This window comes from Streptomyces tamarix, assembly GCF_032423885.1.
In the GTDB taxonomy this organism is placed as follows: domain Bacteria; phylum Actinomycetota; class Actinomycetes; order Streptomycetales; family Streptomycetaceae; genus Streptomyces; species Streptomyces tamarix.
This window is the reverse complement of record NZ_JAWCTQ010000022.1, coordinates 57,672-113,192: the sequence shown is the minus strand read 5'-3', so window position 1 is coordinate 113,192 and position 55,521 is coordinate 57,672. Positions and strand designations below refer to the sequence as shown.

General features: G+C 75.4%; 45 protein-coding genes (1 of these 45 cut by a window edge). 18 read left to right on the top strand and 27 right to left on the bottom strand.

Going from position 1 to position 55,521, the window contains the following annotated elements:
* Window positions 1-66: 66 nt before the first annotated feature.
* Window positions 67-264, bottom strand: coding sequence for a hypothetical protein (locus RND61_RS18725; RefSeq protein WP_315879135.1), 198 nt, complete (start codon window positions 262-264; stop codon window positions 67-69).
* 163 nt (window positions 265-427) lie between these two features.
* Here RND61_RS18725 and RND61_RS18720 point away from each other — a divergent pair, with 163 nt between their 5' ends.
* Entirely contained in the window at window positions 428-1,138 is a 711-nt protein-coding gene (locus RND61_RS18720) for a MerR family transcriptional regulator (protein WP_315879134.1), read from the top strand.
* An 84-nt stretch (window positions 1,139-1,222) separates the two neighbouring features.
* Window positions 1,223-2,521, top strand: a complete 1,299-nt coding sequence (locus RND61_RS18715; RefSeq protein ID WP_315879133.1) for a DUF6986 family protein — start codon at window positions 1,223-1,225, stop codon at window positions 2,519-2,521.
* Window positions 2,522-3,005: 484 nt separating this feature from the next.
* On the opposite strand, the gene RND61_RS18710 is transcribed toward RND61_RS18715, so the two are convergent.
* Complete coding sequence (locus RND61_RS18710; protein WP_315879132.1) at window positions 3,006-4,034, bottom strand: LacI family DNA-binding transcriptional regulator; 1,029 nt, start codon at window positions 4,032-4,034, stop codon at window positions 3,006-3,008.
* Between the two features lie 160 nt (window positions 4,035-4,194).
* Between RND61_RS18710 and RND61_RS18705 the strand changes: the two genes are divergently transcribed.
* Window positions 4,195-5,172: an ROK family protein gene (locus tag RND61_RS18705; RefSeq protein ID WP_315879131.1), complete on the top strand. Its 978-nt coding sequence runs from the start codon at window positions 4,195-4,197 to the stop codon at window positions 5,170-5,172.
* A 44-nt stretch (window positions 5,173-5,216) separates the two neighbouring features.
* Here RND61_RS18705 and RND61_RS18700 read toward each other — a convergent pair whose 3' ends face one another.
* Entirely contained in the window at window positions 5,217-5,591 is a 375-nt protein-coding gene (locus tag RND61_RS18700; RefSeq protein ID WP_315879141.1) for a phosphatase domain-containing protein, read from the bottom strand.
* A gap of 351 nt (window positions 5,592-5,942) precedes the next feature.
* On the opposite strand from RND61_RS18700, the gene RND61_RS18695 reads away from it, so the two are divergent.
* A complete protein-coding gene (locus RND61_RS18695; RefSeq protein WP_315879130.1) occupies window positions 5,943-6,983 on the top strand; it encodes an NUDIX hydrolase in 1,041 nt (346 codons plus the stop codon).
* A 47-nt stretch (window positions 6,984-7,030) separates the two neighbouring features.
* Here the strand turns inward: RND61_RS18695 and RND61_RS18690 are convergent, their stop codons facing one another.
* Complete coding sequence (locus tag RND61_RS18690; RefSeq protein WP_315879129.1) at window positions 7,031-7,783, bottom strand: MBL fold metallo-hydrolase; 753 nt, start codon at window positions 7,781-7,783, stop codon at window positions 7,031-7,033.
* Between the two features lie 68 nt (window positions 7,784-7,851).
* Window positions 7,852-9,228, bottom strand: coding sequence for a dipeptidase (locus tag RND61_RS18685; protein WP_315879128.1), 1,377 nt, complete (start codon window positions 9,226-9,228; stop codon window positions 7,852-7,854).
* A gap of 111 nt (window positions 9,229-9,339) precedes the next feature.
* On the opposite strand from RND61_RS18685, the gene RND61_RS18680 reads away from it, so the two are divergent.
* On the top strand, window positions 9,340-10,629 hold the full coding sequence (locus RND61_RS18680) for a geranylgeranyl reductase family protein (RefSeq protein ID WP_315879127.1): 1,290 nt from the start codon (window positions 9,340-9,342) through the stop codon (window positions 10,627-10,629).
* A 941-nt stretch (window positions 10,630-11,570) separates the two neighbouring features.
* Here RND61_RS18680 and RND61_RS18675 read toward each other — a convergent pair.
* From RND61_RS18675 to RND61_RS18665, 3 genes are all read right to left on the bottom strand, one after another.
* Window positions 11,571-12,323 (bottom strand): maleylpyruvate isomerase family mycothiol-dependent enzyme, encoded by a 753-nt coding sequence (locus RND61_RS18675; protein WP_315879126.1) that lies wholly within the window; start codon window positions 12,321-12,323, stop codon window positions 11,571-11,573.
* A 29-nt stretch (window positions 12,324-12,352) separates the two neighbouring features.
* Window positions 12,353-12,718 (bottom strand): SCO4225 family membrane protein, encoded by a 366-nt coding sequence (locus RND61_RS18670; protein WP_315879125.1) that lies wholly within the window; start codon window positions 12,716-12,718, stop codon window positions 12,353-12,355.
* A 71-nt stretch (window positions 12,719-12,789) separates the two neighbouring features.
* The gene (locus RND61_RS18665) at window positions 12,790-14,016 is read right to left on the bottom strand and encodes an MFS transporter (protein ID WP_315879124.1); all 1,227 of its coding nucleotides are present in this window, start codon (window positions 14,014-14,016) and stop codon (window positions 12,790-12,792) included.
* A gap of 785 nt (window positions 14,017-14,801) precedes the next feature.
* Between RND61_RS18665 and RND61_RS18660 the strand changes: the two genes are divergently transcribed.
* Entirely contained in the window at window positions 14,802-16,031 is a 1,230-nt protein-coding gene (locus RND61_RS18660; RefSeq protein WP_315879123.1) for an ROK family protein, read from the top strand.
* A 106-nt stretch (window positions 16,032-16,137) separates the two neighbouring features.
* Complete coding sequence (locus tag RND61_RS18655; protein WP_315879122.1) at window positions 16,138-16,902, top strand: methyltransferase domain-containing protein; 765 nt, start codon at window positions 16,138-16,140, stop codon at window positions 16,900-16,902.
* Window positions 16,903-16,909: 7 nt separating this feature from the next.
* Here the strand turns inward: RND61_RS18655 and RND61_RS18650 are convergent, their stop codons facing one another.
* The 4 genes from RND61_RS18650 to RND61_RS18635 all read right to left on the bottom strand — a co-directional run bounded on the left by RND61_RS18650 (window position 16,910) and on the right by RND61_RS18635 (window position 19,247).
* Window positions 16,910-17,494, bottom strand: coding sequence for a DUF4865 family protein (locus RND61_RS18650; RefSeq protein ID WP_315879121.1), 585 nt, complete (start codon window positions 17,492-17,494; stop codon window positions 16,910-16,912).
* The gene (locus tag RND61_RS18645) at window positions 17,494-18,060 is read right to left on the bottom strand and encodes a TetR/AcrR family transcriptional regulator (RefSeq protein ID WP_315879120.1); all 567 of its coding nucleotides are present in this window, start codon (window positions 18,058-18,060) and stop codon (window positions 17,494-17,496) included. The genes RND61_RS18650 and RND61_RS18645 overlap by 1 nt, the downstream gene beginning before the upstream one ends.
* A gap of 135 nt (window positions 18,061-18,195) precedes the next feature.
* Window positions 18,196-18,753 carry an ATP-binding protein gene (locus RND61_RS18640; RefSeq protein ID WP_315879119.1) on the bottom strand — a complete coding sequence of 186 codons (558 nt, stop codon included), beginning with the start codon at window positions 18,751-18,753 and terminating at the stop codon, window positions 18,196-18,198.
* A 173-nt stretch (window positions 18,754-18,926) separates the two neighbouring features.
* The gene (locus tag RND61_RS18635; protein ID WP_315879118.1) at window positions 18,927-19,247 is read right to left on the bottom strand and encodes a hypothetical protein; all 321 of its coding nucleotides are present in this window, start codon (window positions 19,245-19,247) and stop codon (window positions 18,927-18,929) included.
* Window positions 19,248-19,453: 206 nt separating this feature from the next.
* On the opposite strand from RND61_RS18635, the gene RND61_RS18630 reads away from it, so the two are divergent.
* A complete protein-coding gene (locus tag RND61_RS18630) occupies window positions 19,454-20,620 on the top strand; it encodes a PLP-dependent cysteine synthase family protein (RefSeq protein WP_315879117.1) in 1,167 nt (388 codons plus the stop codon).
* Between the two features lie 35 nt (window positions 20,621-20,655).
* Here RND61_RS18630 and RND61_RS18625 read toward each other — a convergent pair whose 3' ends face one another.
* Both RND61_RS18625 and RND61_RS18620 read right to left on the bottom strand, forming a co-directional pair.
* Entirely contained in the window at window positions 20,656-21,141 is a 486-nt protein-coding gene (locus tag RND61_RS18625; protein ID WP_315879116.1) for an SRPBCC family protein, read from the bottom strand.
* On the bottom strand, window positions 21,138-22,010 hold the full coding sequence (locus RND61_RS18620) for a DeoR/GlpR family DNA-binding transcription regulator (protein ID WP_315879115.1): 873 nt from the start codon (window positions 22,008-22,010) through the stop codon (window positions 21,138-21,140). Before RND61_RS18620 ends, RND61_RS18625 begins: the two co-directional genes overlap by 4 nt.
* Window positions 22,011-22,217: 207 nt before the next feature.
* Here RND61_RS18620 and RND61_RS18615 point away from each other — a divergent pair, with 207 nt between their 5' ends.
* Window positions 22,218-24,602, top strand: coding sequence for a hypothetical protein (locus RND61_RS18615; protein ID WP_315879114.1), 2,385 nt, complete (start codon window positions 22,218-22,220; stop codon window positions 24,600-24,602).
* Here RND61_RS18615 and RND61_RS18610 read toward each other — a convergent pair.
* The 3 genes from RND61_RS18610 to RND61_RS18600 form a co-directional block, all read right to left on the bottom strand.
* Window positions 24,572-27,010 (bottom strand): right-handed parallel beta-helix repeat-containing protein, encoded by a 2,439-nt coding sequence (locus tag RND61_RS18610; RefSeq protein ID WP_315879113.1) that lies wholly within the window; start codon window positions 27,008-27,010, stop codon window positions 24,572-24,574. The genes RND61_RS18615 and RND61_RS18610 overlap by 31 nt on opposite strands.
* 152 nt (window positions 27,011-27,162) lie before the next feature.
* Complete coding sequence (locus tag RND61_RS18605; protein WP_315879112.1) at window positions 27,163-28,023, bottom strand: MOSC domain-containing protein; 861 nt, start codon at window positions 28,021-28,023, stop codon at window positions 27,163-27,165.
* A 78-nt stretch (window positions 28,024-28,101) separates the two neighbouring features.
* A complete protein-coding gene (locus RND61_RS18600; RefSeq protein ID WP_315879111.1) occupies window positions 28,102-28,632 on the bottom strand; it encodes a DUF6643 family protein in 531 nt (176 codons plus the stop codon).
* 253 nt (window positions 28,633-28,885) lie between these two features.
* On the opposite strand from RND61_RS18600, the gene RND61_RS18595 reads away from it, so the two are divergent.
* Window positions 28,886-30,370 carry a TerD family protein gene (locus RND61_RS18595; protein WP_315879140.1) on the top strand — a complete coding sequence of 495 codons (1,485 nt, stop codon included), beginning with the start codon at window positions 28,886-28,888 and terminating at the stop codon, window positions 30,368-30,370.
* A 16-nt stretch (window positions 30,371-30,386) separates the two neighbouring features.
* Here the strand turns inward: RND61_RS18595 and RND61_RS18590 are convergent, their stop codons facing one another.
* On the bottom strand, window positions 30,387-31,601 hold the full coding sequence (locus tag RND61_RS18590; RefSeq protein WP_315879110.1) for a glycosyltransferase: 1,215 nt from the start codon (window positions 31,599-31,601) through the stop codon (window positions 30,387-30,389).
* A gap of 58 nt (window positions 31,602-31,659) precedes the next feature.
* On the opposite strand from RND61_RS18590, the gene RND61_RS18585 reads away from it, so the two are divergent.
* From RND61_RS18585 to RND61_RS18565, 5 genes are all read left to right on the top strand, one after another.
* Window positions 31,660-32,451, top strand: coding sequence for a glutamate racemase (locus tag RND61_RS18585; protein WP_315879109.1), 792 nt, complete (start codon window positions 31,660-31,662; stop codon window positions 32,449-32,451).
* Between the two features lie 183 nt (window positions 32,452-32,634).
* On the top strand, window positions 32,635-33,216 hold the full coding sequence (locus RND61_RS18580) for a hypothetical protein (protein WP_315879108.1): 582 nt from the start codon (window positions 32,635-32,637) through the stop codon (window positions 33,214-33,216).
* Window positions 33,217-33,401: 185 nt separating this feature from the next.
* A complete protein-coding gene (lnt, locus tag RND61_RS18575) occupies window positions 33,402-35,048 on the top strand; it encodes an apolipoprotein N-acyltransferase (RefSeq protein WP_315879107.1) in 1,647 nt (548 codons plus the stop codon).
* A gap of 17 nt (window positions 35,049-35,065) precedes the next feature.
* Window positions 35,066-35,548, top strand: coding sequence for an NUDIX hydrolase (locus RND61_RS18570; RefSeq protein WP_315879106.1), 483 nt, complete (start codon window positions 35,066-35,068; stop codon window positions 35,546-35,548).
* Window positions 35,549-36,057: 509 nt separating this feature from the next.
* Complete coding sequence (locus RND61_RS18565; protein WP_315879105.1) at window positions 36,058-38,145, top strand: helix-turn-helix domain-containing protein; 2,088 nt, start codon at window positions 36,058-36,060, stop codon at window positions 38,143-38,145.
* Window positions 38,146-38,346: 201 nt separating this feature from the next.
* Here the strand turns inward: RND61_RS18565 and RND61_RS18560 are convergent, their stop codons facing one another.
* The 5 genes from RND61_RS18560 to RND61_RS18540 all read right to left on the bottom strand — a co-directional run bounded on the left by RND61_RS18560 (window position 38,347) and on the right by RND61_RS18540 (window position 44,518).
* Window positions 38,347-39,792 carry a GH1 family beta-glucosidase gene (locus RND61_RS18560; RefSeq protein ID WP_315879104.1) on the bottom strand — a complete coding sequence of 482 codons (1,446 nt, stop codon included), beginning with the start codon at window positions 39,790-39,792 and terminating at the stop codon, window positions 38,347-38,349.
* A gap of 57 nt (window positions 39,793-39,849) precedes the next feature.
* Window positions 39,850-40,755: a carbohydrate ABC transporter permease gene (locus RND61_RS18555; protein WP_315879103.1), complete on the bottom strand. Its 906-nt coding sequence runs from the start codon at window positions 40,753-40,755 to the stop codon at window positions 39,850-39,852.
* A gap of 13 nt (window positions 40,756-40,768) precedes the next feature.
* Entirely contained in the window at window positions 40,769-41,773 is a 1,005-nt protein-coding gene (locus RND61_RS18550; RefSeq protein WP_315879102.1) for a carbohydrate ABC transporter permease, read from the bottom strand.
* A gap of 127 nt (window positions 41,774-41,900) precedes the next feature.
* Entirely contained in the window at window positions 41,901-43,211 is a 1,311-nt protein-coding gene (locus tag RND61_RS18545) for an ABC transporter substrate-binding protein (protein ID WP_315879101.1), read from the bottom strand.
* A gap of 293 nt (window positions 43,212-43,504) precedes the next feature.
* Entirely contained in the window at window positions 43,505-44,518 is a 1,014-nt protein-coding gene (locus RND61_RS18540) for a LacI family DNA-binding transcriptional regulator (protein ID WP_315879100.1), read from the bottom strand.
* A gap of 358 nt (window positions 44,519-44,876) precedes the next feature.
* On the opposite strand from RND61_RS18540, the gene RND61_RS18535 reads away from it, so the two are divergent.
* The gene (locus RND61_RS18535) at window positions 44,877-45,842 is read left to right on the top strand and encodes a glycoside hydrolase family 6 protein (protein WP_315879099.1); all 966 of its coding nucleotides are present in this window, start codon (window positions 44,877-44,879) and stop codon (window positions 45,840-45,842) included.
* Between the two features lie 95 nt (window positions 45,843-45,937).
* On the top strand, window positions 45,938-47,218 hold the full coding sequence (locus RND61_RS18530; RefSeq protein WP_315879098.1) for a glycoside hydrolase family 6 protein: 1,281 nt from the start codon (window positions 45,938-45,940) through the stop codon (window positions 47,216-47,218).
* A 245-nt stretch (window positions 47,219-47,463) separates the two neighbouring features.
* On the opposite strand, the gene RND61_RS18525 is transcribed toward RND61_RS18530, so the two are convergent.
* From RND61_RS18525 to RND61_RS18515, 3 genes are all read right to left on the bottom strand, one after another.
* Entirely contained in the window at window positions 47,464-47,640 is a 177-nt protein-coding gene (locus RND61_RS18525; RefSeq protein WP_315879097.1) for a hypothetical protein, read from the bottom strand.
* 313 nt (window positions 47,641-47,953) lie between these two features.
* Window positions 47,954-50,515 carry a glycoside hydrolase family 9 protein gene (locus RND61_RS18520; RefSeq protein ID WP_315879096.1) on the bottom strand — a complete coding sequence of 854 codons (2,562 nt, stop codon included), beginning with the start codon at window positions 50,513-50,515 and terminating at the stop codon, window positions 47,954-47,956.
* 821 nt (window positions 50,516-51,336) lie between these two features.
* On the bottom strand, window positions 51,337-53,157 hold the full coding sequence (locus tag RND61_RS18515; RefSeq protein ID WP_315879139.1) for a rhamnogalacturonan lyase: 1,821 nt from the start codon (window positions 53,155-53,157) through the stop codon (window positions 51,337-51,339).
* A gap of 876 nt (window positions 53,158-54,033) precedes the next feature.
* On the opposite strand from RND61_RS18515, the gene RND61_RS18510 reads away from it, so the two are divergent.
* Window positions 54,034-55,149: an AI-2E family transporter gene (locus RND61_RS18510; protein ID WP_315879095.1), complete on the top strand. Its 1,116-nt coding sequence runs from the start codon at window positions 54,034-54,036 to the stop codon at window positions 55,147-55,149.
* 270 nt (window positions 55,150-55,419) lie between these two features.
* On the opposite strand, the gene RND61_RS18505 is transcribed toward RND61_RS18510, so the two are convergent.
* Window positions 55,420-55,521: the final stretch of an alanine/glycine:cation symporter family protein gene (locus RND61_RS18505; protein ID WP_315879094.1), read on the bottom strand. It continues 1,434 nt past the right edge of the window; the window shows 102 of its 1,536 coding nt (coding positions 1,435-1,536); its start codon lies off the right edge, out of view; it ends in the stop codon at window positions 55,420-55,422.

Below are 55,521 nucleotides of genomic sequence, written 5' to 3'. Positions count from 1 at the left end.
GCCGGGGGGGGCACCCCCCCCGCGCGGCCCCCGGCCGTTTTTCCGCGCCTCCCGGACCCGCCGGCCTCAGCCCTCGCCGTCGGCGGTGATCCGCCACCGGCCCACCTCGCGGTGGGCCGAGTCGTACACGGCCGACCCGTCGCCGGGCCGCAGGGCGTAGTGGTGGAGGTTGCCGCCCCAGTAGCGCAGGACGCGGCCCAGCTCGCGCGCCGCGGCCTCCGCCGGCTGCCCGTCGTCGACGGTCACCTCAAGCGTGAACTTCACTGCTTCTCCCTTCGGGAAAACGGCTCTGCTCGGCCCCGGCGCCGGACCTGGTATCAAGTCTTTCATTCAACTGCTACCAGGCTTTTTCACGGCCGCACCACAGGTGGGGGCGGTGGAATGCCGGAAAAGTCTCAACTCGGCGTGAAGCCGTGGAGGAGGGGTCGTGGGTGACCGGCTGAAGGCGGCCGACCTCGCGAGGTCGGCCGGGATCTCCGTACAGCAGCTCCGCACCTACGTCGACACGGGGCTGCTCCCGCCCGTCGACCGCACCCCCGGCGGCCACCGCCTCTTCACCGCCGCCCACGCCGACGCGCTCGCCGTGGCCCGCGAGCTCGCCGCCGGGCACGGCTGGGCCACCGCCCGTACCGTGATGGCCGCCGTCCACGCGGGCGACCTGGAGGCCGCGCTGGCCGCCCTGGACGCCGGACACGCCCGGCTGGACCGGGAGCGCGGCGAACTCGCCGCCGTCCGGGAGGCCATGGGCACCGTCCTGGCCGGCCGCGTCCCGCCGCCCGCCGCCCGGAGGGCCCTGCGCATCGGCGAGGCCGCCCGCGCCGTGGGCGTGAAGCCGCCCGTCCTCCGCCTCTGGGAGGCCCGCGGCCTGCTGCGGCCCGGTCGCGAGCCGTCCACCGGGTACCGGCTCTACGACCGCACCGAGCTGCGCGTCGCGCAGGTCGTGGCGCTCCTTCGGAAGGGGCACCACCCGCTCGCCGCCGTCGAGGCCGTCCTGCGCGAGCTGCGGGCGAACGGCAGCCCCGACCGCGTCCTCGCCGCGCTGGACGCCCGCGCCGGCGACCTCCACCGGCGCAGTCTGCTCCGGCTCGGCGCCTCCGCCGCCCTCCACGGCTACCTGCGCCGTCTCGGCCACCATTGACGAGCGCCAGCCACCCCGGATAACTTCGCCATACGGATTGTTGATTCCGTGAAGCGGAAAAGTCGAGCGGTGGAGGGTGCGGGAATGGGTCAGCAGGAGCAGGTGGCGACAAGCCTCGCCGGTGCGGTCAGCGAGGGCATCAGCGCCTCCCTCGCCACGGTGGACGCGGAGCTCGCCCGCCGCTACCCCGGTGACCCCGGCACCCGCCAGCCCGTCCACACCGTCTACGTGCCCGGCGACGCCCTCACCGCCGACACGATTCGCTCCTGGGGCGACCGCGCCCTCGCCGCGCTCGACGAGCACGCCCCGGACGCCGCCTCCCTCGCCGCCGTCCTCGGTCTCCCCGACGACCTCGCCGAGCCCGTCCACGCGCGCGTACGGGCCAAGTTGGAGCGGGAACCGATCGAGGACCTGCGCATCGACTTCGAGGACGGCTACGGCGGCCGCACCGACGCCGACGAGGACCGCGACGCCGCCCGCGCCGCCCGCCTGGTGGCCCGGGCCCACCGGGAGGGGACCGCAGCCCCGTACACGGGCATCCGCATGAAGTGCATGGAGGTCGCCGTGCGCGACCGGGGCATCCGCACCCTCGACATCTTCCTCACCGGCCTCATGGAGGCGGGCGGCCTGCCCGACGGCCTCGTCCTCACCCTCCCGAAGGTCACCTACCCGGAGCAGGTCACCGCGATGGCGCGGCTCCTGGAGGAGTTCGAGAAGGCCCGCGGCCTGGAGCCCGGCCGGATCGGCTTCGAGATCCAGATCGAGACCAGCCAGGCCATCCTCGGCCCCGACGGCACCGCCACCGTCGCCCGCATGATCGACGCCGCCGGGGGTCGCGCCACCGGTCTCCACTACGGCACCTTCGACTACAGCGCCTGCCTCGGCGTCTCCGCCGCGTACCAGGCCAGCGACCACCCGGCCGCCGACCACGCCAAGGCCGTCATGCAGGTCGCCGCCGCCGGCACCGGCGTCCGCGTCTCGGACGGCTCCACCAACGTGCTGCCCGTGGGCCCCACCGAGAAGGTCCACGACGCCTGGCGCCTGCACTACGGCCTCACCCGCCGCGCCCTGGCCCGCGCCTACTACCAGGGCTGGGACATGCACCCGGCCCACCTGCCCACCCGGTACGCCGCCGTGTTCGCGTTCTACCGCGAGGGCCTGGAGCCGGCCGCCGCCCGCCTCGCCGCGTACGCCAACCGCGCCGGCGGCGACGTGATGGACGAGCCGGCCACCGCCAAGGCGCTCAGCGGGTACCTGCTCCGTGGCATCGACTGCGGCGCCCTCGACACCGCCGAGGTGGCCCGCCTCACCGGCCTCACCCGCGCCGACCTCGACCGTTTCGCCGCCCCGCGGCGCGGCGACCTGACCGGCACCCACCAGTGACCGGCCGGTGGCGGTCCCCCGCCGGACCCGCCACCGCCACCGCCGCCCCGTAACCCGTACGCGTCCACGACGCGCGGGAAGCGGGGCGGCGGTGCCCGCAGGGGAACGCGAACCGACCGCCGGCCGGTCCGGCGGGGGCCCGCCCGCCACCGGCGGCGGTGGCCCCGGAGCCGGTCCGCCCCTCCGCCGGCGGCGGCACGTGCCACCGCGCGGTCCGGCGGACCACCGCCCCGTACCCGGGGGGACGGACCACCACCCCGTACCCGGGGGACGGAGGCCGGGCCGGCGTCCTCGACGCGGGCACCGGCCACTGCTCCCGCCGGTTTGGCCCCGGCCGCCGCGAGACGCACGGCGGGCGGGCCGACGTCCGGTGGGCGGCCCGACGTCCGGTGGACGAAGGCCGATGACGACAGCGGCGACGCCGGCGTGCGGGCCGGCGGCGTGCGCGCCCGGTGCCGGCCCCGCCCCGCACCGGGCCGCGCGGCTACGCGGGCGGGACCTCGCCCGAGCCGCGCGGGACCAGCACCGTCGGCAACTCGACGCGCCAGGGCGCCTCGTGGAGGCCGTCGAGGCGGCGGAACAGCCGTTCCGCCGCCGTGCGGCCCAGCGCGGCGGCGTCCTGCGCGATGACCGTGATGCCGAGCAGGTCGGCCAGTTCGATGTCGTCGAAGCCGACCAGGGCGACCGGGCGCGTGCGCCCGGCCAGCTCCCGCACGGCGGTCACCGTCACCCGGTTGTTGCCCGCGAACAGCGCGGTCACCGGTTCGGGGCCGGCCAGCATCGCGGCGACCGCGGCCCGCACCCGCGCCGGCTCGGTGGGGCCCAGCGACACCCACGCGTCGTCGACGGGCAGCCCCGCGTCCTCCATCGCGGCCCGGTAGCCGCGCAGCCGCTCCGCGGCGGTGTGGATGCGCGGCCGGTCACCGATGAAGCCGATCCGGCGGTGGCCGTGCGCGACGAGGTGCGCCACACCCGCGCGGGCGCCGCCGAAGCTGTCGGACAGGACCGTGTCGGCCTCGATCCGGCCGGCCGGGCGGTCCACGAAGACGGTCGCGACGCCCGCCCTCATCTCCGGTTCCAGGTAGCGGTGGTCGTCGCCCGAGGGGATCACGATCAGCCCGTCGACGCGGCGCGCGCACAGCGCCAGGGCGAGTTCCTGCTCCCGTTCCGGGTCCTCGGCGCTGGACCCGTTGATCAGCAGGGCCCCGTGGGCGCGGGCCACCTCCTCCACGGCGCGGCTCAGCGGCCCGTAGAACGGGTCGGCCAGGTCCTCCAGGACCAGCCCCACGGAGGCGGTGCGGCCCTTGCGCAGCACGCGCGCGCTGTCGTTGCGGCGGAAGCCGAGCGCCTGGATCGCCTCCTGGACGCGGCGCTCGGTGTCGGGCGTGACGCCCGGCTCGCCGTTCACCACCCGCGAGACGGTCTTGAGGCCGACGCCCGCGCGGGCGGCGACGTCCTTCATGGTGGGCCGGTTGCCGTAGCGGTGGTCGGGTCGGCGGGCGGTCTCGGCCACGGTGCGCGGTTCCTGTCCTGTCGTCGTCCGGAGGTACGTACGGGGGCGTGGCGTCGAGCATAGAGCCTGGACAACGTTGTCAACAGCCGGGAGACTGTCCGGGCACCAACCGAAACCGCAGGGTCCCACCGGTCCGCGGACGTCCATGGGGAGCGACGGGATGCACACGGAGCCGGAGCACGACCCGGCGGCGACCGGACTCGCCGCCGCCCTCGACATCGGCGGTACGAAGATCGCGGGCGCCCTCGTCGACGGCACCGGCCGGATCCTCGTCCGGGCCCGGCGGCCCACCCCCGCGCGGGAGGACGCCGAGACAGTGATGGGCGCCGTCGCCTCGGTCCTCGACGAACTGGCCGGATCGCCGCTGTGGGGGCGGGTCGAGGCGGTCGGCATCGGCAGCGCGGGCCCGGTGGACGCGGCGGCCGGCACGGTCAGCCCCGTCAACGTGCCCGCGTGGCGCGGCTTCCCGCTCGTCGACCGGGTCCGCGCGCGGGTCGCCGGCCGGCCGGTCTGCCTCGTCGGCGACGGCGTCGCCATGACCGCCGCCGAGCACTGGCGGGGCGCCGCCCGTGGGTACGACGACGCGCTCTGCCTGGTCGTGTCGACCGGGGTGGGCGGCGGGCTCGTGCTGGGCGGACGCCCGCACCCGGGGCCGACCGGCAACGCGGGCCACATCGGCCACATCAGCGTCGACCTGGACGGCGACCCCTGCCCCTGCGGCGGGCGCGGCTGCGTCGAGCGCATCGCCAGCGGGCCGAACATCGCGCGCCGCGCCCTGGCCGCCGGCTGGCGCCCGGGACCCGACGGCGACGCGACGGCGGCGGGCGTGGCGGCGGCGGCCCGCGCGGGCGACCCGGCGGCCCGGGGCGCGTACGACCGCGCCGCCCGGGCCCTGGCGGCGGGCATCGCGGCGACGGCGACGCTGCTGGAGGTGCGGATCGCGGTGGTCGGCGGGGGAGTGGCGGGCGCGGGGGAGGTCCTCTTCGCCCCGCTGCGCCGGGAGCTGCGGCGGTACGCGACCCTCCCCTTCACCCGCCCGCTGGAGGTCGTCCCGGCGACGACCGGCACGGACGCGGGCCTCCTGGGCGCGGCCGCGGCGGCGCTGGACCCGCGCGCGGACCGGGCGCCGCGCGCCTGACGGCCCGGCCCCGCGGCCGGCTCCGGCGGCTTCCGGCCGGGCGGCTACCCGGCGAAGCGCCGTACGTACCGCTTCTGCCAGGGCGTCTCCACCGCACGGGGGTGGTAGTGCCGGCGCACCCACTCCACCGCGCGGTCCGGCGGGACGCCGTCGAGGACCGCCAGGCAGGCCAGTGCCGTGCCCGTCCTGCCCCGGCCGCCCCCGCAGGCGACTTCGACGCGCTCCACCGCGGCGCGCTCCCACGCCCCGGCCAGGACGGCGCGGGCCTCCGCCTCGTCCGCGGGCAGCCGGAAGTCCGGCCAGCGCAGCAGGCGCGCCTCCCACGGGACGTCCGGCGGCCGCCCGCCCAGCAGATGGACCGCGTACGCCGGGGTCGGTCCGTCGGGCAGCGGGCGGCGCAGGCCGCGGCCCCGCACCATGCGCCCGGACGGGAACCGGACCACACCGGGGCCATCGGACGGCCACAGGGCGGCCGTCGTGCCGGAGGGGGAGGGAGTCACGGGCCCGACCCTAGCGGGTGCCGGGCGGGTCGCCGCCGCAGGGCGTTCGAGGGTGCGCCCGGGGTGGCCACGCCCGCTGAACCGCGCGGGGCCGCGCACCGTACCACCGGATCCGGCCAACCCGCCCCCGGTTCACCGGCCGTGCCGGCGTCCGCCTCCGGCGGGAAACCCCAGGGGCCCCGGACCGTTACGGCCACCCGTCCGGAACGCGGGTTTCCGTGGCAGGGTGTTGCGGGCAAGCCACTGGGGGCCAACGGAAGAGGGGGAACCGTGATCGTCTGGATCAACGGTGCGTTCGGCGCCGGCAAGACGAGCGCCGCGCGCGAACTGGTCGATCTGATCCCGAACAGCACCTTGTACGACCCGGAGTCGATCGGCGGCGCGCTGCCGCTCCTCCTGCCGCCCGACCGGCTCTCCGGCACCACCGACTTCCAGGACCTGCGGATCTGGCGGCGCCTGGTCGTCGACGCGGCGGCGGCGCTCCTCGCCGAGGTGGGCGGGGTGCTGGTGGTGCCGATGACCCTCCTGCGGCAGGAGTACCGCGACGAGATCTTCGGCGGGCTGGCGTCCCGCCGGATCACCGTGCGGCATGTCGTCCTGACCCCTGATGAAACGATCCTGCGCGCACGGATCGCGCGGCGCGGCGCGCACGACGGCGACCCGGCCGGAAACGAGCGGGCCAGGGCGTGGGCCCTGGACCACATCGCGTCGTACCGGGCCGCGCTCGACGGGTGGCTCGCCGCCGACGCGTACGCCGTCGACAACGGCCCCCTCACGCCGGAGGCGACGGCGAAGGTGATCGCGGACGCGGTGCGGACCGGCGCGGCGGGCGCCTGCGGGATCGTGCAGACCCCGGAGCCGACCGGCGAGACGCTCGCGGCGGGGGTGCTGCTCTTCGACGACCAGGACCGGGTGCTGCTGGTCGACCCGACGTACAAGCCGGGGTGGGAGTTCCCCGGTGGGGTCGTCGAGCGGGGCGAGGCGCCGGCGCGGGCCGCGATGCGGGAGGTCGCCGAGGAGACGGGGCTGGAGCTGGCGTCCGTACCGCGGCTGCTGGTCGTCGACTGGGAGCCGCCGAAGCCGCCCGGGTACGGCGGGCTGCGCCTCCTCTTCGACGGCGGGCGGCTCACGGGCGCGCAGGCGGACCGGGTCCTGCTGCCGGGCTCCGAGCTGCGCGGCTGGCGCTTCGCGACGGAGGCGGAGGCGGCGGACATGCTGCCCCCGGTCCGGTACGAACGCCTCCGCTGGGCCCTGCGCGCCCGCGAGCGCGGCACGGTCCTGAACCTGGAGGCCGGCGTCCCGGTGGGCTGACCGCGCGGCGGCGCGGGGGACGGGGCGGCTCCGGGCTCCCGCGCGGGCTACGGCCGGGCCGCCTCCGCCGCCGCCCGCAGGGTGGAGGGCACCTCCCGCGTCAGCGGGTCGCCGTGCCCGAAGCACACCGCCCGGAGCGGGTGGAGGGAGGCCAGGCGGCGCACCGACGCCACCGCGGCGGCGCGGTCCGTGTGGAAGACGCCCAGGCCCACCCCGCCCACCGACGCCAGGGTGTCGCCCGTCAGCAGCACGCCGGGGCGCGGCAGGTGGAGCGCGATCGACCCGGGCGTGTGGCCCGGGGTGTGCACCACGCGGGCGCCGCCGCCGAAGTCCAGCACGTCGCCGTCCTCCAACTCCCGGTCCACGCGCGTGGGCGGCGCCTCGGGCGTGGTGAGCCCGTGCTCGTACAGCGGGACCTCCCAGTCCAGCAGGTCCGGTTCGGGCACCGGCGCCTCCCCGCGGACGACCGGCGCGTCCAGCCGGTGCGCGAGGACCTCAGCGCCGTACCGGCGCGCCAGCGCCTCCGCCGCGCCCACGTGGTCGCGGTGGCCGTGGGTGAGGACGATCCGCCGCAGCCGCGCCCCCGGGCCGCCGACCTCGCGCAGTGCCCGGCCGACGGCGTCCTCGGCGCCCGCCCAGCCGGCGTCGACCAGCGTCAGCGCGCCGTCGTCGTCACGCCAGACGTAGCCCTGGCCGATCGGGAAGCGCAGCATGTGCAGCCCGGGCACGACCGGGACCAGGTCGACGGCGGGCTCGTCGGGGGCGTGCGGGTGCGGGTGCGGGTGGGGTTCCGGAGTCATGCCCCGACGCTACGGGAGCGGCCCGGCCGGGCCGCCCCCCTTGCGCTCTGCGCGATTCCGCCGAGAGCTCAACCTCGCTTCGACAGCGCGTAGTTCCGCAGGAACAGCGCCTCCGCGACCGACATCCGCTCCAACTCCTCGGGCGACACGCTCTCGTTCACCGCGTGGATCTGCGCCTCCGGCTCGCTCAGCCCGATCAGCAGGATCTCCGCCCGCGGGTACAGCGCGCCCAGCGTGTTGCACAGCGGGATCGACCCGCCCATGCCGGCGGCCTGCATCTCCTCGCCCGGATACGCCGCGGCCAGCGCCTGGGCCATCGACGTGTACGCCGGGCTGGCCACGTCCGCCCGGAACGGCTGGCCCTGCCCGATCTGCTCCACCGTCACGCGCGCGCCCCAGGGGGTGTGCGCCTGGAGGTGCGCGGTGAGGAGCTTGGTCGCCTCGGTGGCGTCCTGGCCGGGCGGCACGCGCAGGCTGATCTGGGCGCGGGCGGTGGCCTGCACGGACGGCGTGGCCCCGACGACCGGCGGGCAGTCGATGCCGATCACCGTGACGGCCGGACGCGCCCACAGCCGGTCGGCGACGGTGCCGGAGCCGATCAGGTCCACGCCGTCCAGCACCTTGGCGTCCCGCCGGAAGTCCTCCTCCGCGTACTGCAGCCCCTGCCACTCGGCGTCCGACGCCAGCCCGTCGACCGTCGTCGAACCGTCCTCGGCGCGCAGCGAGTCCAGTACGCGGATGAGTGCGGCCAGCGCGTCCGGCGCGGCACCGCCGAACTGCCCCGAGTGCAGGTTCCCGGCGAGCGTGTCGACCTGGACGCGCAGCATCGTCATCCCGCGCAGCGACGCGGTGACGGTCGGCAGCCCGACGCGGAAGTTCCCGGTGTCGCCGATGACGATCGCGTCGGCGGCCAGCAGGTCGGGGTGGGCCTCGGCGTACCGCTCCAGGCCGCCGGTGCCCTGCTCCTCGGAGCCCTCCACGATGACCTTGACGCCGACCGGGACGCCGCCGTTCGCCTTCAGGGCGCGCAGCGCCAGCAGGTGCATGATGAACCCGCCCTTGCAGTCGGCGGCGCCGCGCCCGTACCAGCGGCCGTCCCGCTCGGTCAGCTCGAACGGCGGGGTGTCCCAGCCGGCCGGGTCGAGCGGCGGCTGCACGTCGTAGTGGGCGTACAGCAGCACGGTCGGGGCGCCGGCGGGGCCAGGCAGGTGACCGTAGACGGACTGGCTCCCGTCGGGGGTGTCGAAGACCGACACGTCGGTGAAGCCCTCGGAGCGCAGGGCGTCCGCCACCCACGCGGCGGCGGCCTCGCACTCGCTCCTGGGGAACTGGGCCGGGTCCGCCACGGACCGGAACGCCACGAGCTCCGTGAGCTCCGCCTTGGCGCGGGGCATCAGCGAGGCGACGGTGGCGGCGATCGGCTCGGCGATCGGCTGGGCGGTCATGGTCACGCTCCTGGTGGGTGCGGCAAGCGGTACGTCGGGACGCCGCCGCGGGATATGCGGCGAACGCGCGTCCGATCCTCGCACAGGGCGCTCGGGGCGAAGCCCCGTAGGATGCGGACGAGAGCGTGGACCACGGGTCGGGACCGGGAGCGTAAGCACATCGTGAGCAGCGAGAACGTGTGGGATGTCGTCGTGGTCGGCGCGGGGCCGGCCGGAGCGTCCGCGGCCTACGCCGCGGCAGTCGCGGGCCGCCGCGTGCTGCTCCTGGAGAAGGCGGAGCTGCCCCGCTACAAGACGTGCGGCGGCGGCATCATCGGCCCGTCGCGGGACGCGCTGCCGCCCGGCTTCGACCTGCCGCTGCGCGACCGGGTGCACGCCGTGACGTTCTCGTTGAACGGCCGCTTCGCCCGTACGCGCCGCTCGAAGCGGATGCTGTTCGGGCTGGTCAACCGGCCCGAGTTCGACGCGGGGCTGGTGGAGCACGCCCGGAGGGCGGGCGCCGAGGTGCGGACGGGCGCGGCCGTCGCGCGGGTCGAGCAGCACGGCGCCGCGGTGCCGGACCGGCGCACCGTCGCGGTCGTCCTCGCCGACGGCGAGACGGTGCTGGCGCGGGCGGTGGTCGGCGCGGACGGCAGCGCCAGCCGGATAGGGGCGCACGTCGGGGTCAAGACCGACCAGGTGGACCTCGGCCTGGAGGTGGAGATCCCGGTGCCGCAGGCCGTGGCGGAGGACTGGGCGGGGCGGGTCCTCATCGACTGGGGGCCGATGCCGGGCAGTTACGGCTGGGTGTTCCCCAAGGGGGACACGCTGACGGTCGGTGTCATCTCCGCGCGCGGGGAGGGCGCCGCGACCAAGCGGTACCTGGACGACTTCGTGGCCCGGCTGGGCCTCGCCGGGTTCGAACCGGCCATCTCCTCCGGGCACCTGACGCGCTGCCGCAGCGAGGACTCGCCGCTCTCCCGCGGCCGGGTCGTCGTCTGCGGGGACGCGGCCGGGCTGCTGGAGCCGTGGACGCGTGAGGGGATCTCCTTCGCGCTGCGGTCCGGCCGGCTCGCGGGGGAGTGGGCGGTGCGGATCGCCGAGGCGCACGACGCGGTCGAGGCGCGCCGCCAGGCGCTGAACTACGCCTTCGCGATCAAGGCCGGGCTGGGCGTGGAGATGGCGGTGGGGCGGCGGCTGCTCGCCGTGTTCGCGCGCCGCCCGGCGCTGCTGCACGCCGCGATCACCGGACTGCGCCCGGCGTGGCGGGCGTTCGCGGACATCACGCGGGGCGCGACGACGCTGGCCGGCATCGTCAGGGGGAACACCGTCGCGCGCCGCGCCCTGGAGGCGCTGGACCGCCGCCGGCAGGACGACCCGCAGGAGTCGGAGCCGGAACCGGCCGCGCGGGAGCAGCGGTAGCGGAGACGGACGCCGTCACCGCCCGGCCCCGCCCGCGACACCGGCCTCCGCCCCGGTTCCATCCGCCGGGTCCGGCCTCTGTCCCGGGTCCGGCCTCTGCCCTGGGTCCGGCTCCTGTCCCGGGTCCGGCCTCTGCCCTGGGTCCGGCTCCTGTCCCGGGTCCGGCCTCTGCCCTGGGTCCGGCTCCTGTCCCGGGTCCGGCCTCTGCCCTGGGACCGGCTTCTGCCCCGGGACCGACCTCTGCCCCGGGACCGGCCGACCGGGCCGACCTCCGCCCCGGTCCGTCCCCGCCGGGTGCGGTCGACCGGGACCGGGCCGGCCTCCGCCCCGGTTCCGGCAGCCGGGACCGGACGCCGGGGCGGTCCGTCGGACACCGGCCGCCTCCGGCAGCCGCAGCAGCTCCGGGTCCTGGCACGGCATCCGCCGGTGCAGCTCGCGCAGTGCCGGACCCGGGTCGGCGCCCATCGTCTCCGCGATCCGCAGCCGGGCCTCCCCATCCGCCCCCCGCCCCGCGGCGCCCCGGGGCGGGGCGGCGGAATCGTCGGAGCGCCCCGGTCGGCAGGGCTCCGGCTGGTGGCCACGGCGCTCCTCGGACGGCGCCCCGCCGCGCGGGGCGCGGTCGTGCCGCCGGGCGCGCCACCGGTTCCCGGCGCGGGATCCGGTGGCCGCGAGGAGCCCGCCGCGGCCCGCGCGGCGGGGCGCCCGGTGGGGCGCCCGGTGGGGCCCGGCGGGTGACCCGGTGGCGCCCGCACACGACGCGTACGTCGTCGGGGCGGCCCGGTCCGGCGCCTCCGGCCCCTCGTGGAGGAAACCGGGCCGGGCGGCGGCGCGCCCGGGCGCCCGGGACCGCGTCCGGATCGTCGCCCCCGCCTACGGGCCGGGCCCGGTCCGCTCCCGGCCCTGCCGCCCCGGCGCGTTCCCGCACCCGGCGCGGCGCCGGGTCACCACGTCACGGCCGAGGTCTCCCGCCACAGGCGGGTCAGGCGGTCGTCGCCCGTGACCGCGACGGCGGGGGAGCCGGCGGGCAGCCGGTTCCACAGGGAGAGGTACAGGGCCTCGGCGGGGCCCGTCAGTTCGCAGTCGACCGGACCGTCGGCCGTGCGGGCGGTGCGGGGCGCGTCGGCGGAGAGCAGGACCGTCCACACGTCGCCGGTGTCCGCCGTGCGGACCCGCAGCGTGCCGGGCCGGTCCGTGCGGACGCGGCTCTTGTCCCGGGCGTGGAAGCCGCACAGCAGTTCGTCGATCCCGTCGGCGGCCAGGTCCGGCCCGACCGGCGACCGGCCGGCCACCAGGCCGAGCGCCGACTCGGCGTCCACGCGGTGCACGGTCGTCTCGTGCGCCTGGCGGCGGGCCCAGAACGCCAGCGGGGACGGCGCGGGCATGAACGCCCAGCACTCCAGGGTGTCCGGCGCCCCGGTCAGCGCCGTGACGAGCCGGTCGTGGCCCTCCCGGTACCAGTCCAGCAACGGGGTGCCGTCGAGGTCGGGCTCGCCGTCCGCGGGGCGGTACGACGTGTGTCCCTCGGCGACGAACGCGGTCGCCCAGCGGTGCACCATGCCGGTGTGCCGCAGCAGGTGCCGCACCTCCCAGCCGGGGCAGGTGCGGACCTCCGCGTCGAGACCGGCCCGTTCGGCGGCGTCGGCCAGCAACTGGCCCTCGCGGGCGAGGTGCTTGATGTGCTCGGCAGTCTCCATGGCGGAATTCTGCCATCGCCCTCCGCGCCTCAACCGCCGTGCGGACGCGGCTCACGGCGCCGCGCGCCGGTCACCAGCCGGGCGAGCGCGCCGATCCCGAGCGACTGTGCGAGCACCGACACGACGAACGCCGCCCAGAAGAACCACATCGACCCGAGCAGGGCGTCACCGCCGAGCGCCCCGCCGGCCATGACCACCAGGATGGTCGGCGCGGCGACCGCGATGAGCCCGAGGGCGGCGAACGACGCGTCCTCGTGGTCGGTGAACCACAGGTCGCGGACGACCAGGGCGGTCACCGCGGCGACGAACGCCAGGTACACGCCGGAGGCGACGTTGCCGAACGCCAGCCGGGCGAGGCCGCGCAGAGGGGCGTCGCCCAGGTCGATGATCTTCATGTGGTGCTCCCGTGGTCGCAGGGAGCCCCATCCTGTGCCGCGGGCGGCGGCGGGCGCCTGAGTACGGCTACTCAGAGGCCCCCGGCCGCCGTGGCGTTGCGGGCGCGGTAGCCGACGGCCGCCGCGGCGGCGGAGAGCAGCGCGACCGTCGTCAGCGCGGCGGGCAGCGAGAACCAGTCCGCGAGGAAGCCGATCACGGGCGGGCCCAGCAGCATGCCGCCGTAGCCCAGCGTCGACGCGGCCGCCACGCCGGCGGGTCCGGCCAGGGCGCCCGCCCTGTCCACCGCCACCGGGAAGATGTTCGCCAGGCCCAACCCGGTGACGGCGAACCCGAGGAGCGCCGCCCACACGCTGGGCGCCAACGCGCCCAGCAGCATGCCCGCGGCGGCCGTCGCGCCGCCCGCGACGAGCGTCCTGGTCTGGCCGAGGCGCTCCAGCATCGCCGTACCGGAGAGCCGCCCGGCGGTCATGGTCAGCGCGAACAGGGAGTACCCGGCGGCCGCGGCACCGGGGTGGGCGTGCAGGTCCTGCGTCAGGTGCAGGGCACCCCAGTCGGCCAGGGCGCCCTCGCCGTACGCGGTGCACAGGGCGATCACGCCGAACAGGGTGACCAGGCGGCGCGTCCGGCGGTCCATCCGCCGCCCGGAGGCGGGCGCGGCGGGCAGGGACTCGGGCGGCGCGGGGGAGGGGTGGCGCAGCAGTACGGGACCGGCGACGGCCGTCAGGAGCAGGCCGACGACGGTGAGCCCGAGCAGGTGCGCGGCGGGCGGGAGGCCGCTCGCGACGAGGCCGCCGAGCCCGGCGCCGACCATGCCGCCCAGGCTGAACGCGGCGTGGAAGCCGGGCATCACGGGCCGTCGCAGCGCGGCGACCAGGTTGACGGCGGCGCTGTTCATGGCGACGTTGATCGCGCCGTAGGCGGTGCCGAAGACCAGCAGGACGAGACCGAGCGCGAGCGCCGAGTGGGTGAGCGCCGGCAGCGCGATGCTCAGCGACAGCAGGACGGCGGCGCCGACGGTGACGGCGTGGCTGCCGAACCGGTGGCACAGCCGCCCGGTGAGGGTCATGGTGACGACGGCCCCGGCGGAGACGCCGAGCAGGGCGAGTCCGAGGTCGCTCGCCGAGGAGCCGGTCTGCTGCTTGATCGCGGGGATGCGGACGACCCAGCCGGCGAAGAGGAAGCCGTCGAGGGCGAAGAAGAGGGTGACGGCGGTGCGGAGGCGCGACAGGGAGCGGACGGCGGGGTCTCCGCCGGTGGCTTCCCGAAGGGCGGGCGCGAGTTTGTTTAGTAGCGGCACAAACTCAGGATAGGGCCCTGCGGCGGCTCATCACAAACCGTGTGCCGCGTGTTCCCCGAGGGCTCGGGCGACCGGCCGACGACCCCGCGCACCGCGCCCGTCGCGCGCTGCCTGCCGCCTGCTGCCCGTTGCTCGCTGCCTGCCGCCTGCCGCCTGCCGTTCGCTCCGGGGGAAGACGGTCGGGCCGCCTCCGGCCGGCCCCGCCCCATGCCCGTCCGCGCCCACCCGCGCCCGTGCGCCCTCGGCGGTCCTTCAGCGACCCCGGTCAGGCGCCCGCCGCGCCCGCCCGCGCCCGTGGGGCGCGAGCGGGTCGGACGGCTGGCGCGCGGTCGGCGCGTCCGCCGCCCGTACCGGGGCGGGCGGTCCGGCTCGCCGGTCGTCCGGACCCTCCCCGGGTGGCGTCCCGCGTGCGCCGCGCGCCGCGCCTCCCGGCGTCGGACGGCGCGCGGGCCGCCCCCGCGGTCGCCGCGCGGATGCGGGCGTTCGGCAGGCGGGTGGGCACCGGCGGCCCGTACGGTCGCTGCGGCGCGCTCCCCGGCCGGACGCCCGCATCCCCGGCGCACGTCCGACCGTCTCGGCGTACGTCCGACCGGCTCGGCGAGCGGGTCCCGCGGTCGTCCGCGCGGTGCCGGAGGGCACCGCCGGGCGCCTCCTCACCCCGTCCCGCCCGCCCCGCGCGCGCGGAGCGCGGGGGCCCGTCACCGCTGCCGGCGGTACCCGCCGGGGGATGGCCGAAACGGCCCACCGGCGCGGTCGGCGCAGCCGACCATGGGAGACTCGCCCCCATGAACGGCAAGGCGACGACGACCCGGACACGGCTCGACAGGGGCCGCAGCGCGCTCGGCCCGGCGCTGGAACTGGTGCACACGGGCCGGGCGCCGACCCGCGCCGTCCTCACCGCCGAACTGGGCGTCACCCGCGCCACCGCGGGCGCCGTCGCCGCCGAACTGGAGGCCCTCGGGCTGATCCGCGTCGACTCGCGCCCCGCCGCCGCCGGCTCCCAGGGCCGGCCGTCGCACCGGCTGACCATCGACGAGAACGGGCCCGTCGCCCTCGCCGCGCAGGTCCACGCCGACGGGTTCCGCGCCGCCCTCGTCGGCCTCGGCGGCCGGATCGTGGCGACCGCGCCCGGCTGCTTGGAGGTCACCGCCGACCCCGCGCAGGTCCTGGCGGCCGTCGTCGACGTGGGCGCCGGGCTGCTGCGCGAGAGCGGCCGCCGCTGCGTGGGTGCCGGTCTCGCCGTGCCCTCCGCGGTCGCCGAGCCGGAGGGCACCGCCCTCAACCCGCTGCACCTCGCCTGGCCCGCGGGGGCGCCCGTACGGGACGTCTTCGCCGACCTCGTCCGCGCCGCCGGCATCGACGGCCCCGCCTTCACCGGCAACGACGTCAACCTCGCCGCGCTCGCCGAGCACCGGCACGGCGCCGGCCGCGGCGCCCAGCACCTGCTGTGCGTCGCCACCGGCCACCGCGGGGTCGGCGGCGCCCTCGTCCTCGACGGGCGGCTGCACACCGGCAGCTCCGGCCTCGCCCTGGAGGTCGGCCACCTCACCGTCAACCCGGCGGGCCGCCCCTGCCACTGCGGGAGCCGAGGCTGCCTGGACGTCGAGACCGACCCGCTGGCCTTCCTCACCGCCGCCGGCCGCGTGCCGGGCCCCGAGGTGTCCCTGCTCCAGCAGTGCCGGGACCTGCTCCGCGACGAGCCCGGCGACCCCGGGGTACGGGTCGCCGTCGAGGAACTCGTCGACCGGCTCGGGCTGGGCCTCGCCGGCCTGGTCAACATCCTCAACCCGGACCGGATCATCCTGGGCGGCCTCCACCGCGAACTGCTCGCCGCCGATGCCGAACGGCTCCGGGCCGTCGTCGCCGACCGCAGCCTGTGGGGCCGCAGCGGGGGCGTCCCCCTCCTCGGCTGCGCCCTGGACCACAACAGCCTCGCGGGCGCCGCCGAACTGGCGTGGCAGCCCGTCCTCGACGACCCGCTCGCCGCGCTCGGCAGACCGGTCGCCCACGGTTGAGGCGGCGCCCGCCGGGCCAATGCCCCGCCGGGGCGCGGTGCGCCGGCCCGACGGCCGGAGAAAAATCCCGCCCGTCGGATCGCCTCCGAACGTAGGGTCCCGGATCATGACCGGAACCGATCTCCCGCCCCGCCTCACCCGCCTCGCCTTCCACGGGCCGCTGTCCGAGGACCGCGCCCGGCGGCTCGTCGCCTCCCTGGCCGCCGCCCGGCCCGCCACGGTCCTGGACATCGGCTGCGGCTGGGGCGAGTTCCTGCTGCGCGTCCTCGACGCCGTGCCCGGCGCGACCGGCGTCGGCCTCGACATCAACGCCGAGGACCTGGCCCGCGGACGGGACCTCGCCGCGCGGCGCGGCCTCGCCGGGCGCGTCGAGTTCGTGGAGGAGTCCGCCCTGGGGACGGCGCGCGGCCCCGCCGACCTCGTCCTGTGCCTGGGCGCCGGACAGGCGCTCTGCGACCCGGAGGGCCCGTACGAGGTGGCGGCCGTCCTGCGCGAACTGCGGCGCCTGGTGGCGCCGGGCGGCCGGGTCCTCCTCGGCGAGGGCTTCTGGGAACGCGTTCCCACCCCGGAGGAGCTGGCCCGGATGTGGCCGGGCGCCCACGAGGGCGACCACCCGCTGCTCGGCGCGCTCGTCGACGAGGCCGTCGAGGCGGGCTTCCGCCCCGCCTGGATCGAGACGGCGGACCGGGACGAGTGGGAGCGGTTCGAGTCGGGCTACCGCCACGACGTGGAGCTGTGGCTCGCGAGCCACCCCGACCACCCGGCCGCCGCCGAGACCCGCGCCCGCGTCGACCGGCAGCGCGCCTCCTGGCTCAACGGCTACCGCGACGTCCTCGGCATGGCGTACCTGACCCTCGTCCCGGTCGGCTGACGCGCGCTCAGTCCCAGTGCCGGCCGTGCCGCAGCGCCGCGCGGCCGGGCTGGGACAGGTGCAGCACCCGGAACACGTCCCCCGCCCCCTCCGGGGCCGGCCCGGCCCACAGGCTGAACGCCAGCAGCTCCCAGTGGCGCGGGTCGACCGCCACCGCGGCCGCCACGAGCCCCTCCTCCCGCACGAGCCGCCCGTGCGCCTCCACCGCCCGCGCCACCGCGTCGGTGGGCCGCCCGCCCTCGCCGATCCGCTCCCGCCGCCGCACCGCGTACCGGGGCGCCGCGTCGGCCGACGGCCCCTCGCCGTACGCCGCGCCCGCCCAGTGGCGCACCTCGGGGCGCCCGAAGTCGTCGACGATCCCCTGGAACCCCGGCCCCCACAGGAACGCGTTCATGCCCTCGGGCGCCGCCCACAGGTAGAAGGGCGCGTACTGGTTCACCGGTGCGCCCGCCGACCGCTCCCGCACCAGGTACGCCTTGAGGCCGAGCCCCGCGAAGTCGTCCAGCAGGTGGCCGCGGGTGGCCACCCGGTGGCGGATGAGGCCCATGTCGTAGTCGGCGGGGAGGGTGATCTCGTACTGCATCGCGTGCATCAGGCCGTCCTCCGCCCCGCGAGCAGGGCCAGCAGCCCGTCGACGGCCGTGCCGAACGCCGCCGCCGACCCGGAGGCGCGGGCGAGGACGTAGCCGCCCTGCACCGTCGCCACGACCGCCGAGGCCGTGCGCTCCGGGTCCAGCGCCCGGTCGAACTCGCCGCCCGCCACGCCCTCCCGGAGGACGTCCGCGAGGCGCCCGCGCAGCCAGTCCAGGGTCTCGTCGACCGGTGCGCGCAGCGTGTCGTCCGCGACGATCTCGGGGTCCATCGTCAGCCGCCCCACCGGGCAGCCCCGCAACACGTCGCGCTCGCGCCGCAGGTACGCCTCCACGCGCGCGTAGGCCGTGCCTCCGCCGCCCAGGACCCGCTCGGCCGCGGCGCGCATCTCCTCGGCGGTGCGGCGGATGGCGGCCAGCGCCAGGTCGGGCTTGCCGGCGAAGTGGTGGTACATGCTGCCCTGGCCGGCGCCCGCCCGCTGCTGGATCGCCTTCGGGCTGGTCCCGACGTAGCCGCGTTCCCACAGCAGGTCGCGCGTGGCGTCGACGAGTCGTTCGGAAGTGGTCATGGAGGGACTGTACATACCAGTAGGTACAGAATCCAGGTCCGCTCCCGCACGGCCGTCCCGCCGCTCCCGCACGGCCGCCGCCGCTGTCCGCGCGGCGGCGGGGCGCCCGCGGGCCCCGCCGTTCCCGCCGTCCGGTCAGCCCGCCACGGCCGACCGGACGGCGGCGTGCCCGCGCACCGCCTTCGCCGCCTCCGCGGCGTCCCCGAACGGCACGGGCTCCTTGAACACGACGCCGCCCACGGCCCCGTACGCCGGGACCACAGGGATGCCGACGGGTGCGGACGCGGGCGCGGGGAGCGTGAACCACACGACCTTCCCCGAGTCGCCCTGCGGGCGGGCGCCCCAGCTCTCGCTCACCGCCTCTATCAGCGCGAGACCGCGCCCCGACGTGGCGAGCGGGTCCGGCCCGTCCTGCAGGTGCACGACGGTGGGGAGGCGCGGGTCGTGGTCGTGGACGGAGACCGTGAGCCGGTCGAGGAGGAACTCGATCTCGACCGTGCAGATCTTGTCCGGCTTGGCGTGCTGGTGCACGTTGGTGAGGAGCTCGGTGACGCCGAGCGCCGCCTTCTCGATGAGGGGATCGAGATTCCAGTAGCGCAGTTGCGCCGAGACGATTCTGCGGATCTGACCGATCCGCGACGGCAGGGCCTGGAGCTCTACCGCGCACTGCCTGCTGCTTGCCTGGCTGATCACGGCTGCGACTCCCCGAAGTAGGTCCGGAAGAAGACGAGGATCGGATCCAGTGGATGGCTGGCTCGTGGTCCGACGGGCTGGATCGCAGCGTCACCGCCGGTTCACCCTGAGTGATGTCAATCCAGCGTGGACCAGGCGTGGCCGCTTCGCAACTCGCGGCAGCGGACGCCCCGTCAGTCCCGTCGGCCGCCCGCCCTGCGCACGGCCTCCAGGAAGCGACCGGACAGGGTCGCGCCGACCCCCGGCCGGTGGTTGCGCTGTTCCATGGTCAACCGGTAGCGGGCGCCGTTGAGCGTCGCGACGGCCGCGTCGCGCGCCGCGAACCACGGCCGGCCCGCCCGCACGGTGCGCACCGGGGCGCTGTCGATCTCCCGGCCGTAGCTGGTCAGCAGGGCCAGCCGGCCGCCCTCGATGCGGACCTCGCCGGCCGTCGTCAAAGAGCGCGGCCACCGCTCGATGCGTACCCCTGTGGCGCTGAATTCGGGTTCAGACACGGTTCCGCCGCCCCCTTCGCACCCGTTCCGGGGGCCCAGTCTGCACGGACCGCCCGCGTCCGCGCCAGTGCACCTCCCCGGCCGCCCTGCAAGCCGTTCCTATGGAGGGCCAAAGTCATCGTTTGCCCAGGTGAGGGAGGTATGTTCGGTCGCGGGACCCATGGGGAGACCGTGGTGCGCAGGACGCCGACGACGAGGAGTGGCGCATGACGACCGTTGAGCAGCCCGAGCCGACCGGACCGGTCGCCGGCAGGACCGCGAAGGGCCCCGCGCCCACCGCGACCATCGACGTCGACCGCAGCGATCCGGCCTACCGGACCTGGCTGAAAGATGCCGTACGAAAGGTGCAGGCGGACGCGAACAGGTCGGCGGACACGCACCTCCTGCGCTTCCCGCTGCCCGAGCACTGGGGCATCGACCTCTACCTCAAGGACGAGTCGACCCACCCCACCGGCAGCCTCAAGCACCGCCTCGCCCGCTCCCTCTTCCTGTACGGCCTGTGCAACGGCTGGATCCGCCCCGACAAGCCCGTCATCGAGGCGTCCAGCGGTTCGACCGCGGTCTCCGAGGCGTACTTCGCGAGCCTGATCGGCGTCCCCTTCATCGCCGTCATGCCGCGCACCACCAGCGCCGAGAAGATCCGCCTCATCGAATTCCACGGCAGCCGCTGCCACTTCGTCGACGACCCGCGCCGCATGTACGAGGAGGCCGCCGCCCTCGCCGTCGACACCGGCGGGCACTACATGGACCAGTTCACGTACGCCGAGCGCGCCACCGACTGGCGCGGCAACAACAACATCGCCGAGTCCGTCTACCAGCAACTGCGCCTGGAGCGGTACCCGGAGCCCGCGTGGATCGTCGCCACGGCCGGCACCGGCGGCACGTCCGCCACCATCGCCCGCTACGTCCGCTACATGCAGTACGACACCCGCGTCTGCGTCCCCGACCCCGAGAACTCCTGCTTCTTCGAGGGCTGGACGCGCGACGACCCGCGCGCCGCCAGCGACTGCGGCTCCCGCATCGAGGGCATCGGCCGGCCCCGCATGGAGCCCAGCTTCCTCCCGGGCGCCATCGACCGCATGATGAAGGTCCCCGACGCCGCGAGCGTCGCCGCCGTCCGCGCCCTGGAGAAGGCCATCGGCCGCAAGGCGGGCGGCTCCACCGGCACCGGCCTGTGGAGCGCCCTGAAGATCGTCGCGGAGATGGTGGCGCAGGGCCGCACCGGCAGCGTCGTCACGCTGATCTGCGACCCGGGGGAGCGGTATCTGGACAAGTACTACTCCGACGCGTGGCTGGCGGAGCAGGGGCTCGACATCGGCCCGTACGCGGCGACCCTCGACGAGTTCCTCGCCACCGGCGCCTGGCCCGGCTGACCGCCCGGCGGCCCGTCAGCCCGCCTGACGGGACGTCACCCTCCTACGGCCCCGGGGCCACCGCCCCCTGGCCCGGGCCCGCGCAGCAGCCGCTCCAGCTCCCGGCCGAAGACCCACCGCCCCGCCCGGGCCAGCAGCGGGTCGCACCACCGGGGCAGCCCGCGCACCCGCAGCTCCTCCACCCACGTCACCCGCGCCCCCGCACCCTCCGCGCGCACCGCGATCTCGGCCCAGCCGCGCACCACCCGCCCGTACTTCTCCAGCCGGCACACCCCCGGCTCCGGTCCTCCCGCCCCGGCACCCGGCGGCTCCCAGCGGACCACCGCCATCGGGTCGTCGAAGCCCAGCGGCCCGATCCCCGTACGCGCCGTGAACCGCGTCCCCGCACCCGGCGGGCCCGGCGTCAGCACCCTCACCCGGGTCAGCGGAACCCCCGCGGCGTGCGCCGGCCAATCGGTGACCCGCCGCCACGCCTCCGCCACCGGCAGCCCCGTACGCCGTTCCAGCCGGAAGACGCTCACGCCCCGTCCCACCCCTCGCCCGCCGGCCCGGACGCGGCCGCCGCGCCGCTCTCCCGGTCCGCGACGACCAGCCCCGGCAGGTGCTCCGCCATCGCGGCCCGCACCTCGTCGGACACCCCGGCGTCCGTCACCAGCGTGTCGACGTCCTCCAGCCGGGCGAACGAACTCAGCGCCACCTTCCCCCACTTCGTGTGGTCCGCGACGACCACCACCCGCCGCGCCGACCGGATCAGCCGCCGGTTCGTCTCCGCCTCCGCCAGGTTCGGCGTGGACAGCCCCGCCTCCACCGACACCCCGTGCACCCCGAGGAACAGCACGTCGAAGTGGAGCGACCCGATCGCCTGGTCCGCCACCGGGCCGACCAGCGCGTCCGACGGCGTCCGCACCCCGCCCGTCAGCACCACCGTCGCCGCCCCCGGCCGCGCCCCGCCGCCCGGCTCCGGGGCCGGCGCGGAGTGGAACACGTCCGCGACCCGCATCGAGTTCGTCACCACCGTCAGGTCCGGCACGTCCAGCAGCCGCCGCGCCACCGCGTACGTCGTCGTGCCGCCCGACAGGGCGATCGCGCTGCCCGGCGCCACCATCGCCACCGCCGCCCGCGCGATGTCCTCCTTCGCGCCCGGCTCCAGCGCCGACTTCGCCTCGAAGCCCGGCTCGTGCGTCCGCACCTCGGCGACCGGCACCGCCCCGCCGTGGACCTTCTCGACCATCCCCTGCCGCGCCAGCGCGTCCAGGTCGCGGCGGACCGTCATGTCCGAGACGTTGAGCCGGCGGGTGAGTTCGTTGACCCGCACCCCGCCGCGCCGCCTCACCTCGTCGAGGATCAAGGCACGCCGCTGCTCCGCGAGGAGGTTCTGGTTGTCGCTCACCGCAGGGGCCGGTCCTTCCGTGGTCGTGGGTCGTACGTCATGGGTCCGCCGTTCGCGCTGCCGGCCGGGCAGGCACATCCTGCCACGCGCTTCATATCGGGGGACGGCGGGGAGATTACGTGAGAGCCGTGCGGCGCACCGTCCCCACCGGCCAGGCTGGTCGCGTCGCCCCGCCGCACACCCCTGCCGCAGAGAGCGAGCACCGACGTGTCCCCAACCACCCCGGAACCCGCTCCGGTCGCCGTACCGGAACCGCGCAACACCGGCGCCGCGCTCGAACTCCTCGTGCACGGCGTCGGCGGCACCACCCCCGCCGAGATGCTCGACGACCCCCGCGCCGTCCGCGTCACCGGCGACGGCACCGCCGCCGTGTACCGGCGGGCCACCGACCTGCGCGCCGAAGGCGAACCCGAACGGTTCCGGGACGGGCCCGTCCCGGAGGCGTACTGCTGGTCCAACCTCACCTCCGGCAACGGCACCCGGGCCCTGTGGCTGCTCCTCCTGCCGTTCATGGTGGTCAACCTGGCCCACTGGATGCGCCCGCCCGCCGCCGGACACGGCCGCTCCGCCCGCCTGTACGGCGTCCTCGTCCGGCTGGTCGCGCTCAGCCTCACCGTGCTCCTCACCGCCGCCGCCTGCGAGGTCGCCCTCGACCTGGCGGCGTGGCAGTGCGCGGGTGCCGCCGCCTGCACCGAAGACCGCTCATGGCTGGGCTTCCTCGCCGCCTCGGAGGGCGGCTGGTGGTCCCAGCCCGGCCGCCGCCTCACCGTCGCCGCCGCGATACCCACCGCGCTCGTCGCCCTCCTGTGGTACCTGTCCCGCCGCACCTGGACCGCGTACGAGGCGCAGCGCCCGCCGCGCGGCGAGGACGAGCACGACGGCCGCCCCGCCCTCGGCCGCCCCGGCTTCTGGTACGGCCGCCGCCTCGTCGCGCGGCTCCGCGCCGCGCACACCGCCGCCGGGCTCCTCACCGTCGCCGCCGCCGTCGCCGGCGCCGCCGCCCGCCACGACCGGGGCGCCGACGGCACGCTCCCCGCGGCCCTCGGCCGGTGCATCGAGGGCGCCCTCGCCGCCGGGGCCGTCGTCGTGGTGGTCGTCGTCTGCCGGCGGGGCCGCAGCGAGCGCCGCCTCGACGGCCGCCTCGACCGTACCCTGACCTCCTGGCTGCCCGCCTCCTCCGCCGCCCTGCTCCTCCTCGCCGCCCTGTACGCCTCCTGGTCCCGGCCCGGCTGGCGGTCCTCGGGCGCCCTGCCCGGCGACGCCGCGTTCGGCGTCCTCACCCTCGGCCAGGGCGTCCTCATCGTGCTCCTCGCCGCCGTGGCGGTGCGCCTGCACCGCCGCGCGCCCGACCCGGGCACCGCGCTGCACGGCCTCGCCGGGCCCGCCGTCGCCGTGCTGGCCTGCGCCCTCGGCGGGGTCATGGCGGGCGGGGTCGCCCAGCGCGTCGCCGACCTGCTCGACGGCCCCGGCACACCCGGCACGGGAAACGGCCCGATCGCCGGGCCGCCCCTGCTGCTCAGCTGGCAGGCCGCCGCCATCCCCGTCCTGCTGCTCCTGCTGCTCGTCCCGACGGCGCTGCTCGCCGTCCGGACCGCGCTCACCGCGCGGCGCCTCGCCCCCGTCGTCGAGGCCGAGTACGCGGGGGAGGCGCCCGACCGGATCCGCACCCGCCGGATCGCCGGCATCCGCGCCGCCGCCGGCCTCACCGACGCCGCGCCCGTCCTCGTCGGGCTGCTCGCCGCCGCGACCCTGCTGCTCGGCGCGGGCGGCGTCGCCGGCACCTGGGGGACCGGCACGGTGCCGGGGGAGGCGTTCGACGGGGCGCCCGCGTTCCTCGACGCCGCCGCCGAGGGCTGCCAGGCGCTCGGCTCCTGGCTGGTGGGCCTGGGCTTCCTCCTGTTCGTCACCTGGGGCCGCCGCGCCTACCGGGACGCCTCCGCCCGCCGCACCATCGGCATCCTGTGGGACGTCGGCACGTTCTGGCCGCGCGCCGCGCACCCGTTCGCCCCGCCCTGCTACGCCGAACGCGCCGTACCGGACCTCGCCTGGCGCATGGCGTCCTGGACGGGCCGCACGGGCGGGCGCCTCGTCATCTCCGGCCACTCGCAGGGCAGCGTCCTCGCCGCCGCCGCGCTCTGGCAACTGCCGCACACCACCCGCCGCCGCATCGCGCTCCTCACGTACGGCTCACCGCTGGAGCGGCTGTACGGGCGGTGGTTCCCCGCCTACTTCGGCCGCGAGCCGCTCGCCGGCCTCCACCGCGAGGTGCACTGCTGGCGCAACCTGTGGCGGCGCACCGACCCGATCGGCGGCCCCGTCCGGCTGCCCGCCGAGGGCGGCAAGCCGGAGGTCGACCACCCGCCCCTGCGCGACCCCGTCGTCTACGGCCGCACGCACGACCACCCGCTGCCCGAGCCGATCCTCGGCCACGCCGACTACCAGGCCGACCCGGCGTTCGCCCGCGAACGGGCCGCGCTCCTCGACCGGCTGCCCCCCGCCCTGCCCCTGCCGGTGCCCCAACAGCGCGGCACCAGCCCGGAGGAGGCCGGCGGCAGCGCCCCTCACGGCAGTTCCGGCAGGTCCTCCGGGTAGAGCAGGGTCAGGTCGTCCGTACTCGCGCGGGCGAGCGCGGCGACCCGGCCCGCGTGCCGCTCCACCATCGACTCGAACGTCTGCCGCGCGGTGCGGCCGTTGCCGAAGGCGGGTCCCTTGGGCAGCGCCTCGAAGTACTTCAGCAGCGCCTCCGCCGTGCCGTCGGCAAGCCGGTACTCGTGGTCGTCGGCCTGCCGCCCCACGATCCGCAGCAGCTCTCCGGGCGTGTAGTCGGGGAAGCTGATGGTCCGTGAGAACCGGGACGCCACACCGGGGTTGACCGAGAGGAACCGCTCCATCTCCGCCGTGTACCCGGCGACGATCACCACCACCGCGTCCCGGTGGTCCTCCATCAGCTTCACCAGCGTGTCGATCGCCTCACGCCCGAAGTCCCGGCCCGAGTCCTCCGGGGACAGCGCGTACGCCTCGTCGATGAACAGCACCCCGCCGCGCGCCCGGTCGAACGCCTCCTGCGTGCGGATCGCCGTGGACCCGATGTGCTCCCCGACCAGGTCCACCCGCGACACCTCGACGAGGTGGCCGCGCTCCAGGACGCCGAGGGACGCGAGGATCTCGCCGTACAGCCGCGCCACCGTCGTCTTGCCCGTGCCGGGGTTGCCGGTGAACGCCAGGTGGCGGCGGACCGACGCCGCCTTCAGCCCGGCCTCCTGCCGCCTGCGCCCCACCTCGATCATGTTGGTGAGCGTGCGGACCTCCCGCTTGACGCTCTCCAGCCCGACCAGCGCGTCCAGTTCGCCCAGCACGTCCTGCGGGTCGCGCACCGGCTCCGGGGCGGGCGCCGCGATCGACGCCTGCGCCGGGACCGCGCCGAGCAGCCCGCCGGGAGCGGACGCCGTCGCCGTGGCCACGGCGGACGCGGCGGCCCCGGGCGGCGACGCGGCCGGCACGGCCGGGGCACCGGAACCGGCACGGCCGGCGATGCCGCTCTCGTCGCTGGTGCACCCCTCGGTGACCGGTCCGTCCTCGCCGAACTCGTAGCCCCCGCGCGCGCAGCGCTCCGTCCGGCACCGCCGCAGCGTCGTCCGGCACCCGTCCATCACGTGGAAGCCGTAACCGCCGCTGCCCGTGACCCGGCAGCCGGTGAACGTGCCGCGGCCCTCCGCCGACACGTAGAAACCGGCCTCCGCGGGCGAGGTGACCGTGCACCGCTCCACGGCCGGATCGGCGCCCTTGCTGACGATGACCCCGGTCTGCACCCCGTCGAACGCGCAGTCGGCGAGCGTGCCGCCGCTGCCGTGGTCGCGGAACCAGGCGCCCGTGGCCGCGTCCCGGATCCGGCAGTCGTCCAACTGGGCGGTCGCCCCGTCGCTCACGGAGACGGCCGTGTTCCGCACCTGGGACAGGTCGCTGTCGACCACGTCGACCCGCGACCCCCGGTCGAGGACGAACAGCGCGTCCGGCACGCCGTGGACGCGGCACGCCTCCAGCACCGCCGTCGCCCCGTCGCTCACCCACACCGCCGGGTAGTCGCCCGTACTGTCGTGGATCTCGCACTGGTTGGCATCGACGCGGGTCCCCGGGTCCCACACGGACAGCCCGTTGCGCCCGAACCGCCGCACCTTCGACCGCGTCAGCGTCAGCACCGACCGGGACCGCAGGTCGACCGCGTTCTCCGGCACGTCGTGGATGTCGCAGTCGGACAGCGTCAGGACGGCGTCCGTGTCCAGCGTCACCCCGTCCGCCGACGTGCGGTGCACCACCGAGTCGGTCAGGTGCGCCACGGCCCGTCCGCCGATGCGCACGCCGCTGCCGCGGATCTCGTACACCTCGCAGCCGATCGCCTCCAGGCCGCTGTCCTCCCCGGTGACGGAGAGGCCCGCTCCCGACGCGTGGTGGATCCGGCACCGCTCGATCCGCGGGTGCGCCCCGCCGGTCACCGACACCCCGGCCTGGCCCGCCGCGACGACCTCGCACTCCTCGAACACGCCGCCCGCGCCGTCCAGGACGCCGATGCCGACGCCCGCCGGGTTGTCGACCGTGCACCGCCGCACCGTGGGCCGGGCCGCCCCCCGCACCTCGATGCCGACCGCCGAGCGGGTCACGATCCGCAGGTCCAGCAGTTCCGGCGTGCCGTCCTCGACGAGCAGCGCGGGCGCCGCCGTGTCCTGCCCCTCCACGTGCAGGTCCCGCACGGTCGCGGAGGCGCGCACGGTCAGCGGCACCCCGTCGGCCGGGGCGATTCGCACGGAGCCCGCGGCGCCGTCCGCACCGCGCAGCGTCACGGCGCGCCGCAGCACCAGGTTCTCCCGGTACGTGCCGGGGGCGACGGTGAGGACGTCACCGTCCGCCGCGGCCTCCAGGGCCGCCGCGAGGGAGGCGTACTCACCCGTGCGGCGCCGCCACCGCGACGTACCGCTGTGCGTGACCTGGACCGTGCCCTGTGCCATGGTGCTGCTCTGCCCCCGCCTCGTGCGCTCGCGGCCGCCCGCTCATCGACCCGTCGCCCCACCGTAGCGCGCACGGGGCGCCGCGACCGTCCGCCCGACCCCCGTGCCGGTGACGTCCGTTCCGTGAGGGTGACCCCGTCCGGCGGCGGGTGTCACGCGTCGTCGCGGGTGGCGAGGACGCGCACCGGGTCGCCCACGCGCAGGGTGCCCGTCGACTCGGGGACGAGGTTCTGCCCGAAGAGCGCCTTGCCGCCGAACCTGCGGTGCCGCGACAACGTGCGCAGAGGCTCCTTGCCCCGGACGCCGGTGCGCTGGTCGGTGGTGGTCACGACGCAGCGGCTGCACGGCTTGACGACGCGGAAGGTGACCTCGCCGATGGCGATCCGCGCCCACCGGTCCTCCTCCCAGGCGGCGGTGCCGTCGACGACGGCGGTCGGCCGGAACCGCTCCATGGGCACCGGTCCCTCGTCGGCGTGGTCGCCCGCCGCGACGAGCGCGTTGAGGGCGTCGAGGGAGGCGGTCGTGGTGAGCAGCAGCGGGAAGCCGTCGGCGAAGTTGACCGTCTCGCCCGCGCGCGCGTAGTCGGGGTCGACGGGGCGGCGGCGCGCCGGGTCGTCCATGTGGACCAGCCGCACGTCGGCGCCCAGGTAGTCGCTGAACCACGCGTCGGGTTCCGGCCCGGCGGGCACGGCGTCGACCTTCGTGCCGAACACGTCCACGACGACCGTGCCGTCCGCGGGGTCGGGCACGGGGACGGCCAGCGGTGCGCGGCCGGGCGCGGACACCCGCACCCCTCCGCCGGGCAGCAGTTCGGCGGAGGCGGGCGCCAGCACGGCGTACTGACGTTGCGTCACCGCCTTGCCGTCCCGGTCGGCGATCATCCAGCGGCGGTCCCCGGCCAGGCCCCACGGCTCCACGACCGCGTGCGCGGGCGCGGAGCCCCCCAGGGCCTTCACGGGGTGGACGTGCAGGGAGCTCAGGGCGGGCTGGGGCGTGACCTCATCACTCGGCATGGCCCCATCCTGCCAGCGGCTCCCGGCCGGTGTCCGGCCGATGCCGGGTCCCCGTCGTCCCGGTGCCCGCGGCCTCCGTCAGTAGCCGCCGCCCTGGTACGGCCGCCGGTACGGATCGTCGTACGGCGCCGCGGGCGCGGGCGCCGGCGCGGGGCGCGGGGCGGCGGGGCGCATCGCCTCGTACCCGGCCGCGACCGGGGCGACGGGGCGCGTCGGCTGCGGGCCCTGCGGACCCGGGTAGCCGCGCGGGGCCACGGCCTGCTGCGGGACGTACGGGGCGTACGGGGCCGGCGCGTGCTGCATCGGCGCGGGCTGCACGGGGGCGTGCTGCACCGGGGCGTGCTGCGGCGGTGGGGCCTGCTGCGGGTAGCCGTAGCCGCCGCCGTAGGAGGGGGCGGCGGGCTGCGGGGAGGGGGCCGCCGGGAGGGCGGGGAGAGCCGCGGGCAGCGCCGGCAGGTACGAGCTGCCGGTGTCGTACGCGGCGGGCACTCGGATCGGGGCGATCTGAGGCGTGCCCCGCTCTGCGACCAAGGAGTCGTAGATCGGGGTGTCCGGGAACGACGGCGCGTGGTAGTACGCACCGCCGTACGAGGCACGGGGGGAGGTCATGGGCCTAAGTTAAGCCCACGCTGTGCCGGGTGGAAGGCTGATAAGCGGGTTGTTTGACGTATCTTGTGCGGTCACGGAACCCCAATGTGACCGAACACGGGAAAATCGGTCGCCGCAGTAGGTGATGATCGTGTAAAAGCCGAGATGGCGGGGGGTTACCGACGGGTCTGCCGAGCATGGTGGAACCGGTGGGATTAGCGTGGCCGCCACATAAGTCACCTGGGGCGCGGAACGCGATGGGGGCGGCATGTCCATGCTTAAAGGAGCCAATGTTCCGGTACCGACGCGGAGCCTTCGCGTCGAATTGGGTTGGCGTTCGGCTCCGGGGGTGCCCGACGTCGACGTGTCGGCCCTCCTCCTCGTCTCGGGGAAAGTGCGTTCCGACGCGGACTTCGTCTTCTACAACCAGACGACGCACCCCTCGGGCGCGGTGCGCCACGACGGGAAGCGGGCCTCCGGCGCGTTCGTGACGGACGCGCTCACCGTCGACCTCCCGCATGTGGAGGCCGCGGTGGAGCGCGTCGTCCTGGCCGCGTCGGCGGACGGCGGCACGTTCCGCCAGGTGCCGGACCTGTGCGTCAGGGTGCTGGACGCGGCGGACGGCGCGGAGGTCGCCCGGTTCGACAGCCGGGACGCGACGGTGGAGAGCGCCCTCATCATGGGCGAGCTGTACCGACGGCAGGGCGCCTGGAAGTTCCGCGCGGTGGGGCAGGGCTACGACACGGGGCTGGAGGGGCTGGCGACGGACTTCGGCATCGCGGTCGACGAGCCGCAACAGCCCGAGTCCCCGGCGCGTACGGCGCCCGCCGCCGGTGCCGTGCCCGCCGGTGCCGCGGCGCCCGGGACGCCCGCACGGCCACCGGTGCCGCCTCCCGCGCAGGTGCCGTCTGAGCCCGCCCCCGTCCGCGTGTCGCCTCCCGCGCAGGTGCCGTCTGAGCCCGCCCCCGTCCGCGTGTCGCCTCCCGCGCAGGTGCCGCCTGAGCCCGCCCCCGTGCCCGTGCCGCCTTCCGCGCCGGTGCCGCCTGAACCCGTCCCCGTGCCCGTACCGGCCCCCGTACAAGCGCCGCCCGTCCCCGTCCCCGTACCGGCCCCCGCTCCGGTGCGGCTGTCGAAGGTGACCCTGACGAAGGACGCCCCGTCCGTGTCGCTCACCAAGCAGGGCGGCACCTCCGGCGCCCTGCGCGTGAACCTCAACTGGGGCGTGAGCGAGCGGTTCCGGGGCCGGGCCGCCAGGCGCGGCGGCACCGTCGCCCCCCACGCGGCCCTCGACCTCGACCTGTGCGCCCTCTTCGAGCTGACGGACGGCAGCAAGGGCGTCGTCCAGGCACTCGGCGACACCTTCGGCGCGCTGCACCACCCCCCGTACATCCACCTCGACGGCGACGACCGCACGGGCGCCGTGGACACCGGCGAGAACCTCACCGTCAACCTCGACCACAAGGACGCCTTCCGCCGCATCCTCGTCTTCGTCACCATCTACGAGGGCGCCCGCAGCTTCGCCGACCTGCACGCCACCGTCACGCTCACCCCGCGGCACGGCGCGCCCATCGAGTTCTCCCTCGACGAGTGCACCGTTCCGTCCACGGTCTGCGCCCTCGCCCTGATCACCCGCCAGGGCGACGACCTCGTCGTCCAGCGCGAGGCCCGCTACCTGGTCCCCGCGCGCGGAGTCAGCCCCCAGCGGACCGTGGACCGCGCGTACGGCTGGGGCATGAACTGGACCCCCGGCCGCAAGTGACCGCGCCCCGCGCCCGTCACCGGTCCGCCGCCGCACTCGGGGCGGGGTACGTGCGGCCCTTCCAGGCCGCGCCCCGCCCCCGGTGGTGTCGGACCGCCGAGTCGACCGTCATCAGCAGGTAGAGGGCGGCCGTCAGCGGCAGGAGCGCGGCGAGCCACAGCGGCTGTCGGTAGTAGCGGAGCATCGGCGCGTACGTGCCCGCCATCACCGCCCACGCCGCGCCGCCCGCCCAGGCCGCCACCGCGTCGCCGCCGCCCGCCCCGGCCGCCAGGCACAGCGGCGGCGCCAGGTACACCAGCGCCAGTCCGGCCACCGTCACGGCCAGCAGCGCACCGCTGTGCCGCAACTGGGCGTACGCGCTGCGCGCCACCATCCGCCACAGGTCCGCGAGGCGCGGATACGGCCGCACGCTGTCGACGTGCTCCGCGAGCCCCAGCCACAGCCGCCCGCCCGCACGGCGCACCGCCCGCGCCAGGGCCACGTCGTCGATCACCGCGTCCCGGATCGCGTCCGGCACCCCGGCCCGCTCGGCCGCCTCCGTCCGCAACAGCACGCACCCGCCCGCCGCGGCCGCCGTCCGCGCGCCGTCCCGGTTGATCCGGCGGAACGGGTACAGCTGGCAGAAGAAGTAGACGAAGGCCGGCACGACGAGCCGTTCCCACACGCCGGACACCCGCAGCCGCGCCATCTGGGACACGAGGTCCAGGCGGTGCGAGACGGCCGCGGCCACCAGCCGGCGCAGGCTGTCCGGGGCGTGCGCGATGTCGGCGTCCGTGAGGAGCAGGAAGTCCGGGGCGCCCTCCCCGCGCGCGCGTGCCACCTCGATCCCGTGCCGCACCGCCCACAGCTTGCCCGTCCAGCCGGGCTCCGGCGGCCCCGGCGACACGACCGTCAGGGGCAGCCCGCCCCGGCCTCCGCCGCCCGCCCCCCTCCCGGCCCGCGCCTCGGCCAGCGCGCGTGCCAGGTCCCCGGTGCCGTCCGTACTGCCGTCGTCGACGAGGACGACCTCCGCCCGGCCCGGATAGTCCTGGTCCAGCAGCGACGGCAGGCTCACCGGGAGGACCTCCGCCTCGTCCCGCGCCGGGACGACGACCGCGACGGACGGCCACCGCTCCGGTTCCGCGCAGCCGCGCGGCAGCCGCTGGCCGGTGCGCCAGAACATGCCCTGCCCGAACAGCAGCCACGCCCACGCGGCACAGGAGAACAGGGCGATCCACGCAAGCACGCTCATTCGCCGCAGTCTGCCCCACAACGGGGCCCGGACGAGGGCGGTCGGCTAGGGTGACCGGGTGAAGATCGCGCTCATGGACTCCGGGATCGGCCTGCTGGCGGCGGCCGCCGCGGTGCGCCGGCTGCGGCCGGACGCCCAGCTCGTGCTCTCCTCCGACCCCGACGGCGTGCCCTGGGGACCCCGTACGCCGGAAGACCTGACCACGCGCGCGCTGGCCGTGGCCCGCGCCGCCGCCGCGCACGCGCCCGACGCGCTCGTCGTCGCCTGCAACACCGCCTCGGTCCACGCCCTGCCCGCGCTGCGCGCCGAGCTGGAGCCGGACATCCCCGTCGTCGGCACCGTACCGGCGATCAAGCCGGCCGCCACCGGGGGCGGCCCCCTCGCCATCTGGGCGACGCCCGCCACCACCGGCAGCGCCTACCAGCGACGGCTGATCGCCGAGTTCGCGTCCGGGGTGGACGTCACGGAGGTGCCCTGCCCGGGGCTCGCGGACGCCGTCCAGGAAGCCGACGAGGAGCGGATCGACGCCGCGATCGCCGAGGCCGCCGCGCTCACCCCGCCCGCCGTGACCACCGTCGTCCTCGGCTGCACCCACTACGAGCTGGTCGAGGAGCGCATCCGGAAGGCCCTGAGGCCCGTCACCGGCCGGGACGTTTCGCTGTACGGCTCCGCGGACGCCGTCGCCGCCCAGGTGCTGCGCCGCATCGGTGCGGCCCCGCTGCCGGACGCCCACCCGGCGACGGACGCCGGCCTGACGGTGCTCCTCAGCGGTCGCCCGTCGGCCCTTCCCGCCACCGCCCTCGCCTACCCGGAGGGCAGGCTGCTGCGCGGTCGCGTCGCGGCCGGCTGACCCGGCGCGCGGGCCGGGCGCCCGCCGTCCGGCCGGGCCGCGGGCGGGCAGGCGGAACCGGACGCGGGGGCGGAGCCGGGCAGTGAGAACCGAGGGCCGCGGCCCGGCCGGGGAGGCTCCGCCCCTCACCCGGTCGCGGTGGCCCGGGCGCCGGGCGGGGGAGGCGTGGGTACGCTCCGGAACATGAGGGAGCCCAGGGACCCCGACGCCCCTCCGGGAGACGAGCAGCCCGCCCCGGAGTCCGTTCCGGCGGTTCCCGAGACCTGGACGGGGCGTGCCGTCAACCGCGTCCAGTGGCTGTTCGCCGCGGCCGGAGCCGGCTGCGTCGCCCTGGGCGTCGCACTGGCCGTCGGCGCGGCGTGGACGGCGGGCGTGACCGCCGCCCTGATGGCCGTGGTGGGCTGCGTCACCGTCGGGCTCCTCGTCCTGTTCGGGACCCTCGCCTTCGTCCACGTCGAGTTGACCGTGGACCGGCACGCCCTGGAGGTGAGGTGCGGGCACCTGGGCGTGCCCCGCCGCCGCATCCCGCTCGACCACGTCGCCGGCGCCGAGTTCGACCCGGGTGTCACGCCCCGCGCCTGGGGCGGCTGGGGCTACCGGTGGCGGCCCGAGAAGGGCACCGCCGTCGTCGTCCGGCGCGGCGAGGGCCTCGTCCTCACCCTCGGCGACGGCCGTGCCTTCACCGTCACCGTCGACGACGCGGAGACGGCGGTCCGCGTGATCCGCCACCACCTCCGCCGCGGAACACCCCCCACCGGCCCTTGAGTCCTCCGCGCGGGTGCCATGAGCGGACGCCGTGCGCCGCTTCCACGTGGCCGGGACGCCGAATCCTCCGCGTGGGTGCCGCGGGCCGCTTCCACGCGGTCGGGACGTCGGGTCCTCCGCGCGGGCGCCGTGGGCGGAACCGGCCGGACTCCCTCCCCACAGCGACACGCCGTAGACTCCGCCAGGTGAGCGCCACCATGACTCCCGTCGCCCCACCCGGACCCGCCGAACCGGAGAGGGCGCGCGGACGGCGGCCGTTCCACCGGCTGGCGCGGCCCGCCGCGGCCGTGGTGTCCGGGGCCTCCCTCTACCTGAGCTTCCCGCCCCGCCCCCTGTGGTGGCTCGCGCTCCCGGCGTTCGCCCTCCTCGGCTGGACGCTGCGCGGGCGCCGCCCGCGGGCCGGCTTCGGCCTCGGCGTCCTCACCGGCCTCGGGTTCCTGCTGCCGCTGCTGGTGTGGACCGGCGAGGAGGTGGGGCCGGTGCCGTGGCTGGCGCTGGCCGCCGTCGAGTCGCTCTTCGTCGCCGCCACCTGCCTCGGTGTCGCCGCCGTGTCGCGGCTGCCCGCCTGGCCGGTGTTCGCCGCCGCCGTGTGGGTCCTCGGCGAGGCGGTACGCGCGCGCGTACCGTTCGGCGGCTTCCCCTGGGGCAAGATCGCGTTCGGGCAGGCGGACGGGCTGTTCCTGCCCCTCGCCGCCGTGGGCGGCACGCCCGTCCTCGGCTTCGCCGTCGTCCTGTGCGGCTTCGGCCTGTACGAGGCGGTGCGCCTCGCCCTGCCGCGCCGGACGCCCGGTGCCCGGCCGCGCGGGCCGCTCGCCGCCGCCGCGCTCTCCGTCCTGGTACCCGTCACCGGCGCGGCCGCCGCCCTGCCGCTGGTCTCCACCGGCGCCGAGGACGGCACGGCCACGGTCGCCGCCGTCCAGGGCAACGTGCCGCGCCTCGGCCTGGACTTCAACGCCCAGCGCCGCGCCGTCCTCGACAACCACGTGCGCCGCACCGAGCAGCTCGCCGCCGACGTCGCGGCGGGCAGGGTCGCCAGGCCGGACTTCGTCCTGTGGCCGGAGAACTCCTCCGACCTCGACCCGTACCGCAACCCCGACGCCCGCGCCGTCATCGACCGCGCCGTCCGCGCCATCGGCGTCCCGACGGTCGTGGGCGCCGTCCTCACCCCGGAGACGGGGCACCTGCGCAACACGCTCGTGCAGTGGGACCCGGCACGGGGCCCCGTGGCCACGTACGACAAGCGCCACGTCCAGCCGTTCGGCGAGTACATCCCGATGCGGTCCGTCGTACGGGTCTTCAACAAGGACGTCGACCGGGTCAGCCGCGACTTCGGCCCCGGCGAGGAGGTCGGCGTCTTCGACCTGGCCGGCACCCGTGTCGGCCTCGCCACCTGCTACGAGGCGGCCTTCGACCGGGTGGTCCGCGACACCGTCACGCACGGCGCCCGGCTCATCTCCGTCCCCAGCAACAACGCCACCTTCGGGCGCAGCGAGATGACCTACCAGCAGCTCGCCATGGACCGCGTCCGCGCCGTCGAGCACAGCCGCACCGTCGTCGTCCCCGTCACCAGCGGCGTCAGCGCGATCATCCTCCCGGACGGGAAGATCATCCAGCGGTCGGAGATGTTCACGCCGGACGCCCTGGTCGCGGAGGTGCCGCTGCGCTCCTCGCTGACCCCGGCGACCCGCATGGGCGCCCTGCCCGAGGCCGCGCTCGCCGCCGCCGCGCTCGGCGGCCTCGGCTGGGCGGCGGCGCGCGGCGTGCGCGCACGCCGCGGCGCGAACCGGGCCCGGGGCGGGGTCGGGGGCCCCGGGGCGGTGGCGCACCAGTAGGCCAGTAGGGTCGACGCATGGCGACACCGGACTTCATCAAGGCCATCCGCGCCGCCGCGGGCCACCGCCTCCTGCTGCTGCCCGGTGTCACCGCCGTGGTCCTGGACGCCGAGGACCGCGTGCTGCTGATGCGGCGCGCCGACGACGGCGCGTGGGCGCTCGTCGGGGGCATCGCCGAACCGGGGGAGCAGCCGGCCGTCACCGCCGTGCGCGAGGTGTACGAGGAGACCGGCGTCGAGTGCGTCGCGGAACGCGTCGTCATGGTCGAGGCGCAGCCGGAGCCCGTCACGTACCCGAACGGCGACCAGTGCCAGTACGTGGAGATCGTCTTCCGCTGCCGTGCCACCGGTGGGGAGGCCCGCGTCAACGACGACGAGGCGCTGGAAGTGGGATGGTTCCCGGTCGACTCCCTGCCCGGGCTGCACGAGAGCCAGCTGTTCCGCATCAAGCAGGCCCGTACCGACGAACCCACGTGGTTCTCCACCACACCCAGCCGCTGAAGCACGGGCCCCGGCCACATGGCTGGGGGGTACGGGGCTGCTTGGGGTACGGGCATGACCACGCCCGCCCCGGCCCCGCCACCGGACCGGGACCCGGCCCCGCGCCCGTACCGCGCCCCGCGGCACCGGACCTCGCGGGCCGCACCGCGCCCGTCGCCGGGGCCGCCGGCGGCCCGGGCCGCGCCCGCGCTCCGCGGCTCGCCGCGGCCGGCGCCGGGGGAGGGCGGTCGACCGGGACGCGGACGGCCTCGACGCCCCGGCCGGACGGGCGCACGGCCCGCCGGGCGCGGTCCTGCCGCCCGACCTCGCGTGCCCACCGACCCGGTCGCCGCGCAGGTCGCCGAGGCCGTCGCCCGTCCCCGCACCCCGCGGGCCGCAGGCCGCCTTCAGCACCGGCGCGTCACCGGTCGTGGACGGTGGCCGGACCGCCCGCCGAGCGCCGCCCGAAGCGGCCGGGCGGTTGTCCACAGGGCTGGTGCGCCCGGCGGAGGGCCGGTATCCCTGTGACCATGTCCCGAGAACAGCAGGCGCGGCACCACCACGGGCAGGGCTCCTACCTGGAGCTCCTCGCCCGGGGCGCGGCCGCCGAGGCGTACGACAGGCCCGTGCTCCTGGCCCGGGCGGACGGCGCGGACGCCGCGACGCTCGCCGAGCTGGAGCGCGCCAAGCGGCTCGCGCTGCGCGTGCGCGCCGAGCTGGAGGGGCGCCGCCGCCGCGAGGCCGAGCTGTCCGCCCTCTTCGAGACGGCCCACGACCTGGCGGGCCTGCGCGACCTCGACGCGGTGCTCCGCGCCATCGTGCAGCGCGCCCGCTCGCTGCTCGGCACCGAGGTCGCGTACCTGAGCCTGAACGACCCGGTCGCCGGCGACACGTACATGCGGGTCACGGACGGCTCCGTCTCGGCCCGCTTCCAGCAGCTCCGCCTCGGCATGGGCGAGGGCCTCGGCGGTCTCGTCGCCCAGACGGCCCGCCCGTACGTCACGGACGACTACTTCCACGACGACCGGTTCCAGCACACGCACGCCATCGACGCGGGCGTGCGCGACGAGGGCCTGGTGGCGATCCTCGGCGTGCCGCTCACCCTGGGCAGCCAGGTCATCGGCGTCCTGTTCGCCGCGGACCGCCGCGCCCGGGTCTTCGAACGCGAACAGATCGCCCTCCTCGGCTCGTTCGCGGCGCACGCGGCGGTCGCCATCGACACGGCGAACCTCCTGTCGGAGACCCGTACGGCACTGGCCGAGCTGGAGCGGGCCAACGGCATCATCCGCGACCGCAGCGGCGTCATCGAACGGGCCTCGGAGGTCCACGACCGGCTCACGGAACTGGTCCTGCGCGGAGGCGGCGTCCAGGACGTGGCGGACGCGGTGTCGGAAGTCCTGGGCGGCGCGGTCGAGTTCACCGAGGCCCGGCAGCCGAGGGCGTCCGCCGACGGGCGTGCGGTCCGGCACGGCGACGCGTGGGTGGCGGCCGTGTCGGCGGGCGGCGAGGTGTTCGGCGCGCTGGTCCTGCGCGGCAGCGGCCACCTCGACCCCGTCGACCGGCGGACCCTGGAGCGCGCCGCGATGGTCACCTCCCTGCTGCTCCTCGCCCACCGCTCGGCGGGCGAGGCCGAACAGCGCGTCCGGGGCGAGCTGCTGGACGACCTGATCGACACCCCGGACCGCGACCCCCGCCTCCTGAAGGACCGCGCGGCCCGCCTCCACGCGGACTTCGACGCACGGCACGTGGTGCTGGCCGCGCGGCTGGACCGCCCGGACGGCACGGCACCGCCCGGCGGCGGCGCGCCGGCCGCCCAGGACGGCTCCGGGGGCGAGCCCGGCCGTCCCGCCCCGGCTCCCCCCGGCCGCGAGGCGGGCACCGGCCGGGGCCCCGGGAGGCGGGGCCGCGCGGCGGCGGCCGACCGGGAACCGGCCCGCGCCGGCGCCGCGGCCCCCCGCACCGGGCCGGCCCCCGGCGCGGCGCGGGCGCACGCGGACCGGCAGCGGCTCTGGTCCGCGGCCTCGCACCTGGCGGCCACCCGCCGCGGCCTGGCGTCGACGCGCGACGGGGGCACGGTCCTGCTGCTGCCGCTGGGCCCGGACGAGACGGCCGCCGACGTGGCCCGCCGCACCGCGCTGGACCTCGGCCGCACGCTGCGCGAGCCGGTCACCGTCGGCGCGTCCTCCCCCGTGGAGGCGCCCGCCGCCGACCCCGGCGCCATCGGCCGCGCGTACGCGGAGGCCCGCCGCTGCCTGGACGCCCTGGCGCTGCTGGGCCGCACGGGCGAGGGGGCGGCCGCCGACGACCTCGGCTTCCTGGGGCTCCTCCTCGCGGACACCCGCGACATCGACGGTTTCGTGGAACGCACGATCGGTCCGGTCATCGCCTACGACCGGCGCCGCGGCACGGACCTGGTGCGCACCCTCGACGCGTACTTCGCCGCCGGGATGAGCCCGGCCCGCACCAAGGACATCCTGCACGTCCACGTCAACACCGTCGCCCAGCGCCTGGAGCGCATAGCCCGGCTGCTGGGCGGCGACTGGCAGTCCCCGGACCGGTCGCTGGAGGTCCGGCTGGCCCTGCGGTTGCACCTGATGTCCCCGGCGCTGGCCCGCTGAGGCGCCGTCCGGCCGCGTACCGGGCAGGGCCGGACGGGCCCGTCACCCGTTCACCGCCCGGCGCCGGCCCGCAGGTCCGTGCCGACCGCGCCCACGAGACGGCCGGGCCGCCGGGCCTGGCGTCCTCCACCGGCAGGGGCCGGGGCCGGCCCCCCCGGCCGGCGTCACGCCCGTACGGCCGGGCCGGTGCCCGGGGGTGCCTCAGAGCCCCGGGATCGCGTTCGCGGCGATGGCCCTGGCGTACCAGCGGGCGCTGCGCTTCGGGGTGCGCAGCTGGGTGGCGTAGTCGACGTGGACGGCGCCGAAGCGCTTCTCGTATCCGTACGCCCACTCGAAGTTGTCGAGCAGGGACCAGAGGAAGTAGCCGCGCACGTCGGCACCGTCGGCGATGGCCCGGTGGACTGCGGCGAGGTGCCGGTGGAGGTAGTCGATCCGGTCGTGGTCGTGGATCTGGCCGTCCGCCGTGGGGACGTCGGGGAAGGCACCGCCGTTCTCGGTGATCGCCAGGGGGAGCCCGGGATGGGCGCGGGAGGTGGCCATGAGGAGGTCGTAGAGGCCCGTGGGGTCGATGGCCCAGCCCATCTCGGTGGTGTCGCCGGGCGGGAGGTGGAAGGTGACGTCCTCGGAGCCGGGCCACGGGGAGTGGCTGCTCTCGCCGTGGGCGTGGTGGGCGTCGGCGGCTCCGTGGGCGGGGGCGGAGACGACGGTGGGGGTGTAGTAGTTGATGCCCAGGAGGTCGATGGGGGCGGCGATGACGGCCTCGTCTCCCGGCCGGACGAGGGTGTCCCAGTCGACGAGGTGGGCGGTGTCGGCCAGGAGGTCGGCCGGGTAGCCGCCGGAGAGCATCGGCCCCGTGAAGATCCTGTTGCCGACGGCGTCGATGCGGCGGGCCGCGTCGAGGTCGGCGGGGTCGGAGGTGAGCGCCCGGACCTGGTGGAGGTTGAGGGTGACGGCGACCTGGGCGTGGGCGGGCAGCGTCGCACGCAGCGCGGCGGTGGCACGGCCGTGGGCGAGGTTCAGGTGGTGGGCGGCGCGGAGGGCGAGGGCGGGGTCGGTGCGGCCGGGGGCGTGGACGCCGGAGCCGTAGCCGAGGAAGGCCGAGCACCAGGGTTCGTTGAGGGTGGTCCACAGCGCGACCCGGTCGCCGAGGGCGTCGGCGGCCAGGGCGGCGTACTCGCCGAACCGTTCGGCGGTCTCGCGCACCGTCCAGCCGCCCGTCTCCTCCAGCGCCTGGGGGAGGTCCCAGTGGTAGAGGGTGACGACGGGCCGGATGCCGGCGTCGAGGAGTTCGTCGACGAGCCGGCTGTAGAAGTCGAGGCCCGCGGGGTTGGCGGGGCCCCGGCCTCCGGGCTGGATGCGGGGCCAGGACAGGGAGAAGCGGTAGGCCTGGAGGCCGAGGTGCGACATCAGGGTGACGTCGGTGCGGTAGCGGTGGTAGTGGTCGCAGGCGGTGTCGCCGGTGTCGCCGCCTGCGACCTTGCCGGGGGTGTGGGAGAAGGTGTCCCAGATCGAGGGGGTGCGGCCGTCCTCGGCGACGGCGCCCTCGATCTGGTAGGCGGCGGTGGCCGCGCCCCACAGGAAACCGGGCGGGAAGTGCAGCCGGTCGACGGCCGTGGAGGCGGGGGAGGTGACGGGGGTCGCGGGCATGGTGGGGTCTCCCTTTTGGCGGAGGGTGTGGGACGAGGGGGAAGGCGAGGGCGAAGGTCAGCCCTTGACGGCGCCCTGGGTGATGCCGCCGACGATGTGGCGGCCGAAGAGGGCGAAGACCAGGAGGAGGGGCAGGGTGCCCAGGAGAGCTCCGGCCGTGATGACGGACCAGTCGGTCGACCAGCCGGTGCCCAGCCCGGCGAGGGCGACCTGGACGGTGGGGTTGGTGGAGCCGTTCATGACGATGATCGGCCACAGGAAGTCGTTCCAGGACTGGACGAAGGTGAGCATGCCCAGGACCGCCATCGCCGGACGGGCGACGGGGAAGACGACGTGCCAGATGACGCGCAGCGAGTTGGCGCCGTCGACGCGGGCGGCCTCCAGGAGTTCGGTGGGCAGGGCCTGCGAGAGGAACTGGCGCATGAAGAAGACGCCGAAGGCGGTGACCAGGACGGGCAGGATCAGCGCCCCGAGGTGATTGCCCAGTCCCAGGTTCTTGGTGAGGATGAACAGGGGTACGACGCTGAGCTGCGCGGGCACGGCGAGGGTGGACAGGACCAGGCCGAGCATGACCTTCTTGCCCCGGAAGCGGAGTTTGGCGAAGGCGAAGCCCGCGAGGACGGAGAAGGTCACCGTGCTGACGGTGACGGTCCCCGCGACGAGCGTGGAGTTGAGCAGGGCGACGCCCATGCCGCGCCCGCCGGCGTTGTGCCAGACGTAGGTGAGGTTCTCGAAGAGGTTGCCGCCGGGCAGCATCGGCGGTGGGCTGGAGACGACCGCGTGGCTGTCGGTGGACGCCGCGACCAGTGTCCAGTACAGCGGGAACAGCGAGGCCAGGGCCGCGAGTCCGAGGACGATGTGGGCGAGCGGTCCGGCCCGGTGCTGCCCTCCGGCCCTGCCGGCGCGGGGGGACGGTCGCTTCGCCGCCTGGTGGGGGCGGTCGGCTACGGGGGTGGTGGTCATGTGGTACTCCACGTCACTGGGAGGCGCGCAGGCGGCGGGTGATCAACGCGTTGACGAGCCCGATGAGCAGCAGCAGGCCGAACATGATCCAGGCGACCGCGCTGGCGCGCCCGAGCATGCTGGAGTGGAAGCCCTGGTCGTACATGAGGATTCCGAGGGTCTCGTACTGGTGGTCGGTGCCGCCCTGGTGACCGCTCTGGCCGCCGAACAGGTAGGGCTCGCCGAAGAGCTGGGTGGCGCCGATGGTCGAGACGATCACCGTGAAGAGGATCGTGGGGCGCAGGGCGGGGATCGTGACGTGCAGGAACTGCTGCCAGCGGTTGGCGCCGTCCAGCGCGGCGGCCTCGTACAGCTCGCGCGGCACGGCCTGCATGGCCGCGAGGTAGATCAGGGCGTTGTAGCCGGTCCAGCGCCAGGTGACGATCACGGAGATCGCGAACTGCGAGCTCCAGCGGCCGGCCTCCCAGTGCACGGGCCCGGCGCCGAAGAGGCCGAGGAGCCAGTTGGCCATGCCGCCCTCGGGACTGAAGATCAGGGCGAAGACGAGGGTGGCGGCGGCGACGGAGGTCGCGTACGGGGCGAGGAGCGCCGTGCGCAGGAATCCGCGGGCGCGGAGCCGGTAGTTGAGCAGGTGGGCGAGGCCCAGCGCCATCAGCAGTTGCGGGACGGTGGACAGGACGCCGAGGGTGAAGGTGTTGAGGAGCGCGTTCCAGAAGTAGTGGCTGACCTGGCCGGTGAACAGGTCCGTGTAGTTGCGCAGGCCGACCCATTCGGCGCGGTCGACGTTGTACAGGCTCACCCGGTGGAAGGAGAGCCACCCCGTGTAGAGCAGCGGGAAGAGCCCGAAGGCGGCGAAGACGAGGAAGAAGGGCGCGACGAGGGCGTACGGCGTGCCCTTGGTGTCCCAGCGGTGCAGGCGGCTGCGCCAGGCCGAGGGTCCGGCGGGACGGGCCGGGGGCGGCTGGGGAGCCTGCCGGCCTGCGGGGCCGTTGCGGCTGGGTGCGGTCGTGGAGGCCACGGGCGGTTCCTTCGGTGGTCACGGCCGGTCGCGTCGGCACGGGAGGGGCGGCCGGCTCCCCGGTGGCCGGCCGCCCCCTCCCCGCGACGGCGGCCGGGGAGGAGCGGGGGAGGCGGGGAGGGGAGCGTTACTGGATGGTGCTGTCGATCTGGCGCACGGTGGCATTCCATGCCTCTTCCGCGCTCTTGCCGTTCTGCTCCATGAGCAGGACGCCGGTGCCGAACGCCCCGGTCAGGTCACCCGCGCGCGGACCCGTCTCGGCGGGCCGGATGGCCTTGGCGGCGGTGGAGAAGATCCGGCCGGTGGCGGCGTCGGGCCCGATGTAGGGGTTCTTGTAGTCGACGATGCCGGGCAGGTCGTAGGCGGCCTGGTTGGCGGGGATGTTGCCGACCTTCTGGAAGACCTTCGCCTGCTGCTCGGGCGCGGTGAGCCAGGCGACGAGCTTCTTGGCCTCGTCGACGTGCTTGCCGGAGGCCGGCACGGCCAGGAAGGAGCCGCCCCAGTTGCCGGCGGCCGGGGGCTGGGCGATGTTCCACTTGCCCTTGTTGGAGGGGCCGGAGAACTGCTGGATGTTGGCCTGCTGCCAGGAGGGGCAGACAGTGGTGGCGAAGGTGGACTTGGAGAACGCGGTCTGCCAGGGGGTGTCGAACATCTTCAGCCCCTGGCTGGTCTTGCCCTGGACGGCCCTGACGGCCAGGTCCCAGGCGGTCCTGACGCCGGGCGATTCCTTGTAGGCGAGCTTGCCGTCCTTGTAGTACTGGACGGGGCTGCTGGCGACGACGGCGTTGAACAGTCCGCTGGCGCTGTCCATGAAGTAGGTGCCCTTGGGTGCCTTGGCCTGGTACTCCTTGCCCACCTCGACGAACTTCGCCCAGTCGCCCGCCCACAGCTTGCCGACCGACTCGGGGTCGGAGGGCAGGCCCGCGGCCTTGAACAGGTCCTGGCGGTAGCAGATGGCCATCGGGCCGACGTCGGTGCCCAGCCCGATCGTCCTGCCGTCGGTGGTGGTGGCCTGGTCCCACTTCCAGGGCAGGTAGGCCTTCTTGTCGACGCCGGGGGCGTCGGACAGGTCGGCGAAGGCGTCGGAGAGGTCTCCGGAGGTGGCCAGGGATATGCGCCCGACTTCGAGGGCCTGGACGTCGTCGAGGCCACCACCGGAGAGCCGGGTCTGCAGGGCGGTCCAGTAGTTGCCCTCGACGGTCGTCGGGTTCTCCTTGATGGTGATCCCCGGGTGCTGCTTCATGTACGCGTCGTACAGACCGGCCTCCTTGTACCCGAAGGTCCCGAAGGTGCCGACGGTGAGGGTGATCTTCCCGTCGGCGGAGGCGGATCCGGCGTCGGAGGACGAGCAGCCGGCCAGGGCGAGGGCGAGCGTCGCCGCCGCGGAGGCGAGTACGACGGAGCGGATACGGGCGCGCGGCACGTACGAGCGGGGCATGGCATCTCCTCGATGCGTCAAGAGAGGGGTGAGGGGTACGCCGGCGGATCTCTCGCCTCGTCGGCGGTCGGCGCGGGAAGGTGGCCTTCGGAGGCCGGAACGAGACCACGCCCTCGGGGCTTCTTCCCGGGTTGGGAGCGCTCCCAAAAGGCGGCGTGGAAACCCTGCCGCCCCCTCGACGGTCTGTCAAGGCGGCTGAGCAGGGTGGGGACGGGCACTGCGCGCGGGCGAGCGCAGGGCGGAACGCGGGCCGGAGCCCGGGGCGGCCGGGAAGCCGGCCGCAGGACGGCCCGTCAGGCGCTGGCGCGGGTGACCAGACGTGTGGGAAGGATCAGCGGGGTGGGGGCCTGCCCGTTGATGAGCGCGACGAGCATGCGCGCCATCTCACGACCGAGACCCTCTATGGGTTGGTGCACCGTGGTCAGCGGCGGATCGGAGATCCGGGCCACGGCCAGGTCGTCGAAGCCGACCACGGCGACGTCGGTGGGGACGCGGCGGCCGGCCTCGCGCAGCGTGCGCAACGCTCCCACCCCCATGTTGTCGCTGGCGGCGAACACCCCGTCCAGGTCCGGGTGCCGCGCCAACAGCGCGGCCATGGCGGCCGCCCCGCTCGACTCGGTGAAGTCACCGGCTTCCGGCGAATACGGTTCCAGGCCCGCCGCCAGCACGGCGTCCAGGTAACCGCGGTAACGCGCGCGCCCCACCTCGGTGTCCAGGCGCCCGCAGATCGTGGCCACCCGGCCCCGGCCGCGCGAGATCAGGTGCTCGGTCGCCGCGCGCGCTCCGCCCACGTTGTCGACGTCCACGTACCACCGGGGGTCTAAACCGACGGGGCGCCCGCCGAACACGACGGGCATCTCCGCCTCCTCCGCCATGCGGGCCAGCGGATCGTCCTCGCGCAGCGCCATCAGCATCACGCCGTCGGCCGCCTTGGACCGGAGGAGCTGCTCCACGCGACTGCGCCCCCGGTCGGAGGCGGCCAGGCACAGCATCAGGTGCAGGTCGGCGTCCTCCAGCGCGGCCGAGGCACCCACGATCACCTGGGCGAAGAACGGATCCGCGAAGATCGACGGATCCTCCCCCGAGACGACCAGGGCGGCCGCGCCGGTCTGGCGGGTCGCCAACGCCCGGGCGGTCGGATTCGGTACGTAACCGAGTTGGTGGACGGCCCGTTCGACCGCCTCGCGTTTGGCGCGGCTGACGTGCGGGGCGTTGTTGAGCACACGCGAGGCCACCGACCGCGAGACTCCCGCCAGTTCGGCCACCTCGTCGAGTGTCGACTGTCGGCGCGGCACACCTACGGCCATGATCTGCCCTCCTGTCGCGGTCTGAACGCCTGAACGCCCGGAAGGCTGGGAGCGCTTCCAGTTCCAGGACTGTAAAGCCTTCTTGCCGTCATGTGAAGTTCTGGTTGCGTGAGGACACTTGACAGTGCCGATCAGCGCATCACACGATACGGCCACACTCCGGACCTGCAGACTGCGTACTGGAACCGCTTCCAATGGGAGCGCTTCCAAGGGTTCTTGTACGTCCGAGGTGTGCTGGTGTCCCACCGGTGCGCCACCGCCGCACGGGGGACCTCGTACCACCGCACTTCCTCAATGCGCCGCCCGCTCGGGACGAGACCGCGCGACGCATCCGCCGTCAGGAAACCGAGGTTCAGTCATGCGCCGCAGAATCCGCGCCCTCGTCGCAGCCCTCTCCGCGCTGCCGCTGGCGCTCGTCGTCGCGCCGTCCGCCCATGCGGCCGACCCGACCACCATGACCAGCGGGTTCTACGTGGACCCGAACACCAGCGCCAAGAAGTGGGTCGCCGCCAACCCCGGCGACGGCCGGGCCGCCGCCATCAACGCCTCGATCGCCAACACCCCGACGGCCCGCTGGTTCGGCTCCTGGAGCGGCACCATCGGCACCGCCACGGGTGCGTACGTCGGGGCGGCGGACCGCCAGGACAAGCTGCCCGTCCTGGTCGCCTACAACATCTACCACCGCGACTACTGCGGCGGGCACTCCGCCGGCGGAGCCACCTCCCCGTCCGCGTACGCGAGCTGGATCGCCCAGTTCGCCGGCGGGATCGGCAGCCGCCCGGCCGTCGTCATCCTCGAACCGGACTCCCTCGCGGACTACGGCTGCATGAACCAGACCCAGATCCGCGAACGCCAGGGCATGCTCAGCGGCGCCCTCGCCGAGTTCAACCGCCAGGCCCCCAACACCTGGGTCTACATGGACGCCGGCAACCCGGGCTGGGCGAGCGCGGCGACGATGGCCCGGCGCCTCCACGAAGCCGGCCTCCGCCAGGCCCACGGCTTCTCCCTCAACGTCTCCAACTACTTCACCACGGCCCAGAACACCGCCTACGGCAACGCCGTCAACAGCGAACTGGCCGCCCGCTACGGCTACACCAAGCCGTTCGTCGTCGACACCAGCCGCAACGGCAACGGCTCCAACGGGCAGTGGTGCAACCCCTCGGGCCGCCGCATCGGCGCCCCCACCCAACTGGGCGGCGGCGCCGAGATGCTCCTGTGGATCAAGGCCCCGGGCGAGTCGGACGGCAACTGCGGCGTCGGAGCCGGCTCCACGGCCGGCCAGTTCCTGCCCGAGGTCGCCTACAAGATGATTTACGGCTACTGACCTCGGACTCCTGTGGCCCGGTGCCCGCCGCCCCGCGACCGGGCCACAGGCACCACCGAACCGCCCCACCCCCACCCCTTCGACCAGGAGCCTCCATGAAGCCACGCAGCCTACGGCGCCGTGCGACCGCCGCCCTCGCGGCGCTCGCGGCCTGCGCCGCCCTCACCGCGACGCAGGGGCAGGCGCAGGCCGCACCCGCCGGGGACACGCTCACCCCGGCCACGAAGTTCTACGTGGACCCGCACAGCAAGGCCGCCAAGCAGGCGCTCACCGACCTCGGGAACGGTGACTTCGCGAACGCCCTGAACATGGCCAAGCTCGCGAGCTGGCCGCAGGCCGAGTGGTTCACCGAGGGCACGCCCCAGGAAGTCCGGGCCAAGGTGAGAAGCCTCGTCCGCGAAGCCCGGGTGGTGAACCGGACCCCCGTCCTGGTCGCCTACAACGTGCCGGGCCGGGACTGCACCCAGTACTCCAGCGGCGGTGCCGCGTCCTCCGCCGCCTACCGGCAGTGGATCGACGCCTTCGCCGCCGGCATCGGCGACAGCAAGGCCGTCGTCGTGGTCGAGCCCGACGGCCTGGCCCTCCTCCCCAGCGACTGCGGGCCGGGCGTGGACCCGACCGGCGAACTCACGGCGACCCGCATCGCCGATCTCGCGTACGCGGTCAAGACCATCAAGTCCAAGGCCCGCACCGCGGTCTACCTGGACGCGGGCAACGTCCTGTGGCGTTCCGTCGGCGACATGGCGCGGCGCCTGCTCGACGCCGGTGTCCAGCACAGCGACGGCTTCGCCCTCAACGTGTCCAACACCCACCCCACCGACCACAACGCGCGCTACGGCACCTGGATAGCCAAGTGCATGTGGTTCGCCACCGAAGGGCCCGAGGAGGCACGCGGCCACACCGACTGGTGCGCCACCCAGTACTACTCGCCCGCCGCGCCCAACGACGGCGCCCCCGGCAACGCGGTCGACTCCGCCGACCCCGCCACCTGGCGTTGGACCGACGCCTGGTTCGACCAGAGCGTGGGCACCCCGCCGAACGACGCGCTGCACCACTTCGTCATCGACACCAGCCGCAACGGCCTGGGCGCCTGGACCCCGGAGCCCGGAAAGTACACCGGTGACCCGGAGGCATGGTGCAACGCGCCCGGCCGCGGCCTCGGCCCGCGCCCGACCGCCGACACCGGCGTCCCCCTCGTCGACGCCTACCTGTGGATCAAGATCCCCGGCGAGTCCGACGGCAGCTGCACCCGCAACACCGGCGGCACGATCGACCCCGAGTACGGCATCGTCGACCCGCCCGCCGGCACCTGGTGGCCCGACCAGGCCCACACCCTGGCCCGCAACGCGGCACCGCGGCTGACCTTCAACCGCTGAGCTCCGCCCTCACCCGCGCCCGGCCACGGGAAGCCTCCCGCCCGTGGCCGGACGCCCCCGTCACCCGGCCTCGGGCGCAGCCGTGCCTCCCGGACCGCGCGGGTGGTCGCGGTCCCGGGGCCGCGCCGGGGCGCGTCCCGCCCCGGCCGCGCGAGGGCCGGTTCGGTGGCGGCGGTCGCCCTCTCGGCCGGCGGTTGACGGACCGTGGTCGAGGGCGGACCCCCGGGCCACGGCCGGTACGTCGGCTAGACCGACGACGCCGGGGCCGTCCGGGACGCGTGGGCCCGGCTCACGCGCGGCCGGGTGAGCCCCGGCACCCGCACGTCGTGCGCGGTGAACACGGCGGTCGGGCGGTGGGGGCGGCAGAGCGGCTCGCGCGCCGTGGCGTGCCCGTGCCCGCGGCTGAGCCGGGTCTTCACCACGGGGCCGGGCTCCGTCGGCAGGCCGGCCTCGACCGGGGCGGGGACGCATCGGGAGCGCCGGGCGCGGCAGGAGGCGCGTCGTCCCGTTGACCACGGTGACGCGCCGGTGACCCGGGTCGAGCGGACGGCGGTGCCGGATCTGGTCGGCGCCACCGGGCCGGGCGCCGGGCACGGCACGGCTCCCGGCACGGCACGGCCGTGCCGGGAGCCGTCGTGACGGCCGCGGCGCCGGAGGGTGACGCACCCGGCGCCCCGGGGTGGTGAAGGCCGCGCGGTGGCGGTCCGGGGCGCGGGGGCGTCGCGCCGCCCGGCGTCAGCCGAGGGCGCAGGTACCGCCGTTGAGCTTGAAGGCGGTGGGGTCGGCGGCCCGGCCACCGGAGGTGCCGTTGAAGCCGAAGGCCACCGAGCCGCCCGGCGGGATGGTGCCGTTCCAGGAGGCCGGGCGTGCGGTGACCTCCTGCCCGGTCTGGGTGATCCGGCTGCTCCAGTGGTGGGTGATCCGCTGGTCGTCGGCGAACGACCAGGTCAGCTCCCACGGGCTGATCGCCTCGGTGCCGGTGTTGACGACCGTGACGCGGCTGGTGAAGCCCCCGTTCCAGCGGTCGGAGGTGTAGCTGACCTTGCACGCGGCCGGGTCGGGGTCCGGGGCACCGGAGGCGCCGAGGTCGTCCACGTAGGAGGCGACCCAGGCGAGCGGGGCGTTCCAGTTGATGGTGATCTCGTTGGTGGCCCAGGACTCGATGTCGTCGATGTAGCACATCGCCGGGGCGCAGCCGCGGAGCTTGATCTGGGCGACCGGGTCCTGGATGTCGACGTTGGGGCCGCCCGCGACCGAGCCGGGCGCCGGGTTGGGCAGGCTCGGGTTGAGCTGGTGGGCCCAGTGCCGGTGGTGCTGGTTGTGCGAGTCCCGCTCACCGTAGCCGGTGACGTACGACTGGTTGAGCGGGTTGCGGCCCAGCAGGTAGTCCAGGCCGCCCAGCAGCGCGTCCCGGTACTTCGCCTCCCCGGTCAGGTCGTGGGCGACGCCGAGCACCACCATGTTGTTGAGCACCCCGCTGTTGGACCCCCACACGTAGCGGTTGTCCTCCGGGGCGTAGGGCACGCCGTAGGCGGCGGCCTGCGCGTCCGCGGCGTAGCGGTCGGCGGCGCTGGTCACCATGGACCGCACGGTGGCCAGTTCGGCCGCCGTCAGGTCGTTCTCCACGGTCGCCAGGGACAGCGCGCCCAGCCCCGCGGTGCCGCCCCACCACATGCCGCCGCGCGGGAAGACCTTGTCCGCGTCCCCGTGCAGCGGGGAGTCCAGCACGTGCCGGCGGTAGTCGTCCTGGCCGGTGGTGACGAAGAGCTCGGCCGCGGCCCAGTAGAACTCGTCGGTCACGTCGTTGTCCTCGTACGCGCCGCCGCCGACGTTGTCGTTGGGGTTGGCGTAGACCTCCGGGTGGGCCAGGGCGGCCTGCCAGGCCGTGGTGGCCGCGGTCAGGCAGCGGTCGGCGAAGGCCGCGTCGTACTGCCTGAACAGGCGGGCGCACTGGGCGCCGGCCGCGGCCAGGTTGAGGGTGGCCGCGGTGGACGGCGGGTGGAGCAGCCGCTTCTGCGGATCCTGGTGCGGCAGCATCGGCAGTCCGGTCCACTTCTCGTCGTGGACCTTGTGGTGTGCCATGCCGGCCAGTTCCTCACCGGCGGGGACCTGCATCTTCATCAGGAAGTCGAGCTGCCAGGCGGCCTCGTCCAGGATGTCCGGGGTGCCGTTGCCCCGCTCGGGCACCCGCAGCCGGCCGTCGCCCAACGGCTCGCCGTCGGCGTTCTCGGCGGTCAGGGTGCGCTCGTAGGTGGCCATCACCTGGGCGACCGAGATGCCGCCGTTGACCACGTACTTGCCGTGGTCGCCGGCGTCGTACCAACCCCCGCGCACGTCCAGGGTGTAGTCGCAGACGCCGGGCTGGCAGGGCACGTCGCCGTCGCCCTGGTTGGGTGCCGCGTTGAGGTGACCGGCGGGGCGGGCGTACTCCTCGCCGACCAGGTCGGCGTCGATCTCGATGCCGCTGCGGTTGTGGTAGAAGTACGCCAGCGCGTCGCTGCGCAGCCGGGCGTACAGGTCGTCGCCGATGGAGAACGGCTCGCTGGTCTCACCGGCGATGGTCACGGTGTAGCCCTCGCCGGCCTTGGTGATCCTGCTGAAGTCGAAGGTGTGCACGTGCTGGCGCGAGGTCGGATCCTCGCCGAACACCTTGGTGGTGCCGGTGGCCGCCGTGCTGCCGTCGGGGGCTTTCAGGGTCCAGGCCAGCGGCTGTGGCGCCTCGGTGACGAAGGTGCCGCTCTTGGGACCTTCGGTCAGGTAGCCGACCTGGTTGATCCGGACCGGTGAGCCGGTGTCCGGCTGGTAGACCGGGGGCTCGGCGCCGCCGGTGAGCGAGACGTCGTCCAGACAGAGGGTGTACGCCTCGGCGTGGCCGCCCGTCTGGAAGCCGAGTTGGGCGGCGTCGTTGTCGGCCTTCGCGGTGAAGGTGTGGCTGAAGGTCTGCGGCTCGGTGGTGATCCGGTCGGTCGAGAGGTGCTCGGCCGTCCAGGGCTCCACGGCCATCTGCACGGTGGTGCGGATCGTGACGGGGGTGGTGGCGTGCGCGGTGAAGCTCAGCTCGTACCCCTCGCCGGCCAGCAGGTCGATGCCGTCCTGCCCGATGATGGCGTCCCACGGGTTGGTGGTGCCGGCGGGAACGTCGGCGCACAGCTCGCCGTCGACCACGGCGGCCGAGCTGTTCGCCGTCCACCACCAGGGGGCGGTGCCGGCGGAGAAGTCGCCGTTGGTGATCTGCTCCGGGCCCTCGGCCGCTCCGGCGGTGGGGGCCGCGACGAGTCCGGCGATCAGGGCGCCCATGACCGCACTGCCCAGGAGGCGACTTCTGCGACGGTGCCCGCGACGGGGAGTGGAAAGCGATGGGTGGGGGAAACGGCTCACGCCTCGGTCCTCACTCGATTACGGAAAGGCACGGGAGCGCTCCCACGCCCACTGAACGTTCGAACTGTGGAATTCTGTACGAGACATGTCAACCCCTCGTGTCGAGACCGGCGCGCCCGCCGTGGGGGGCCAGGGGCGAGATTCGGCCAGTCGCAGAGCGCCGTTCCCCTGGGCGGACGGCGCCTACGGGGGGCACCGGCCGCGTCCCGGCCCTAGACGCCCGCCTCCGGCCGCGGCCCACTGATGGCCGAAACGCGTCACCCCGCCGCAGCGGGTGGACCGGTCGAGCCCCGGAGGCCCGCACGCCCCGAAGACCCCCACGCCCCGGGCCGGCCCGCCCGGGACCGGTCCGGTGTGACGCCGGGCCGTCCGCCGACCCGGTGAGCCCACCACGGACGGCGCCGCCTCCGGCGGGTGGGTGTTCGACCGGTCGGCCCGGTCGGCCCGGTCAGTCCGGTCGGCCCGGTCCGCCGAAGCCGTGGGCCGCTGCTGGTCGCGGGGCCGCCTGTTGGCGTGGCTGGCGGATCGATGAGCCGCTCCCCGTCCGGCTGTCCCCTCGGCCGGTTCCGCTGGACCGGGCGGGGGAGAGGGGCGGGCTCCACCGGCACGGCCGCTGCCGACCCGCCGGCCCCGTGCCCGGCCGCGCTCTCACCGCTCGTCGGCGCGGCTCCCGCCAACGGGAGCCGCGCCGAACGATTCACCGTCCCCGATGCCGCCGGCGCCGGGGTGTTCGCCGGGGGTCAGGGCGTGTAGACGGCGGGGCGGGGCGGGGTGGGCATGTTGCCACCGATGAAGAAGCCGGGGTGCGGGGGCTGGTTGTAGGCGGTGTTCTGCCAGGCGAGGGCGGTGCGGTACTGGGTGTCGTGGAGCAGTGTGGTGATGCGCGTGCTCGTCTGGTGGGGCGTGCTGTAGATGCGCAGGGCACGGTTGTCGGTGGTGGGCCAGATGACTTCCTCGCGCCAGTCGCCCAGGATGTCCCCGGACAGTGCGGGCGTCGACTTGGTGCCGTTGTTGGAGCGGACGCCGGAGCCGGTCAGCAGGCGGGTGTCACCGGACGTGCCGTACTTGTCGATGCGGGTGCCGTCGAGGAGCTCGCGGACCGTGTCGCCGTCCCACCACGACAGGAAGTTGACGCTGGACGGTTCCCGGCCCAGGGAAGCGCCGGTCGCGGAACGCAGGGTGGTGTCGGAGGCCGACCACGCCTCGGCACCCGGGCTGCCGGCGTAGACGTCGGCGGCGACGCCGCGGCCGTTGTCGGCGCCCGACGCCGTCTGCCACAGGATCTGGCCGGTGCGCGCGTCGGCCATCCAGGAACCGGGCTTCGAGGAGTCCTCGGACACCTTGAAGTACTCCAGGCCCGCCCGCGACGGGTTGAGGTCGCCGACGTGGCCGGCGTCGCCGTGGCCCAGCCTGGTCGTCCAGAGCCCCGCGCCGTTGTCGTCGACGGTCATCGCGCCGTAGACGATCTCGTCCTTGCCGTCGTTGTCGACGTCGGCGATCGACAGGCTGTGGTTGCCCTGGCCGTCGTAGCCCTTGCCGCTGTTGGTGGAGGAGTTGGTGTCGAAGGTCCAGCGGCGGGTGAACTGGCCGTTCCGCCAGTCCCAGGCGGCGACGACCGTGCGGGTGTAGTAGCCGCGGGCCATGATCAGGGACGGGCGGGAACCGTCCAGGTAGGCCGTGCCCGCCAGGAAGCGGTCGACGCGGTTGCCGTAGGAGTCGCCCCAGGAGGAGACCGTGCCGCGCGCGGGGACGTAGTCGACGCTCTGCATCGCCTTGCCCGTCTGCCCGTTGAACATGGTCAGGTACTCGGGGCCGGACAGGACGTAGCCGGAGGAGTTGCGGTGGTCGGCCGTGGAGCTGCCGATGACGGCGCCGGTGCCGTCCCGGGTGCCGTCGGCGGTCTTCATGGCGACCTCGGCCCTGCCGTCACCGTCGTAGTCGTACACCTGGAACTGCGTGTAGTGGGCGCCGGAGCGGATGTTGCGCCCGAGGTCGACGCGCCACAGCCGGGTGCCGTCCAGCCGTATGCCGTCGACGATCGTGTTGCCGGTGTAGCCGGACTGGGAGTTGTCCTTGGCGTTGGTCGGCTGCCACTTCAGGACCAGGTCGAGCCTGCCGTCGCCGTCGAGGTCGCCGGCACTGGCGTCGTTGGCCTCGTACGTGTACGCCACCCCGTCCGGGGTCGTGCCGCCGGCCGGTGGTGAGATCGGCACGTCCAGGTACCCGGGGCGGAACTGGAGCGCGTGCTCGGAGGAGGGCTGCTCGCTGCCGTTCACCACCGCGCGCACCGTGTAGTCGGCCGAGTCCGGGGCACCGGCGTCGAAGTAGTTGGTCGAGGCGGTGAGAGGCGAGGAGTTGAGCTTGGTACTGCCGCGGTAGACGTTGAACGCCACGTTGTCCGGGTCGGTGGCCAGCCACCGCCACGACACCAGATTGCCGCTGCTGGTGTGGACGCTGGTCAGCCCCCGGTCGAGGCGCTCCACCTGCCGCGCGGTCGCGGCGTGCGCGGTCTGCGGCAGCCCGGCGAGCGCGGTGACGGCCAGTGCGGCCGCGGCCGTGATGCAACTGACCAGCCGGTTCCCTGCTCTTCGGGAGCGTGGCGGGGTGCGGGTGAGCCGGTGTGCGTCGGTCACGATGACCTCCGATGTGTGGGGGTGTGAGTGAACGCGGTGTCCCTGGGGGCGGGAGTGGGGGGTGAGGGCTCACTCAGACGGGGGTGGGAACGTTCCCACGGGCCGTGAGCGTAGGGAGGCGCCGATGGGGCGTCAAGGATTCTGTCGGAGTTTGGTGTTCGGCCATGTTCGGGTCCGTGGTCTTGTCACCGCGTGGTGATTGACAGCCGGAAGGTCGGCCGGGAAACTGCGGAAAGCGCCCCGGCGCCCACGCGGGTACGGTCCCGGCCGTCCGGGTCCCGGAAGGTCGACCGAGGTGGTTCGGCCCGTGGTTGTGCACCCATGGGCCGCCTTGTTCTGTGAACGTACACAAAGACGGCCGGGCCGACCGCAGGGCGGTCCCCGCCCGGCTCGCTGACCCCGCCCACCGGTGCCGCCGCCCGGCGGCGCGTGCCGGGCGGCCTGCCGCGCCGTCCCGTGCCGAAGCCGGCATCGGACCGGGAGCCGTGCGGCGGGTGCCGCTCTCACGGGCCCCACCCGTCCTGGGCGGCGGAGGGGAGCGGACCGGCCGGTGCGGGCCGGCCCGCGCAGGGCGTGCCGTGGCGGTGCCCCCTCGTCGGGGGCGTGGTGCCCTCGCTCGACGCGCGGCCGAAGGCCCTGCCGGTTCCGTGTCCTCCCACGGCCGGGGGCGGCACGGGACCGTACGGCTGCACGGGACCGTACGTCCGTACGGCGCCCCACTACCGCGGGCAGCCCCCAACAGCCGGAATTCCCCTGGTCGGTGGTGGTGGCAGGCCGTGAGGGGAGGACCCGTAGGGTGCTTCCATGCCTGCTTCGTTGAGTTCCACGAAAACCACCGCCGCGCTGCGTACATCGGCGCGGGTCTCCGTCGAGTTGCTGCTGGTCCTCGTGACGGTCTCGGCGGCCCTGTGGCTTCTGGGGCGGATGTGGTCGGTCGTCTGGCCTCTCATAGTGGGCTTGTTCCTCACGACGCTGACCTGGCCCCTGGCCCGTTTCCTGCGCCGGCACGGGTGGCCCCCCGCCCTGGCCGCCTCGGTGGTCACCGTGGTGTTCCTGCTCGTGGCCGCGGGCATCGTGGCGCTGATCGCGGTGCCGGTGGCGTCACAGTCCGGCGAGTTGGCCGACGGCGTGGTGGAAGGCATCCAGAGGGTGCGCGAGTGGGCCGCCGGGCCGCCGCTGAACATCGGCGACGACCAGATCACCGGTGCTTTCGACACGGCCGTCGCCCGGGTCCAGGACAGCCTCGGCAGCATGGTCACCGCGGTGGTCACCGGGGTGAGCACCGTGGTCAACGGCGTGGTGACCGCCGTCCTGGCGCTCTTCCTGATGTTCTTCTTCCTCAAGGACGGCCCGAGGTTCCTGCCCTGGCTGACCCGTCAGCTCCCCGGGCGGCTGGCCACGGACGTTCCGGTCGTGGCCGCGCGCGGTTGGGAGACCCTCGGGGCGTTCGTACGTTCCCAGGCGTTCGTCGGGCTGCTCGACGCCGTCCTCATCGGCATCGGCCTGTGGGTCCTCAAGGTCCCGCTGGTGCTCCCGCTCGCGGTACTGACCTTCGTGTCCGCGTTCGTACCGATCGTGGGCGCGCTCTTCGCCGGTCTGGTCGCGGTGCTCATCGCCCTCGTCTCGAACGGCCCGACGGACGCGCTGATCGTGCTGGCGATCATCGTCGTGGTGCAGCAGCTCGAAGGCAACGTCTTCCAGCCCATGATCCAGAGCCGCGGGCTCGGCCTCCACGCCGCGGTGGTCCTCCTGGCGGTCACGCTGGGCGGCAGCCTGGCCGGCATCGTGGGCAGCCTGCTCGCGGTCCCGGCGGCCGCGTTGATCGCGGTGGTCTGGAACTACCTGCGCGAGCAGCTCAGCGAGCCGCGGCAGGAACCGGAGGGCGAGGAGTCGCACCCCGCTGAGGCCGTTCCGTCGTGACGTCCGGCCGGGCCGCGCCGCCCCGTCGGTTCGGTGGGCGGCACCGTGCGGACGGCCGGCGGGCAGGGGAGGCGGCCGAGCCGGTGCCCGCCGGCTCCGAGAAGGGGCCGGTGCCCGTCGGGACCCGCCGGCCCCAGTCGGCGCTGCGGTGTATCGCCGGGCCGCGCTTCACCCGGGGAACACCACGATGAGGCGGATGAGCGGGCCCGTCCGCACCAAGACGCGAGGTGTGGACGGGCCCGCTCGGGAACCGGGCCGCGGGGGTGACGGTCAGACGGTGGTCTTCACCCGCTCCTGGTCCTGGTGCTCCTCCGTGGTCTCACCGGCGTCGCGGCGGCGGACGAACTCCAGGAAGGAGTTCAGCTCGCGCTT

Bases quoted from the DNA above. Each gene is read 5' to 3' on its own strand.
- RND61_RS18715 (WP_315879133.1), top strand. From the start codon at position 1,223: ATGGGTCAGCAGGAGCAGGTGGCGACAAGCCTCGCCGGTGCGGTCAGC.
- RND61_RS18705 (WP_315879131.1), top strand. From the start codon at position 4,195: ATGCACACGGAGCCGGAGCACGACCCGGCGGCGACCGGACTCGCCGCC.
- RND61_RS18700 (WP_315879141.1), bottom strand. From the start codon at position 5,591: ATGGTGCGGGGCCGCGGCCTGCGCCGCCCGCTGCCCGACGGACCGACC.
- RND61_RS18690 (WP_315879129.1), bottom strand. From the start codon at position 7,783: ATGACTCCGGAACCCCACCCGCACCCGCACCCGCACGCCCCCGACGAG.
- RND61_RS18685 (WP_315879128.1), bottom strand. From the start codon at position 9,228: ATGACCGCCCAGCCGATCGCCGAGCCGATCGCCGCCACCGTCGCCTCG.
- RND61_RS18680 (WP_315879127.1), top strand. From the start codon at position 9,340: ATGCGGACGAGAGCGTGGACCACGGGTCGGGACCGGGAGCGTAAGCAC.
- RND61_RS18675 (WP_315879126.1), bottom strand. From the start codon at position 12,323: ATGGAGACTGCCGAGCACATCAAGCACCTCGCCCGCGAGGGCCAGTTG.
- RND61_RS18670 (WP_315879125.1), bottom strand. From the start codon at position 12,718: ATGAAGATCATCGACCTGGGCGACGCCCCTCTGCGCGGCCTCGCCCGG.
- RND61_RS18660 (WP_315879123.1), top strand. From the start codon at position 14,802: ATGAACGGCAAGGCGACGACGACCCGGACACGGCTCGACAGGGGCCGC.
- RND61_RS18655 (WP_315879122.1), top strand. From the start codon at position 16,138: ATGACCGGAACCGATCTCCCGCCCCGCCTCACCCGCCTCGCCTTCCAC.
- RND61_RS18650 (WP_315879121.1), bottom strand. From the start codon at position 17,494: ATGCACGCGATGCAGTACGAGATCACCCTCCCCGCCGACTACGACATG.
- RND61_RS18645 (WP_315879120.1), bottom strand. From the start codon at position 18,060: ATGACCACTTCCGAACGACTCGTCGACGCCACGCGCGACCTGCTGTGG.
- RND61_RS18630 (WP_315879117.1), top strand. From the start codon at position 19,454: ATGACGACCGTTGAGCAGCCCGAGCCGACCGGACCGGTCGCCGGCAGG.
- RND61_RS18610 (WP_315879113.1), bottom strand. From the start codon at position 27,010: ATGGCACAGGGCACGGTCCAGGTCACGCACAGCGGTACGTCGCGGTGG.
- RND61_RS18605 (WP_315879112.1), bottom strand. From the start codon at position 28,023: ATGCCGAGTGATGAGGTCACGCCCCAGCCCGCCCTGAGCTCCCTGCAC.
- RND61_RS18600 (WP_315879111.1), bottom strand. From the start codon at position 28,632: ATGACCTCCCCCCGTGCCTCGTACGGCGGTGCGTACTACCACGCGCCG.
- RND61_RS18595 (WP_315879140.1), top strand. From the start codon at position 28,886: ATGCTTAAAGGAGCCAATGTTCCGGTACCGACGCGGAGCCTTCGCGTC.
- RND61_RS18590 (WP_315879110.1), bottom strand. From the start codon at position 31,601: ATGAGCGTGCTTGCGTGGATCGCCCTGTTCTCCTGTGCCGCGTGGGCG.
- RND61_RS18580 (WP_315879108.1), top strand. From the start codon at position 32,635: ATGAGGGAGCCCAGGGACCCCGACGCCCCTCCGGGAGACGAGCAGCCC.
- RND61_RS18570 (WP_315879106.1), top strand. From the start codon at position 35,066: ATGGCGACACCGGACTTCATCAAGGCCATCCGCGCCGCCGCGGGCCAC.
- RND61_RS18565 (WP_315879105.1), top strand. From the start codon at position 36,058: ATGTCCCGAGAACAGCAGGCGCGGCACCACCACGGGCAGGGCTCCTAC.
- RND61_RS18560 (WP_315879104.1), bottom strand. From the start codon at position 39,792: ATGCCCGCGACCCCCGTCACCTCCCCCGCCTCCACGGCCGTCGACCGG.
- RND61_RS18555 (WP_315879103.1), bottom strand. From the start codon at position 40,755: ATGACCACCACCCCCGTAGCCGACCGCCCCCACCAGGCGGCGAAGCGA.
- RND61_RS18545 (WP_315879101.1), bottom strand. From the start codon at position 43,211: ATGCCCCGCTCGTACGTGCCGCGCGCCCGTATCCGCTCCGTCGTACTC.
- RND61_RS18540 (WP_315879100.1), bottom strand. From the start codon at position 44,518: ATGGCCGTAGGTGTGCCGCGCCGACAGTCGACACTCGACGAGGTGGCC.
- RND61_RS18535 (WP_315879099.1), top strand. From the start codon at position 44,877: ATGCGCCGCAGAATCCGCGCCCTCGTCGCAGCCCTCTCCGCGCTGCCG.
- RND61_RS18530 (WP_315879098.1), top strand. From the start codon at position 45,938: ATGAAGCCACGCAGCCTACGGCGCCGTGCGACCGCCGCCCTCGCGGCG.
- RND61_RS18520 (WP_315879096.1), bottom strand. From the start codon at position 50,515: ATGGGCGCCCTGATCGCCGGACTCGTCGCGGCCCCCACCGCCGGAGCG.
- RND61_RS18510 (WP_315879095.1), top strand. From the start codon at position 54,034: ATGCCTGCTTCGTTGAGTTCCACGAAAACCACCGCCGCGCTGCGTACA.